This is a genomic window from Desulfatiglans sp. (assembly GCA_012513605.1).
Taxonomy (GTDB): domain Bacteria; phylum Desulfobacterota; class DSM-4660; order Desulfatiglandales; family HGW-15; genus JAAZBV01.
The window spans coordinates 1-48,485 of the sequence record JAAZBV010000052.1 but is presented as its reverse complement, the minus strand read 5'-3'; the positions used below and the strand labels follow the sequence as shown (position 1 = coordinate 48,485).

The following is a 48,485-nucleotide window of genomic DNA, read 5'->3' as shown; positions in this document are numbered from 1 at the left end:
TTAATTTTTTCCTTAAGTTTTTCCAAATTTAACGATAAATATTCCTTGAAATTTTCCGCTAAATAGAAACAGTTATCAGTAATTTTCAATTGATTTCTTTTCCCGGTATAACGGAAAATTACATCCAGGCTCGGCATTTTTAGTTCTGGAGTTAATACAAGACTTTCATTTGGATTAATATTAAGTAATTCAAATCCCTCTAATTCTGCTATTAATTTTAAATGTTCCACATCAAAATGTTGAATATGATCTCTAATTAATAACCAGTAAAAATCAAATGGATTGTCATCCCCGTACCTTAATGCATCAGGAACTCCAATATATAATAACCCACCTTCACATAAAACCCTTCCTGCTTCCTGAAAAACTTTACTTGGAGATACAAGATGTTCAATAACCTGATTTACAGTTAACAGATCAAAGGAATTTTCTTTAAAAGGGATTGAATCCGCGCTACCAACCTTTATGTTGTATCTTTTATTTTGCCTAGCATAGTCTAGGAAATCATCTGTTACATCAATACCTGAAAGATTAATAAAGCCTTTATCATTAAGGAAATCCAGAAATCCACCCATTGCGCATCCTACATCAAGAATCTTGGATTCAGGGGAAATAAATGAGGAAATAAATTGGTAGAGCTTGCTATATCTAATATAAGCATCATTCCCCTCACCACCGGGCTTATTACCGGTTTTATAAGAAGCATTGATATTAACAGGTGCATATTCAGTGTTGTAGTATTTGATAAGCCCTTCAATATCATCGGAAGTTAATTTATTGAAAATATGTCCACAGTTATTACATGTGTTAATAGAAATAACCTTATACAAGACTGATCCATCAAAGCCTCCGCAATTTATTTGCATCATGTTTTCAGTTTTTGTTGATTCACATATCGGACAATCTATTATTTTATTGAGTTTCATATTTAAACCTATTCTGATTGGATCTTGATTAATAGCCTCTCTGCATAGTTATCAACGTTATCAGGCAAACCATGTGTCAGTTGTCCACAGTTGTGGCATACCGGGTGCTGCTTTCTATTTTTTGTCAGGAACATCTTTTGATATTCTCTGATATTATTTCCAAACCAAATATCTTTAAGGCTATCTTGATTTGCATTTCCAATAATTAGCCTGCGTGACCAGTCCAGAAAGCAAAGACTGGCTGCTCCATCAGAATTAATTGAAAAAGAATAAAAAACATATGGGCAAACCAAAACTTCCTCAATTTTTTGACCATACAGCCCCTTTTCCATATTGACTTCTATTCCATTCAATTTAAATTCCGGCCAGCAGGACATAACATGTTCTATGGATATTCCATCAGCTATATCGTGAAAAACTTCATAGAAAAAGTTTTTGTCATCTTCTGAAATCAGATCACCATTTATTTTAATAATAACCTCGCATTGTCGTTTGTTTTCATAAAAATGTTTGATGTTACCAACAAATTTATCAAAATTTATTTTGTAATCTGAAAATTCTCTATATTGTTTATTGTTCACACCCTCGATTGATATATTAATTCTATCAAGACCAGCTTCAATAATTTCTAGATTTTTATCTTTGGTAAAAAGTGATGCATTTGTAGTAGTGTCAACTGATTTTATCTTTGAGCTGCTTTTTGCATATTTGATCATATCTGCAAGTCTGGGATTCAGAAGAGGTTCACCATCTTTATACAGTCGCAATACCTTTAAAGGGTCATCAAACTCATTAATATCGTCTACGATTTTTTTAAAGAGATCAAATGACATAGTTTGTAGGGGGCGACCTACTTTTCTCATCAATTCTCTATCCCCTGTCGGACAGAATTTGCACTTAAAATTACAGGCATCTGAAGGGTCAACAAAAATGACGAAGGGTGTTTTTAGAGGAATAACTTCTTCCAGTTTTGTTCTTTTGTCAAGATTGATTCGTGGCTTTATTTCAGCGCTCAATTTATTTTCCTTTATAAAGACTTTTAGTTATGCGTCGATTACCTAACCATTTATTACATCTAATAAACCATTTTTTAGTGAAAAAAATGGATTCCATCCAAGAGATTTCAATTGATTGTTAGCTCCACAAATAAATGGCGGTTCCCATACTCTGTAAGGTAACTCCCCAATACGGATTAAATCTTTTTTATTCATCAGCTCGCCTATACTATCAAGTAATTGCTTGATCGATACAGGAATACCTGTTGATATATTATAAATTCCATCTGCCTGTTTTTCCAATAAAGTGCAAAATGCGGAAGCTACATCTGACACATGTATGTAGTCACGGATCTGTTCTCCCGGACTGGCAGGAAAGGGTTGATTATTATTTAATGCCATGATTGCTGCTGGTACCAGTCGATTGGGATTTTCCGATTGACCATATGGATAAAAAATACGTCCCCATGCAAAGGCTATGTCGGATTTCGCTGCTAACTGACTGCCAGTCAGGTAACATGATAATTTAGTTGAAGCATAGAGGTTTGCAGGTCTGGCAGGTGTATCTTCATTTAAATAACCAAAGCTTGTGTCATATTCAAAACATGTCCCTGCTGCGATAATCTGTTTGCATCCGGCTTCAATAAGTATCTGAAAAAGTGATAGACTTGATGCAAGGGATTGAATGTTCTTTTCAGAATTAAGGTATTTTCCAGGTTCTGCATACCATGCCAGATGGATGCATGCTTCAGGTTGGAAGGTATTGATAGATTTTCTTAGCAGACAGGTATCCTCAAGGGAAGTAGAAAATAATTCAAAAGTATTTTCTAATGGTTTTAATCGCATCATAGGGTTTCCAGGCTTAACAAGGGCAGCCACTTTATGGCCAGTGGATATCAGCCTTTCAATTACGTGAGAACCTATGAACCCTGATGCGCCAGTAACAAAGACTCGCATTATTCTGTCTCCCAGTCAGAGTGATTTAAATCCTTTTTTGAAATAACGCTTACTGGATAAGGCCATTTTATTCCAAATACAGCATCATTCCATCTTAGACCTTGTTCACTTTCCTTTTTATAAAAAGCTGAAACCTGATAAAAAACCTCTGTATTATCTTCGAGTGTTTGATAACCATGCGCAAAACCTTTCGGAACATAGAGCATTTGATGATTTTTTTCTGAGAGTTCTGCTGCAAACCACTGTTTATATGTTAATGAATCAGAACGAAGATCAATTATGACATCCCAGATAGAGCCTGCAGTGCAGCGAACAAGCTTTACTTCAGAATGCGGCGGCAATTGATAATGCATACCGCGCAGTGTACCTTTAAGATTATTGAAAGATATATTGCATTGCACAAGGTTTGAATTTAAGCCATTATTTAAAAACTCCTGCTGGCAGAATACCCTGGCAAAATAACCTCTTTCGTCTTTAATAAGATCAGGTGTTATGATGAAGGCCCCTTTTAGCTTTGTTTCAATAAATTTCATTATTCGGTCCAAGAGATATGTTTAGATTTTGCTTCAGAAGTATACTCGTTTATGTGCTCAGAGGTTAGTATGCTCATAGATTCGTAATAGTTTTTATACCAATGTGTAGTTTTTTCAATAGCTCTGTCGCTTGTCCAGACCGGCTGCCATTTTAATTTGCTTTTTGCCTTGGAACAATCGAGTCTTAGAAGACCAGCCTCATGAGGTTGATCGATTGACTTTGGAATTTCATAATCCAGTATTGGCCAGTCTTTTTTAACATTTCGGACGATTTCTTCTACTGATTTGTTACCATCATCAGATGGTCCAAAATTCCATGCTTCAGCGAACTCTTTTTTCTCCTTAAGAAGGTTTTGGCCGAGTAACAAATACCCGCTTAAAGGTTCAAGCACATGTTGCCAGGGGCGTGTAGCATATGGATTTCGAATTTTAACTTTATCATGACGGTTGATTGCCCTCATTATATCAGGTATAAGCCGATCAGGAGCCCAGTCGCCACCACCTATAACATTTCCGGCCCTGGCGCTTGCAAGAAGTGTCTGATGTGTCTTTCCATAGTTTTCAATACTAAAAAATGATTTTTGCCAGCAACTGGTTAGAATTTCTGCACAGCCTTTTGATGCACTGTAGGGGTCAAATCCTCCCAGCCGATCATTTTCACGATATCCCCAGAGCCATTCATTATTTTCATAGCATTTGTCGCTGGTTACATTGATAATAGCTCTGACACTTTCCACAGCTTTGGATGCTTCAAGTACATTTACTGTACCTATGACATTAGTGCTAAAAGTTTCAATAGGGTCTAAATATGATTTTCTTACAATAGCCTGTGCAGCAAGGTGAAATATGATTTCCGGTTGATGTTCTTTTAATATTTGTTTAAGTTTTTCATAATCTCTAATATCACCAGTAATTGACACAATATCCAGATTGAGCAGTTGAAAATGGTTTGGTTCAGTTGGAGGAATAAGTGAATACCCAATCACATTGGCACCCAATTTTGAGAGCCATAGGGCAAGCCATGATCCCTTAAATCCTGTATGACCTGTAATTAGAACCTTTTTATTTTTATAGATATCTTTAAACATGCGTGTGCTTACTTAAAATCCTAATCCCATATTTTCCATTTGGCCTGGCCTGATGACCAGAGCTGTTCAAGAACAAATTTATCTCTTATGGCATCCATGCACTTCCAGAAACCTTTATGTTTATAAGCTGATAGCTGTTTATCTTCTGTGAGTTTTTCAAGAGGGTAATCCTCCCACATCAATTGATCAGCATTATCAGGCAGGTAATTAAATATTTCTGGTTTCAACACGAAAAAACCGCCGTTAATCCATCCACCATCTCCTGATAATTTTTCATTAAAATATTTCACATGAGAATCAGATTCTATATCGAGTAAACCGAATCGACCTTCTGGCTGGACAGCGGTAACAGTCCCGATCTTTCCATGTTCATGGTGATGAGCTATTAATTGTTTAAGGTCAACATCCGCTACTCCGTCTCCATAGGTGAGTAAAAATTCTTCATTGCCAATGTGGTGTTGAGCACGTTTAAGACGACCGGCAGTCCCTGTATTAACTCCTGTATCTACTATTGTAACTCTGAATTTTTCAGTATTGGATCTGTGTACTTCAAAACTATTTGTACTAAGGTTGATGGTAACATCAGAATTGTAAACATAGTAGTTTAAGAAATATTCCTTAATAACATAACTTTTATAGCCTACACATATAATGAAGTCATTAAATCCCTGCGCCTCAAATATTTTCATGATATGCCATAGTATGGGTTTTTCACCTATTTCGATCATTGGCTTGGGTTTAAGATGAGATTCTTCGGAGATGCGGGTCCCTATGCCTCCTGCAAAAATTACTGTTTTCATTACCTTACTCCTCTCTTTATTATTGCTTTACCATTATCAGGAAATTGGTAGTTAAAACAATTAATTGCCTGTAAATTTACCTTCATATCTGTAGTTATATTGATTGTATCTTTTGTTAATGTCTTCCTGCCACGATACAATTGATATCATATGCTTAATCCACCAATTCATTATTTCCATATGAGAGAGATTTGCATCCATAATAGTTTCAGCAGAAACATAGAAGTTTAATGTACCAAGGGATCGTAAAGTGTTTTTTGAATTTATGGCTGAAAAGGTACATACAGTTGCACCGGTGTTAATTGCTTCTTTTACCGCTAATAAGATGTTTGGTACTTCTCCTGAACTGCATATAGCTACAAGCATATCCCCTGCAACCATTCTTTTTCTCAAGGGTTCAGCGAATATTTCATCATAGCCCGAATCAAAGGCAATTGAAGTGAGAAGAGAGAAATTATAAAATGTTTCTGTATGTATCCCTGTATTCGCTGCAAGATTTGCTGAAGCCTCGTTTGCAATAGATGCACTGCCACCGTTACCAATAAAGTATATGGTTTTTTTTCTTTCCAGAACCCCGAGGGTATAATTCTGTAATTGTTTAAACCCAGTATCGGTCTCGGTTATATGTCCGTTTTTATCCCTGACAGATAATGTAAGAAGGATATCTTTTATTTCGTTTATGTGTGTCTGCCAGTTCGTCATTTTATACCTAAGAATTTTGTTACTTCCATTTTAACCAGGTCAGAGATCCTTTTTGTGAGCATATCTATCTCGCTCTCAGGTGAGTTTGTTGTCCTGTTTCTATTATTAAAATATTCCTTAACCTGTGAGATACTCCTGCCTGCATTTCTCAGCCTTTTTATCTGCTCAAACAGAGGGATATGAGACTCGTTGTATCTTCTCTGGCCACCGTTGCTCCTTAATGGAACAATAATCCCCTCAAGCTCCTTTTCCCAGAACCTGATGGTAGGCTTTGGGATATCGAGTTTTTCACTCAGCTCCTTGATTGTAAACATTTGCCTGTCAAGAGACATTTCATTCATGATTATTCGCAACTCTAGATAGTTTTTTGGGGAGATCAAAGGGCAGGCTCCGCCCCTTTGATTTACATATCCCGGTGATGCCTTAAATATTTGTTTTCCAAATTGATTAACCCTTTATGAAAAGAAGAGGTTTTATTCCCTCATCTCATGAAGAATTAACTTGAGCTTTAACTTTTACTTGAATCCTGCAATATGAGTGCCACAATGTAAATTATACTAAAAAACAAGTGATAACAAAATGTTACATAATATAGTAATATTTATGGGGTGTAAAAAGTCAGGCAATTGACGCTTAAAGTTGAAAAATATGCCGGGTAATTTTTGATGTCAGAAAAATAACCTTGCTGAAAGATGTATGGTTGGTGAACAGTGATTCGAAATAGACTTAGGGAATCTGAAGCTCCAAAAATGCCATTTACCACAGAGGGCACAGAGAAGTTATTTAATATCAGTCTCCGTGATTTCCGTGTACTTGTATGGTTGAAGTGACAGGCTAAAATTTAACCGCAAAGACTCAGCCCCCTTCGCCAAGCCTACGGCGCGCCAGGAAGGGTGCTAAGCAAAAATTGTTAATTAATAACATAATAAAAAACTTTTCTCCGTGTCCTCCGTGGTGAAAAATCTTCACATCAGTATATTATAAAAGAGCTAAGCCCCTTACCTTGCCAGGGCATCTTTGATTGCGAGTCCTATTTTTTCTATATTATAGGGCTTTTTGATATATGCAGAGGCGCCGAGTCGTAATGTCTCTCTTACATGTTCTGTTTCTGAAAACCCGCTTGCTATAACCGCCTTCTGGCCAGGGTGTATTTCAAGTATCTGTTTATATGTTTCAAGGCCATTGATCCCCGGTTCCATGATCATATCAAGGACAACAAGATCAGCAGAGTTGTTTTTCATATATTCTATGGCCTCCTCACCGCCGGAAGCCGCAGTTACCCTGTATCCCAGTTTTTCCAATATCCTGGAGAGGATTATCCTCTGCTCTTCTACATCATCAACAATCAGTATGGATTCACCTTTTGCTCTATATAGATCAATTGGCATGGAGGATTTATTTGCTGCCATATTCTCCCTGCTTGCCGGAAAATAGAGCCTGATAGTTGTTCCCCTGTTTTCTGCACTCCTGATATCAACATACCCTTTGTGGTCTTTAACTGTGCCCCATACAACGGTCATACCTAAACCGGTGCCGCTTCTACCCATCTTCTTTTTTGTATAAAAGGGTTCAAAAATCTTGATGAGATCTGCCTCAGGAATGCCTTCCCCTGTATCAGATACAGTGAGTGTAACATACTCCCCCTCTTTTATATTTTCATAGCCTGAAACAGGCGTGTCCAGGTATTGATTTTCTGTTGTTATCTGAATCCTTCCTCCATGAGGCATGGCCTCTGCGCTGTTGGATACAAGGTTCATGATTATCTTTGAGAGGTGAAAACCTGACCCCAGTATATTTAATAGCCCCTCATCAAGGTTAATATCCACCTCGATATTCGGGTGAAAGGAGAGGATGTTTTCACACTCAGGGCTTTTTAAAAACTCGCTGATTATGGTGTTAAGGTTTAAAACCTCGTTTACAGAAACCCCTCTTCTTGCAAGTGTAAGAAGGTCCTGTACGATTGCGGCTGCCTTTTCACCCGCCTTTTTTATTGTAAGGAGCGGACCTTTAAGGGGGTTTGTGTCAGGCATGTCCAGTGTTAAAAGTTCAGGGTAGCTAACTACACCACCCAGTATATTGTTCAGGTCATGGGCCACTCCTGCTGCCAGTGTGCCTATTACCTCCATCTTCTGGGCGCGCATGAGTTTTGAGTGCAACTCCTTTGATTCAGATATATCTATCACAGTGAGTATCATACCCTTTGAAAGATCTTTTGAATCAAGGGCGCAGGCGCCTAAAATACAGTCAACCACGGCGCCGGTTTTTTTCACCCATTGTGTTTCAATATTGACAGCATCACCTTTATTATCTGTAAAAAGTCCCTTTTCTACGCGCTCATATTCTGCATCACTTACAAAGAGTATAGATATGTTTTTTCCAAGCAGGGATCTTTCTTCATAACCCGACATGGTGAAGAGTGTTTCATTCGCCCATTCAAGTCTTCCATTGTTTATGAGACCGATCCCTATAGGCGAGGCCATAAGGATTGCCTTCATCTTCTGCTCGCTTTCCAGCAGCACCTTTTCTACCTGCTTTCGTTCTGCCACCTCCTTTTCAAGGGCATCCCTTGATACGGTTGTGGTTTTCAGGTCATTCATCATCAGGCTGAAACTTTTTGCAAGTTCACCGATCTCATTATTGGATTGGATATCTATCTCAAGTGATAGTTGGCCTTTGCCAATCTTTTTTGCCGCATCCCTGAGTTCTATAACAGGTTTTGTAAGCCTTCTTGACAGGAATAGACCTGATATTACCGCCAGTATAAGGCTCAGGAGCATGACAGATCCTGAGAGTATAAGGGTCATTACCACAGGCTGATATGCCTCCAGGATCGGCAGCTCAACAATAACAGCCCATTCTGGTGATGAAAGCGGGACATGGCTTGCTATTACAAGCTTATTGTTAATGCCACGTGATATCCTGGGTGATATATCAGATGCAGAGGTCTTTTCTTTTACAAAGATATCCACCTCCCTGAGATGAGAGAGGTTATCTCCCTTTAATACAGGGGCTATATCCCGATATGCGATCAGGTACCCCTGCTTTTCCACCACGTAGGCTACGCCATTTTCACCGATCCTGATCCTTCCCATCAGGTCCCACATGAATTTCAGATTCAAGTCAGCTATCAGTGTGCCAAGAAAATCGCCAAATACATCTGTTACAGGCACTGCCATGATCATCATGGGTTCACTTGTTGTTTCATCGATATATACAGGGCCGATATAGGTCTGATTGTTTTTCGTTTTTTGAAACAGTTCATCCCTGTTAAAATGCTCAGGCTGGGCAGAGGCGATTTTTGTAATACGGGATATCCTTGCTATCTCTTCTCTTTTTGAGTCAAAAAGTATCAACTGGCGAAATGCCGGTTCAAGCCCCATTAATCTTTCAAGGGTTGGTTCCTGGGCCTTTTTGGGGGTAATCGGCATATTTCTGCGTCTTGAGGTGGATTCCAGTTTGGTTAATTTCTCTTGTATAAAAAATTCAACGGCGTTTGCCGCATCCTTAGCTATAAGTTTTTGATTTGTCAGGATGATTTTTTGTTGTGCATGAAAGCTGAAAAACATCTGCAGAGTAGTGGCAATAACAAGGGCCGCCATGGTCAGCACAGAAAACCCTGTGGCCAGTGTTACCGCAAGGCTTCTGAATTTTTCTGATTTTTTGTTTACTGACAATTTACCGGATTATCTCCTTTGCTCTGCTCAATAATCCCTCATTAATCGGTAACCCAAGTTCCTGCATAGCCTTGTAGTTTATACGAAGGTGGCTCTCAGGTGATGCAACAGGTATTGTTCCAGCAGGTGTGCCTTTGAATATCTTATCTATCATTGTGGCAGCAAGCATGCCTGTTTCAAAAAAATCAGGGTGAAAGGTATAAATGGCCCCCTGATCTACAGTAAACGGGGCGCCGCCCCCAAGGGGTATCCTGTGTTTATTGGTAAAATCTACTATAGCCTGAAAACCGTCAGGCGCATGGTTGATAAACTCGGGCATAATAAGTATGGCATTTATGCCTATATCCGCCTGGGCGCTCCGTTTATTTAGGGTATCTTTAAGCCCTTCTACACTTGTTATGTGGTCCTCAAGCAGTGTTATTCCAAATGATGGCGCTGCCTCACGCAGGGCCTCTGCAACCTTTTGTGTTGTAGGATAATTGGGATCATAGAGTATCAGTATACGTTTTGCATTGGGAACAAACTTTGGAAAAAAACTGAGGCGCATCACATCATTATCGGCCCCTGGAAACCGGACACCTGTGATATTGCCGCCAGGCTGACGTATGCTTTCTATAAGGCCTGTTCCTTCTATATTAGCGTTGGCAAAAACAACCGGGATATCTGTGTCCCTGGTCGCCTCTTTTGCTGCAATGCTTGCCTCTGTGGGAAAGGTAAAAATCAGGTCTACATTATCCTTAACAAAATCCCTGGCAACCTGCTTCTCCTGTTCAGGGTCCATATTGGCGATCTTGACATCATAGAGGATATTTTTCCCCTCTACATAGCCCAGCTCAGCCATTTTTGACTTGAAACCGTCCGCAATTATTGTAAAGGCCTCTACCTCAGATAGAATGCCCACCTTATATACCTTGTCGCCCCTGTCTCCACAACCTGCAAGTGATATGCAGGCTGCAAAAAGGATTATTGAGAGAGTTGTTTTCCATATCGAATTTCTTTGTATGCGTAGACTCATCATGCCACCATTTGTAAAGGTTTTTGTTTAGCTAAACACTCCTTAACCCGGCTTTTTCATTGTTGTCAGGCTAATGCATAATATCATAATTATCAAATTTTATGCCAGTTTAACTCAAATAATAAATTTTTAAATCTACTTCAATTATATCGGCTTAAGGGGGCCATTTCATTATGCCTTATTTTTATCGCTTGACTTACAGTTTTAATTACAGTAATATTTTGTAAGCTGTAAGTTTAACTGAAAGAGCTGTTGCTTTGCATATAAACAAACAAAAGGGGGCAGGGGATGAAACTCACAGATAAACAGAAGGATGTGCTTACCTATATATCCGGCTATATTGGTGAATGGGGGCAGTCCCCCAGTTTTGATGAGATATGCACCCGTTTCGGGTTCAGCTCCTACAACACTGTAACCACCTACCTTAAACTGCTTGAAAAAAAGGGGTATATACGCCTGCCTGAAAAAAACATGAAGCGTTCCATAGAGGTAATAAGCCCTGTTGAGACAAAACGGCTTGAACTCCCGCTATTAGGCAAGGTTGCAGGCGGAAAACCCATTGAGGCCATTGAAAACTATGATGTTATTGAGGTGCCTCCCTCCATGCTTGGCGGGGGGGATCACTTTGTCCTGGAGGTTCAGGGCTTTTCCATGCAGGAAGAGGGGATAATGGATGGTGATTTTGTTATAGTCAAAAAACAGTCATGGGCAGAGATAGGCGAAACAGTGGTTGCCCTCATAGGTAACGAGGCAACAGTAAAAAAGTATTACAAAACAGGCAAACATGTGGAACTGAGGCCTGCCCATGAGGGTATGGAATCCATATTTGTGGAGAAAGGAGACCTGCGCATAGAGGGTAAGGTTGTTGGGGTGTTGAGGTACTATAAATAAAGACACGGTGTACGGTGTGAGGTTTACGGTTTGAGGTTTATGGTTTGAGGTTTATGGTATTAGGTATACGGTGTACGGTTTGAGGTATAAGGAGGGATTGTTATGGGAGATTTTCAGAAGCTTAAAGTCTGGCAACGCGCTAAGGGTCTGGCTGTTTCCATTTATAAAATAATCAATCAGGGTCCTTTAAAAAGGGATTATTGCTTAAAAGATCAGATTTGGAGAGCAGCAATTTCCATACCGAGTAATATAGCTGAGGGAGATGAGCTGAATACGAATAAACAATCTGTAAATTTCTTCTATATTGCTAAAGGTTCTGCTGCAGAACTTCTCAATCAGGCAATTATAGCACATGAAATAGGCTATATTCCCAGACAGCAATTTGAATTATTAAGCGAAGAATGTAATGCCATCGGGAGCATGCTGTCAAAGCTGATTATGGCCAGATCAAAAATCTTACCGTAAACCTTATACCTTAAACCGTACACCATTTTGATACCTGTATCATGTATGAGTTATTTGCATGGTTCGTAATGTTTTACATGTCCATATTCCCTCCTTCCCCATAACCCTGGAGAGGCTTAATCATCCGGAGTTGAGGGAGAGACCTGTTGTTGTTGCGCCGCAACAGTCAGACCGGGCCCTGATCCTTGCTACATCATCAGAGGCCAGGGGTGAAGGGATATTCACGGGTATGGCCATTGGAAAGGCATTAAGGTTCTGCCCTGAACTGATTGTGCTCCCACCGAACCCGGCCCTGGTGGAAAGGGGTTCAATGCTTCTTTCAAGGGCTGTTTCCGAGTATACGCCTGTGTGGGAGCCCTCAAAACCGGGGCATATCTTTCTTGATATTACAGGCACAAATCGGCTGTGGGGCAGGGCAAAGGATGCTGCCATGCGCATAAGCCGCGACATAAATGCCCGCCTCTCACTTTCCGGTGGGGTTGGTGTTGCAGGGAACAAGATGGTCTCAAGCATTGCATCAAGGCTTTTACCAAAAGGCGGCATCATGGATATTGATCAGGGAAAAGAATCATCCTTTATGGCCCCCCTTGGTGTAGATTATCTCCCCGGCATAGGCCATGTGAAAAGCCGTATGCTCCTTGAAGAGCTTAATATCACCATTGTGAAGGAGATAGCCGAGATGGAGGCCTGTAACCTGAAGTTGATCTTCAAGAATCAGGCATGGGTTATACACGAGAGGGCAACAGGCATTGATCCCACCCCTGTGCTTCCACCCTCAGCAGAACCTGAAATAAGCGAGGATGTCACCCTTGAAAGGGATATCAATGATGATGAATCTCTTCTGGCCGAGCTCTACAGGCTTGTAGAGAGATGCAGCCAAAGGCTCAGAAAAAGGGGGCTAAGGCCGGGCAGGGCAGGGCTTATGGTCAGGTACTCGGATCAACTGGAGAGTGTAAGAAAGGCCACCCTTACCTCACAGGGTTTCTGGGAGAGCGAACTTTACCCGGTTATTGAAGGTCTCTTTTTCAGGGCCTGTGACAGGAGATGCGCTGTAAGATTCATGAGGGTCAGGTTTACAGACCTCAAAAAAACAGCAGGGCAGCTTCCGCTCTTTTCACGGCCTGATCAGGGGGTCTTAAAAAGGAACAGCATATCTGTTGCGATGGACAGAATAAGGGGTAAGTATGGGGACGCACTGGTTAATTATGGGAAAACTATAGTCTAACCACAGAGACACAGAGGGCACAGAGGATGTGATTGTTTTAATCAAACAGAGTAACATCTGTTGGGTTAAATGAATGCTTCCTTAGAAAACAGAAACAATTCGATATATTATGATAAGGAGCGATAGAATGGAGATAAATAATCTTACAGGTCAGATAATTGGTGCGGCAATTGAAGTACATAAAGAGTTGGGCCCAGGCCTTCTGGAATCTACCTATGAGGAATGCATTTGTCATGAATTCAAATTGCACCATATTCATTATGAAAGACAGCAATCTCTTCCAATCAAATATAAAGGTATAACACTGGATTGTGGATACAGAATAGATATTCTGGTGGAAAACATTGTCATTCTTGAGTTGAAGTCTGTTGATGGTTTGTTACCTATACATGAGGCACAATTATTGACTTATTTAAAATTGAGAGGCCTTAAGATTGGCCTTTTAATAAATTTTAATGTACCTGTTTTAAAGCAGGGAATAAAAAGATTAATACTTTAAAACAAAAACTCTGTGATCTCTGTGTCTCTGTGGTGATATCATGGCTTTTATCCACCTTCACGTCCACTCCTCCTTTTCCAGGTGCCGCGGCATTGGCGCAATCGAAGCGCTCTGCCATGCTGCACTTGATACAGGTATGAATACCTTTGCCCTTACTGATACAAACGGCCTGTACGGGCTTATATTTTTTCTTGAAACAGCCCGTGAGATGGGTATCAGGCCCATTGTTGGGAGCGAGATCACAACAGATAACAGCAGGGCGGTCATCCTGGTAAAAAGCAGGGAAGGGTACTCAAACCTGTGCCGTATCATATCTGCCAGGCAGTGTCACAAGGGTTTTGAACTGGCTGACGCGCTCAGGGAATACAGAAACGGGCTTATAATATTCTCGGATGATTTCAGGCTGCTTAAGGCCCTCAGGCGTGATTCGGATACAGACCTCTATGTTGAGATGTCACCGGGGTACAGCATGCATAAGTGCCTTGCCTTTGCAAGGGAGTACAGTCTCCCGCCTATTGCCACAAACAGGGTGTATCTTATTAATAAAGAGCAGTACCAGCTCCACAGGGTATTAAGGGCAATAGCACTTAACACAAAGCTCTCCCGTCTTAAAAAAAATGATTGCTGCCTTGAACACAATTTTTTCTGTTCAGCACAATCAATGGTTGACCACTTCCCCCATGCCCCTGATGCAATCGCAAATACGGTCAGGGTGGCTAATGAGTGCATGAGGGAGTGGGATATATTCAGCCTCACCTTTCCTTCCTTTGAGAGGATGGGCGATAAACAGGCATTTGACACGCTTTACAATGCAACAATAGCGGGGTGCAAAAGGCGTTATGGCGAGATTACAGAAAGGGTACAGGCGCGCATTGACCATGAGATGCGGATCATATCTGAAAAGAATTTCAGCCACTATTTTCTTGTTGTGGCTGACCTCGCAAAAAAATCGCCCCGTTCATGCGGCAGGGGGAGCGCTGCTGCATCCATTGTCTCATATGCCTTAGGTATAACCCATGTTGACCCCATAAGGCATAACCTTTTTTTTGAACGTTTTCTGAACCCCGGCAGGGTTGACCCGCCTGATATAGATATAGACTTTGCATGGGATGAGCGCGAGCAGGTGCTGGACTACCTTTTTTCACATCATGGGAATAAAAAGGCCGCTATGGTGGCAAATCATAATACCTTTGGGGCACGCTCTGCAATAAGGGAGGTTGCCAAGGTGTTCGGGCTTACTGAGCAGGAGATCGGCACTGTAACAGAGAGGATCGGCTTTGCATGGCGTCTTAAGGATGTATGGCAGGGGTTAATGGATCATCCAAAGATGAGGGGCGTAGAGTTTACCACCCCGTGGAATCAAATAATTGAAACCGCAGTCCAGCTTGAAAATCATCTGAATCACCTCTCTGTCCACTGTGGCGGTGTGGTGATTGTGCCTGATGAAATTAGGCGTTACTGCCCTGTCGAGATATCTGCAAACGGGGTTCAGGTGCTCCAGTGGGAAAAGGACTCTGTGGAGGAGGCAGGGCTTGTTAAAATAGACATCCTGGGCAACAGAAGCCTCGCAGTTATACGGGATGCAATTGCCCTTGTAGAAAAAAATTACAGTATCAAAATAGACTATGAAGACTGGAACCCAATAGATGACCCTGAAACAGTGAAGATATTTTACAAAGGTGACACATTCGGTGTCTTCTATTTTGAGAGCCCTGCCACAAGGCAGGTACTCACAAAGGTGGCGAGCGGAATTCCATTCAGCAATTACATAAACATGGATCATTTTCTCCTGAATGTCGTTGTTACATCCATTATAAGGCCGGCATCCAACCAGTGTATACGAACATGGGTTTCAAGGCTTCATGGTGAGCCGTGGGAGCATGTTCATAAGCTTTTAGCGCCTGTACTGGATGAGACACTTGGTATTATGGTCTTTCAGGAGCAGTTGAGCCAGGCCGCCATATACATGGCAGGTTTTGATGCCGCTGAGGCAGACATGCTGAGGAAGGTGGTAAGTAAAAAAAACCGCGAGAAAAAACTAAGGGATTTTCACGAGAGGTTTATAAAAGGGGCATCTGAAAAGGGGGTGACAGGGGATATAATTGATCAGGTGTGGGATATGATAATGGGGTTTGACGGGTACAGCTTCTGTAAACCCCACTCGGCAAGCTATACCATGGTGGCATACAAATCAGCATGGCTCAGGGCGCACTATCCTGCCGAGTTCATGGCCGCTGTTATATCAAACGGCGGGGGGTACTACTCCACATACGGGTATATCTCCGAGGCAAGGCGCATGGGGATTACAATCCTCCCGCCGGATATCAACCTGAGTGAGATTAAATATACTGGTAAGGATAGACACATAAGAATAGGGTTCATGCAGATAAGTGAACTCACAAGAGATGCAAAGGATTCAATCATCCATGAGCGTAATAAAAATGGCCTGTTTACATCGTTTCATGATTTTTTGCGGCGCATGTCAGGCCATATTCACCTTCAGGATGTGAAAGCGCTCATAAAGGCCGGGGCCATTGATGCTATTGGTAATGGCATCAATAGGCCGGGGCTTGTGTGGCAGGCACTTGAGTTTTTTGATAAGCAGGAAGACAAGGCTATTCCAACCCTGTTTGATTATGGTAAAAAGAATGTGCCTGCCCGAAAAGAGGTCCTGAAGAGAGAGGATTATTCAGGGCAGGTAATGCTTAAAAATGAATCAGATGCCCTGGGATTTATCATTTCCATGCACCCTCTTGAACTCTATAATGATCTTCTTAAAGATATCCATTATATACAGGCAAAGGATCTACCTGGGCTTGTGGGCAGATATGTAACCATGACAGGCTGGCTTGTAACAGGCAAAACTGTTATGACAAAGGAGGGTGACCAGATGAAATTTGTTTCATTTGAGGATACAACCGGCATATATGAAGCCGTGTTTTTCCCAAAGGTGTATAACACCTACTGCCATATGCTAAATGCAGCAAGGCCATACATCCTTAAAGGTAAGGTGGATATGGATTTTAGTTCCATAAATGTGAATGTCCAGTGGGTCGGGTTTCTGGACAGGTATAAAAGGTGAGCTTATAGTTTTATCTGAAATTACACTCATCCTCTTGTTCCCACGAACATCATGGGAACAAGGGAAAATATCAACTCCAGTCGTGTGATAACTCACTACAAATAATTTTCAGTACGTGAAATAAGATCATTCTGGCAGTCGAGAGAAAGCTCCACAAAATAGGCGGAAAAGCCCGCAATACGCACGACAAGATCGCGGTAGGTCTCCGGGTCCGCCTGCGCTGCGCGCATGGTGTCGGAGGATACTATGTTATACTGTATTTCCATTCCGCCTGAATTCAGATATGTCTTTGTCATGTCACGCACCTTTGCGATCCCATCTTCCCGGTCGAGCACCGATGGATGGATTCGTACATTCAGCGCCATACCGTCCATAAATTTGCCATGGTCATAAGATAGAGCGGATTGAAGCACGGCTGTTGGTCCGAGCCTGTCCCTCCCCTGAACTGGAGAAGCGGCGTCCGCGATCGGCATGCCGGCTTTTCGACCGTCCGGTGTCGCCCAGGTATGGTAACCCTGAGCAACATGGTTAGCAGCGCTGTACATGCCGGCCTTATAGGTTTTCGACCTGGTGCTGTAGCAATCTTTGCAGACATTGTAATAGGTATCTGTTACCCACTTCATTTCCATATCAGCATAAGGATTGGCATTGCCGAAGTGCGGCGCCTCGTTTATGATGATCTGGCGAAGAGACTCGTATCCCTCCCAGTTGGCCATAACCGCATCGTAGAGCTCGCGTGTTGTGCATTTTTTATTGTCAAAACACATGTATTTAATTGCAGTGATTGAGTCCGCGATGGTGGCCAGGCCCACGGCAGTTCCGCCGTATGAGTTGTATCTGGCTCCTCCGCATGAGATATCTTTTCCGCTTTCCATACAGCCATCTACTGATATGGAAACTATAGGGAAGATCATATTATTCATAAAGATATATTCAAGATAATTGTCAATGGACACCTGCGCCCTGACTATATAACGGGCAACAGCGGTAAAAGCCTCCTTTACCTCTTCGATTGACTTCATATCGTACAGGTATCCTGTGTGGATGGGGCACCGTTCGCCGTTATAGGGGTTAATACCGTCGTTGATTGCCATGTTAAACATAGAACTGTAATGCAGATATCCGCTGGGAGGTGATATCCCGCTTCCTGCTGCATAGTCATTACCTGAGCCTGTAATTTCCTGGCAGCCGATAAGTGCGTAATCCCTAGCGTCACGCAGGCTGAATCCAAGCTCCTTCATAATACCGGGGACAATGACATCATCGTTCTGGTACAGGGGCAGACCTCCCACCAGTTTGTTTACAGTAATGGCGCACTCCCACAGCTTATCGGGCGTGTTTTTGTGTACACGAAGAGAGACTGTCGGATCATGCAGACTGAGCCTGCCCAATGTCTCTAGCGTCATGTAGGTGACCGGGTTGCTGGCGTCCTCCCCTGTATCAGGGTCTACGCCTCCTATGGTGGTATGAAGGTAGGTATTACCGATCCCGATTATTGGAACAAGCGGGCCAATACCGCCATTATAAAAGCTGTTTACCTTCATGAAAAAGCAGTCGACAATCTCCTGTGCCTGATCCATGGTGATACTGCCTTCTTCAACGTCCTTTTTTAAAAAGGGCCAGGTATACTGATCAAAGCGACCGAAAGAGCCGATATCATTTACACCTGCCATTGATATCATCATTTCATAAAGCAGCGCCGCCTGACATGCCTGCCAGAAGGTACGAACAGGGTTCTCGGAAATCCACATCAGGTTTTCACCCATTTGGGTAAGCTCCGCCTTACGCTTTATGTCACTGCATTCTTTAACCTTATCAAAGCATGTCTGCCCGTATCGTTTGAGCAGGGTTGTTGCTCCCATGCAGGATATCTCCACGGAAGAGTAGAAAATATATCTCTCTACATCATCACCCATAAGGTTGTTCCTGTGCGCATCCATCCACTCTCTTGCCTGTTTAGAGATGGCAGCATAACCTGTATTCAGTATTTTAGAATATCCGGGCGTCATGTGACCCGGAGGCATCAGAATAAGCGGTGCTTCCTTTCCAAAGTCGCGAACTGCAAGATTAGCCAGTTCATCATAACCCTCAGGCTGCCATGCGTCTGCCTGACTCGTAAAGGTGCGCCTCTTCCAGTACTCACGAACTGAATTCAGCTCGTCATAGTCTTTCTGGCTCATGATCATTCGAAGCTCATCAGTGGCGGAATTGTGATAATAGCCGTCATCGCCCATTTTCCATTCGCCCTTATCAACAGGGTTCAGGTATGTCTCTCCTCCGCCCCAGATGGGATTGATTATAGTACCGCAAAAATATTTGCTGTTGTTTGCCACCAGGATTTCAAAATCTTCGACCCTCAGGGTCATCTTTTCACACATCTCGCGGAAGATCATCGGGTACCTGAGAAGAGGTATAACCTTCTCATATTTTTTATGTGCTTCTGTAACGATGAGTGATCGTTCCGGGTCTACATGATATATACGCTCACGAATCGCTTCATACATTGTGCGCATTCGATCTGTTACCGGTCTGAACTGATACAAAATGAGCCTCCTTCCTGATAGCTTTCTAATGACTCTGTGTCATAAAGGACACTATGGAAAGCTGATATTTATATTATAAATATCATACATTTTTGAATCTTAAATAAATTTTGACTCTAAAATAAAACCATTGTCAAGGCAAAAAATTTGGTATCGTTTATAAAGAATAAAAAAGGGACAAGGAAAAGATTAACCGCCCCGGTGAAACAACAACAAAAAATGTTTAACAGGGTAAACAAAGACGCGAAGACCGCAAAGTTATATTTAGAAAAAAATATTATGTCGTCATGCCCGCGAAGGCTGGCATCCATTGGCTTTAGCCTTCCTCTTGTTCTTATGGTCACCGTGGGAACATCCTTTTCTGACGCTCCGCGTCCTTCTACCACTATGTACAAACAACAAACAGACTTCGCTTGCTTGTTCATTACATCACGATTGAATAACAAAATTACTTTAAATCAAAGAGAGTAAGTCCACTCGTCGTTATCCCCTGTATCCTCCATGATCCGCTTTCGTTTATTGATGCATGTAATACGGTTGCAGCCTGGTTCAAGATCATGACGCCCTTTTTTTTGGCAAGTTCAAATGAGGCATCCAGAGGGATGAATAAAAAGATTGTAATTTATTGTAAAATTTACTAATTTCCACTGAAAGCATGAATTATTTGATAAGCCTGTATCAAAATGGCTGTTCATATGATATACAGTGTGACCGGACCGCAGGAAGTTATATAATCAAAACAGTGCTTCTGATTAAAATAATAGATATTCCGGGAAGGGGATACCTTTGAACAAAAAAAAACTTGAAGAACTTCTGACCGATCTCAGGGATAATAATCTTACGGTTGAAGAGGTGATGGAGAGCCTTAAAACCCTGCCATTTGAGGATATTGGCATTGCAAATATAGACCATCACAGGGAACTCAGAAAGGGCACACCTGAGGTGATATTCGGTCAGGGAAAAAGGGTCGAAGATATCATATCTATAATGAAAAGAATGTACGAAAAGGATGAGCGCATCCTTGTTACAAGGCTTTCTGATGAGAAGGCGGAAAAGATTTTGAAGGAGTTCCCGGAGAGCAAATATCATGAAAGGTGCAAGGCCCTTACTTTGACAAAAAAGCCTGTTGAAATCACAGGACGTGGCACCATTCTTGTGATATGTGCAGGCACATCTGATATACCAGTTGCTGAAGAGGCGGCTGTTACAGCAGGGTTTATGGGAAACAGGGTTGAGATTGTAAATGATATTGGCGTTGCAGGCCTTCATCGAATACTTGCGAGAAAAGAGACACTTTTCAGCGCAGAGGTGCTTATTGTTGTAGCAGGTATGGAGGGGGCGCTTCCGAGCGTGATAGGAGGCCTTGTTGATAAACCTGTAATTGCTGTGCCCACAAGCGTTGGATATGGCGCAAGTTTTGGCGGTATAGCTGCCCTTTTAGGTATGCTGAATTCATGCGCATCAGGTGTTACAGTGGTGAATATTGATAATGGCTTCGGTGCAGGGTATGCGGCAAGCGTGATTAACAGGAAACATTAAAAGGTACCTGATGAAATCCTGGCTGACGAATATTGACTTTTAGGTTTAAACCAGATAGCAGTGTTTAAAATTAACTCAAATGATGGTATCTAACAAAGAAAATTACAGCAATCTAATTGCTGTTTATTAAAATATACAGGAAGAGAAAATTTATGAAAAAAGAAATTATGTTGATCAATGCGGTTGAGTCAGAAGAGCTCCGTATCGCCTTTGTTTCTGATGGTATGCTTGAAGGGTTTCATATTGATACCATAAGCGGCGAGCAGATGGAGGGTAATGTCTACAAAGGGGTGGTTGAACGTATAGAGCCCAGCCTCCAGGCCTGCTTTGTCAATTTCGGGGCTGATAAGAATGGCTTTCTGCCCATAGACTCAATCCACCCGGAATATTACAACGAGGCAGTTGAAACAAGCAGGGATCGCCCTTACCCCCCAATTGAAAAGGTTATAGACAAGGGGCAGGAACTTCTTGTTGAGGTGTTAAAGGAGATGCCGGGTAAAAAGGGCGCTCATCTCACCACATATATCTCCCTTGCAGGCAGGTATGTTGTTCTTACCCCTGGCCGTACAATAAACGGCGTATCCAAGAAGATAGAGAGCGAAGAAGAGAGAAACCGCCTCAAGGAAATAATGAATAATATGAAATATCCTGAAGGTGTGGGCTATATCATCAGGACAGTCGCTGAAGGTCAGAGCAAAAAAGACCTCTCAAAAGATCTTAACAGGTTGTTGAGGCTCTGGAAAAATATCAAGAAGGATGTAGCAAAGCTCCCTCCATATACCCTTGTACACAAGGAGGATGACCTCTGTCTCAGGACCCTCAGGGATTATTATAACAGTGAGGTTTCAGAGGTCATAGTGGATGACAAGGAGACCTATTCCAAGATAAAGGAATACATGAGGATTTTTTCCCCAAGGGATTCCAGCAAGGTTAAACTCTACAAGGAAAACCGACCCATTTTTGACAACTACGGTGTTGAAGAGCAGATTGAAAGCATTTATCTGAACAACGTAAAGCTCAAATCAGGGGGGTCAATTGTCTTTGGCCCAACCGAGGCGTTAATTGCCATAGATGTAAATTCAGGCAGGGCAAAAAGCAGCAAGGATGTAGAAAGCATGGCCTTCAGCACCAATCTTGAGGCGGCAGTGGAGGCAGCCAGGCAGTTAAGGTTACGTGACCTCGGCGGTCTGGTGGTTATAGATTTTATTGACATGCGCGATAGAAAACACATGAGGGCGATTGAAAAAACCCTGCGTGAAGAGCTAAAAAAAGACAGGGCAAAGACCGATGTGGCCCCTATCTCAAAGTTCGGTTTACTTGAGCTATCGCGCCAGAGGTTAAGGCCTTCCATTGAATCAAAGACCTATATCACATGTGGTCACTGCCAGGGGAGGGGTATGGTAATAGGCCCTGGGGCTGCTGCACTTTCATTTATGCGCAGGATACAAAAAGGGGTGCTTAAAGGTGGTATATCAAGTGTTGTTGCTGCCCTTCCAGTTGAAGTGGCAGACTATATCCTTAATAAGAAGAGACATGAACTGGTGGAGCTTGAAGACAGACATAATGTATCTATCCAGATAAAGGGTGACATAACCTTACCGCCGGGCGGTGGTAACCTGGAATTCAAGTCTGATGATAATGGAAATAAATAGAGGGTATGTTCAATAATATAATCTATTTTATTATTGTTCTCCTTTTATTTAATATAAGCCTTTATGACAGGGATATTTCCGGCTCCCTGTTATACAGTATAACCATGATAGCCCTTTTCTGGGCCATCTATGCCTTTATGTGCAGGATGGGGTTCAGACGTCTCATCAAGGCATATGAGAGGGGTGCTTCATCAGGTTATGCGGCCATCTACCAGAGGCTTATTTTCAAACTCTCTTTATCAGCTATTATTCTCTTCAGCATTGACCTCTTTTCATTTAACCTGAAAGGGCTGATAGAGGCAATACCGGTTGCAGGCAGCATATATGTTTTCCAGGGGCTTTCTGCCTTAATTATCTTTATCATCTATTTAAGCACCATGTGGCATTTTGCCCATCCTGCCTACAACATGATTTTTGGAACAGATATTGGCAAGAGGCGTTTTATATCAGGAAATATCAGGTTTAATATACCTGTTTTATTCCCGTGGTTAATGCTCTCTATTGTTACTGATCTTATTAACTACAGTCCCTGGCAGGGGCTTAAAATATTTCTTGACAGGCCCGCAGGTCAGATCATCTTTCTTCTGGTATTTCTACTCATTATCATGATTTTTATACCTGTTGTGATAAAGTCTTTCTGGGGCTGTAAACCTTTGCCTGATTCTTCAAAGGCAGAGGGCATAAGAAATTTTCTTAGGCAACTGGGATTAAGATACAGAGATATCGTAAACTGGCCGCTCCTTGAAGGAAAGATGATGACCGCAGGGATAATGGGGATCATACCTGGATACAGGTATATCATGATCACCGATTCTCTTATGGATATACTTTCACCATCTGAACTGAATGCGGTAATGGCCCATGAGGCAGGGCATGCAAAATATAAACACCAGGTAAAGCTCTCATTACTATTTATCGGTTTTTTCATACTTGTTATGGGGCTTATTGATTCAGACTATTATCTCATTTTCACTGGATACCTGGTTTCAAAATTTTCATCACACAGCATGACAGAAAGTCTGCATATACTTGTTTTTTCCCTCCCTGTAGTCCTGGGACTGATCATATATTTCAGGTTTATTATGGGATTTTTCATGCGCCACTTTGAAAGGGAGGCTGATGTCTATGCAGCAGTCACACTTAATGACCCTGAACCTATAATAAGCTCATTTGAAAAGATAGCCCTTTTAAGCGGGAAGATAAGGGATCTGCCAAGCTGGCACCACTTCAGTATCAGACAAAGGGTGGAATTTCTATTAAAAAGCAAAGAAAACCCTGATCTGATAAAAAGACACAAAAGGCTTATGGTATCTGCTTTTATAGCATATCTTACTGGAGTGTTGTTATTATCATCTATCTTTTTCATACCCACTGTTAAAAATCAAATAACATACAGCCTTATAAGTTTTATTATTAAAAAGGAGTCAAAACAAAACCTGAATGATGTTGAGCTTATGATGAACATTGCCATGGTTTATAATGATATGAAAAAGGTTGATAAGGCAAAAGAGATATATGAAAAGGTAATTGTCATTGACAGAAAACAGGCTATGGCCCTTAACAATCTTGCGTGGCTTCTTATTTCAGCACAAAACCCTGATCCTGATGATATCAAAAGGGGCTATGAACTGGCAAAGGACGCTGTAAGGCTTGAAAGGTCACCGGAATCCTTAGATACACTTGCAGAGGCCTGCTTTCTAATGGGCAAAAGAGAGGAGGCTATCCGGTTAATAGAAGAGGCAATAATGCTTGATAGAAGCAATCCACACTATAGAAAACAGTATGAAAGATTTACAGATAAGGGTATTACTGATCTGTGATTCTATCTATTTCTGGAGGATGTGGATAATCTCTGGACCAGTGTTACCGCGAAGTTTTTAAAAAAGAGATGCTTCAGGGAATCGGATGCATTATCAAGTAGTGATGCGCTGATCTTTAACAGGATGCAGTCTGTTTCGGCTGTAACATCTGCTATCCTCTTCTGGCTCCCTATAAGGGCCATCTCACCAATACAGTCTCCAGTATTTATGGTGGCTATAAGGCTGCTGCTTTTCCTGACTCCGGCCCTTCCGCTCATCAGTATATAAAATGTATCGTCTATCTCTCCTTCAGAGACTATTTTTTTCCCATTTTCTATCTTGAGTATCTGACTCAGTGACACTATCTCTTTTACCTCGTCATGGGGGAAGCTCTGGAAGAATTTAAGGTGTGATATGTAATCGGCCACATCCTTTATCTTGTCACTGCTTACTGCAGAGCCTGATATGCCCCTTAGTGCAATCCTCAGATCATAGGCAAGCTCAGTGCATGTCTGATACCTTGCACCTGCATTCTTTGCGATTGCCTTTTTAACAATATCACCCATTATCTCAGGCAGGTCATTTCGTATGGAAAGTATAGTCGGAGGCTCTGTGTTGATTATTTTATAGATAATAGAAAAATTATTATCACCAGGAAATGCCTGCTCCCCGGAAAGGAGTTCATACAATACACAGCCAACTGAAAAGATATCGCTCTGAAAACCGATTGCAGATTCCTTGACCTGTTCAGGTGACATATAGCTCGGGGTGCCAAAAAAACCGGCTGAAGGTATATCCTCTATCATCTGGGCAACCCCGAAATCGGTGATCTTGGTTAAACCCTCTTCATCGAGCATGATATTGGCAGGCTTAATATCCCTGTGGATAATCCCCATCCTGTGGCTGTAGTCAAGGGCGCTGCATACGCTCAATATGATCTCAATAACCTTTTGGAGGGGAAGAAGATTATTTTTATCACAGTATCTGTTAAGGGTGTGCCCCTCAATATACTCCATTGCAATGTAGCAGAAATCTGCCTGTACACCCGCATCATGGATAGATACTATGTTTGGGTGGCTGAACTGCCCTGCTGACTGCGCCTCAACAAGAAATTTCTCCCTTGACCTGTCTGTTGGGGTCTGGGCAATCTTGATTGCCACCTTTCTTTTTATATAGGGGTCTTTAGCCAGAAACACAATGCCTGAACCGCCCCGGCCTAGTTTTGAGACTATTTCATACCTGCCGATATTTTTTATGCCTGCAAGGCTCTCTGAAAAACTTCTGTCTACTGAGCTCTCTTCCATTTTTTACCCGTATGCGTTTAACCGGAACATGCTTGCCTTGGGCGATATTCAAAATTCAGGCCCTGTAAATTTCTAAAATTCTACTTAAAGATGTTATAACTGTTTAGAAATAAGTGCAGGAAATGTCAATAGAATTTACCTGTCAAAGACTGCCTGAAAATGTTAATGCAACTTTTTTCCGGCTTAAGAGATATAATAAAGGATCATTTAAGCACCGGTTGTTATCTTGTTATATATACAGTGCATATTTTATCTTCCGCAGAATGATAGATTCTGCTATTACTGATCTATATCATTAAACTGGAAGAGATATGTTACCATTACGAGATACAATTAGTTCAAAAAATTACCCGGTTGTTAACAATATATTAATTGCTGTAAATATCTTTTTTTTTCTGATCCAACTGTCTCAGGGAACCAGCTTTGATTCATTTATACGCGTCTACGGGCTTGTTCCGGCAAGGTACACGGTGCCGGAGATAGGGAGGATGTTTAATCCACTTGAACAGGTAATAGCCCTTGTTTCATTTATGTTTCTTCACGGCGGGTTCTGGCATCTTTTAGGTAATATGTGGTCATTATATATATTCGGTGACAACATAGAAGACAGGCTTGGTCATGTAAGGTACCTGATTTTTTATCTGCTGAGCGGCATTGCATCAGGCGTGTTACATCTGGCGCTGAACCCCCATTCCACCATACCCACGATAGGGGCGAGCGGGGCTATTGCAGGTGTAATGGGAGCTTACATGATTTTATATCCAAGGTCAAAGATACTTACGCTGATACCTCTCTTCTTTATCCCATATTTAATAGAGGTGCCTGCCTTTATATTCCTTGGTATCTGGTTTTTACTGCAATTTTTAAATGCGGCAGGATCACCGGCTCATGGCGGCGGTATTGCCTGGTGGGCCCATATAGGAGGCTTTATCGCAGGGATAATCTTTTTAAAGATGCTGCTGGTCACCCCAAGGTCAGGCATAGGCGATAAACTGCGTGTGGCTACATCAAAAAAAGGGACACCAGGGTTGCAGAATATTCATACGACCAGTACCACAGAAAACCCTGATCTTAGCGGCGATATTGTGATAAGCCCGCTGGAGGCAATACACGGAACAAGAAAAATGGTCAATATACCCTGGGGATTTCAGCAAAGGCTTTTCAGGGTAACCATACCGCCTGGTGTAAAGGATGGCTCCATGCTCAGGTTAAGGGGTATGGGAAAGAGGATATCTTACGACCGGAGCGGTGATCTTTTTCTTAAGGTGCTTGTTCGTGAATAATTTCCTTCTATTTTATGCAGGAAGAAATCTGTTGACAAAACAGGGTATCTGACACACTATTTATCATCTTTTTATTTATAAATTAGACAAATCGAATGCTCGATTGGTAATCAATATTTATAAGCGGACTGGTAGGGACTTTTAATGACATCAAAGAAGAAAAAAGATAAATATTCAGAGGCAGGCGTTGACATTGATGCCGGAAATAATTTTGTAAAGCTGATAAAACCAATAGTATCCAGGACATTTAAACCGAATGTTATCACTGATATAGGCGGTTTTTCAGGGTTTTATTCAATGCCTGTACAGGATATGAAGAACCCGGTTCTTGTGGCATCAACAGACGGTGTTGGCACAAAACTGAAAGTTGCCTTTATGATGGACAAACATGACACAGTAGGCATTGACCTTGTTGCCATGTGTGTAAACGATATAATTGTTCAGGGTGCAACACCCCTTTTCCTGCTTGATTATATAGCAATGGGAAAACTTGATGTTAACAGGTGTGTGGAGATAGTAAAAGGCATATCAGCGGGCTGCATAGAGGCAAACTGCTCTCTTATAGGAGGTGAGACTGCTGAAATGCCCGGTTTTTACAGTGAAGGGGAGTATGATCTTGCCGGATTCGTTACCGGGATCGTGGATAATGACCAGCTCCTTGATGGTTCTGAGATTGCCTTTGGTCACCAGCTCATAGGTATCAGTTCAAGCGGACTGCATAGCAATGGATACAGCCTTGCAAGGAAGATCTTTTTTGACCAGTTGAAGATGAAGGTTACTGACTATGTGGATGAATTCGGAAAGACCCTTGGCGAAGAGCTCCTTACCCCCACAAGAATCTATGTCAAGACACTCAGTAACATCAGCAAGGGGTTCCGTATTTATGGGATAGCCCATATTACCGGTGGAGGGCTTACGGATAACCTCCCAAGGATAGTGCCTGCGCAATGTAAGCTTGTAATAAAAACATCATCATGGACACCTCATCCTGTTTTCCAGTATATGCAAAAGGCCGGGGAAATTTCTGATGAAGATATGCTGAGGACATTTAACAATGGTCTTGGCCTTATCATAGTAGTAAGCGAAGATGAGCTGAGCGATGCCCTGGAGCGCTTTAAATCTGTGGGTGAAACGGCCTATCATATAGGGTCGGTTGAGGCGCGTGGCAAGGATGATCAACCTGTTGAGTATGTAAAATGAAAAGGAAATAAAAGATGTTTGGACTAGGAGTGCCAGAGCTAATAGTTATTGCTGTTATAATATTTGTCTTATTCGGCGCAAAGAGGATCCCTGACATAGGGAAGGGGCTGGGCGGCGCAATACGTGAATTCAGGAATATCAAAAAAGAGATAATCAGCTCTCCATCAAAAGAGACCCCTGAAAAAAAGGAAGAAGAAAATGCCCCTGATACGATTGAGGAGGGCATTAAAAAACAGGTTATAAATCATGTGCCCGGGGTGAAAAAGGCCATGGAGATATCTGAAAAGGTAAAAAAGGTAAACGAGATAATAAAATGATCAACCCTGATAAATCTTTTATTGACAGCATTAATCCTTCACCAGAAAAAATCAGGCAGGTACTTGATAAAACAAAGAAGATAGCTGTTGTTGGTCTCTCACCAAAGGAGGAGAGGCCATCCAACATGGTCGCCAGATACCTTGTTAAACACGGATACAGTATCACCCCTGTTAATCCGGGCCAGAAAGAGGTACTTGGCGAAAAATGTTTTAGTTCACTGATGGATATACCTTATGATGTTGATATGGCGGATCTTTTTATAAGTAACGAAAGAATACCTGATGCTGTTGACCAGGCTATTAAAAAAGGCATAAAGGTGATCTGGATGCAGCTTGGCGTATTTCATCGTGAGGCGTGTGAAAAGGCATTAGAAGCCGGGGTGACTCTGGTTGTTGACAGGTGTATAAAGATCGAGCATGAAAGATTAAGTAACCCTTTTGTTACAAAAACGTAAATCGTAGACAAGGCATGCCTTGTCTCTACTCGACTAACAGGTCATTCAGTTTATTTTCTTTTTCCAGAGCATGCAGTTCATCAGACCCTCCCACATGATAATCCCCGATAAATATCTGCGGTACTGTGCGTCTTCCTCCGCTCTTTGTTACTGCCTCTATTGCGAGTTCAGGGTTAAGGTCAATCCTTAATTCGTAATATTTAACCCCTTTATCTTCAAGAAGCTTTTTTGCCCTGATGCAGTAGGGGCAGCTTTGGGTTGTATATATTGTTACCTTTTTCATAGAGCCTCTCCTGTATGTTGATATAAAGTTTCCTGAAATACACTTATGAATCTTTGCCATTTAGCTTCAAACTGATCAAAGAGCACACTGTCAATGGTCCTGAGTTCAATGGATGGGCCTTTTATATTCAGCCTGATATCTGTAAAGATAGTCGTAAGATGATACATGAATGCATCAAAGGACAAATCATCTGTCTCTAAAAATGGCAGATTTTTCCCGATATGATATGCCCTTGCAGCATGATCCACAATCATCTCAATCACCTCAGATGGTGTCATATCATGCCTGACCTTGAATGGCTGGCCGCACCTGGATGGGTCAGTATTGTCCCATATATCCCTCCTGTCACTCCCCATTTTAAACTCATCCATCTCAGACATTCTTATCAAGGCTGCAAGAATGAGAGGCAGTTCATCAATATCTTTAATTCCGGCATGGAGATGTATGGATGCAGTGCCCTTCATCATATCTAAGCCCCTCGTGCTGCATCTTGAAAGCCTGCTGTGCAGGTTGATGTACCTTTGTGAATCAAGACAGAGTGGTGAATCCTTACGTCCTGCAATATAACCCTGTGCAAGATATTCTATGCCCAGGTCCTTTTTAAAAATATCCAAAACATTTTTTATTTCGTTTAGGTATTCGGTAAATCTTCCTTTTTCGTGTGCGAGGAGTGGCTGTGTATGGAATTCTATCTGGCCGCCAGGCTCAAAATCTATGTACATGCATTTTTTATGCACAAAGGCTGCGCCTTCTCTTTTAAATCCCTTTTCAGATAAAAAAATATAAATCTTATTCATGATATCAAGATTGAGTGGACGCTTTGGTAAAAATTCATATTCAAACCCGAATGTCTGCTGGCCGGGTATGATCTTTTCCTCCAGTAATGTAAGTAGTCTCCTGCTGTATTCTTTAATGTATTTACCCTGATCCATATATTCTCCTTAAACAAACAACATGATATTTTTATATCCTGTTATCTGTTTTTTGAACACTATAGTCACTCATTATGAAAAGAAAAGGTCATACCATAAGGTGAATATAATAACCGCATAAATCCTGTCTGCCTCTGAAACCAGTGTATTGGGTCCTACATCCTCCTTTGATAATAGGCTGATGTGTCTTTTCAGGATATCAGGGTTGATAATGCCCTGTTTTTTAACCATATCCCCGAACATCACCTCTTTAATGCATTCAGGCAGTCTTGAAGGTTCTGAAAGCCAGTCAGCCATTGGTATGGTAAAGGGCTGTTTTTTCCTGAAGGCGGTTTCCTTATCCAGGATAGAATACATTGCAAATGAATTACCGCAAATATATTTTTCACGATTATTTGCAGGATTCACCTTGAAGTCAACCGGCAGGGTAGCAGCAAACTCTGCAAGCCTGTAATCAAGAAACGGGGTACGTGCCTCAAGTGAATGCCTCATGGAGAGTTTATCAAGCCTTAATATCACATAGTCTGGGAGTCTTGCCCTGGTTTCCATTGCTATAGCCGCATTAAGGGGGTGTTCGTTACCGCTTAAATATGGTGTGGCATCTATAGGAAATTGATCATTCAATCTATCCTTACCGGTCAGCTCCTTCAGTTCATCACCTGTAAAAAGTGATTCACTCTGAATATATCTCTCAACCGGATTGTTACTCCTTATTTTCATGTATGATTTTAATTCAGGGTAAATCTCTTCAATCACTTTCTGCTCTGGAATAGAAAGGCCGTGATACACGCTTGCAGCCGTTTCTAAAAGAAATTTACGGTACCCGCCAAATATCTCATCAGCCCCTTCTCCTGTTAATACAACCTTCACCCTTTCACCCGCCATCCTGCATACCTGGTCTGTTGGAAGGATTGTGCCTAATGATATGGGCTCTTCAATGGATTTTATAATTTCAGGCAGCTCTTTAAGCATCTCTGATCCGCACAGCCCGGTATGCTGCCTTGTTAATCTAAACCTGTTGCCATTCTTTTTGATAAACTCCTCTATAAGCGGAAGTTCATTATACTTGTCTTCATTAAAGGAGATGGAAAAGAGCCTGATGTCTGGTTTTGTTACTGTTGCCTCTGATGAAACAGCAGAGGAGTCTATGCCCCCGCTTAAGAGCGTGCCTACCTCTACATCCGACCTCATCCTTATCCTGACCGCATCCCTGAAAAGCCTTATGAACTCTTCTGATGCCTCCTCTAGCTTCATATCAGGTATGATCCGGTCAAGTTTATAATCCCAGTATCTTTTTATTTCATATTTTTTACTATCCAGGTTGTACTCAAGGTAAGAGCCAGGCGGAAGTTTTTTTATACCATCAAACATGGTATCTGTACCCGGTACATAACGGTACTTAAAGAATGTCTCTATTCGGTCCCGGTTGATCTGTGTCGGCCTCATGTTCCCTTTTAAGAGAGACTTTATCTCTGATGAAAAAAAGAAGTTGTTCTCCCATTCAGTATAGTACAGTGGTTTAATACCAAACCTGTCCCTGAAGAGTATAATTTTTTTATTAATATGGTCATATATCGCACCGGCATACATACCGTTCAGCATGTTCAGAAAATCCAGGCCATGCTTTCTGTACATGTTAAGGGCGACCTCAATATCCCCTTTTGTTGAATAACCCATTTCAGGGGCAGTGGCCTTTAGTTCAAGATAATTATAGACCTGGCCATTACATATGATGGCAGATTGATCCTGCTGTGACACGATAGGCTGCATGCCTGTTTCTAGGTCAAGGATGGAAAGCCGCCTGAAACCAAATCCGATAAAACCTGACCTGAAGGTATAGACTGCCTCTCTTTTGTCATCCGGGCCGCGATGGGCCTGAAGAGCCCCCATTTGTTCAAGCCTGAGGTGTATTTCATCTTGAGAAAGATTGTATGAGATTATTCCGCTTATTCCGCACATTATAAAACCCTGTATTTGTTTAAACCCAATATATCTGTTCTTTGCACAGATTTCACCTGTTTTTCTGAAAGGATTTTTTAATGTGACCAGTTAAAATGGGAAAAAGATTATACCGTGACTCATCCTTGTTTAAAACGAATTCTCAAACATCTATGTAAATGCTGAATGATGGTAAAAGAGGTAACGCAAATTGAATTATGGTGATTATAGCAGTAGGGGCAGGCCTCCGTGCCTGCCCGCATATGATGGTGCAGGACAATCATCTCCTGGCAACCACCGGTGGTTACCCCTATAATCTGGATTTTTTTATTTTGTATAAACATACAAACCGTGTAAAAAAGAAAAAACATCACCTTCGTCTATTTACCACAGGTATCTTTACCCCGTCCGGCAGCCCCTCAAAGCCAGTAACAACAGTCTTTATACCCATTTCTCTCATTGCTTCTTCAGCCCTGATAAGAGGATTGTAATTCTGCAGATTTCTTTCGCCATTGGGCGCGCCTGCCTTGAACCAGAGCTTTCTTGATACAGCGCCGTAAATTAAGGGCATGTATGGCAGAAATTCGGATGAACCCTCTGTTGAACGGTGTGAGAAAAAGGCGGTTGCACCGATCTTTTTGATATTATCGAGCGCCTCCTTAAGGCTTTTAACTCCAAGGGCCTTAAGCTCTTTTAAAACCCCGCTCAAATCCTTTCTGGCGGTTAGAAATTTTTCAACACGATCCGGGTCTGCAATGCCAAGCACAATCTCTGTTGCAAGAGAGGTCTCTGTAAATGTCCCTGCCTGGTTGAGCTTTATAAGGACAGAGTTACCAGCCCTCTCTTTCTGCTCAGGTGCAGCAAGGAAGGGGATAATAAATCTCATCTGTGTTACTGCTGCATCATCAATAACTATCTGCACCCTGTTTCCATATTTTTCATTCATGAGTTTATGGGCCTTGATATCCGATTCAGAGCCGGGGTCTTCCATTGTTACAAAGTTATCCGCACTTTTTACAATGTCAGCGTCAAACTCAATAAGCTCTTCGCGGGTCTTTATCCCCAGCCCGGAAAATCTCATGTCATATAATCCCTTTTCCTTTAGTTCTTCGGTCTTCTGGATTTCGCTGAAGGCATTGTCTGTGCCTATTGCATAATCGGTAATTTTTAATCCAATCTGTTTTGCACACTCCCTGATCCTGTTAAGACCTTCATAATTATCTTTAACCGGAAATACAAACCCTCTTTCCTTGGCGGTTCCTGTTGTATGCCCGTCCCTTACCAGGTTCTTTTCAAACTGCCTGAAGAATTTTATGGCCTGTGTGAAAACACCTTTTATTGACTTTTCCTTCATAGCAAAAAAGAACATCTCCTGTATGTCCTGTTTGGTGCCTGGCACATGCTCGCCGCCGCATACCATATTGAATGCAATGTTAGGCATATAAAATGTCTTCATGCCCTTTGGCGCAAGCAGTTGCCATGCCTCATAGCCTGATGCCTTTAACAGTATCTGGAAAAATACCGTGGAGGAGGCAAGGCAGGCATTCCCTCCCCACTTCTTTTTGTTGGGGCCTGCCTTTTCAACAAGCTTCAGGTCAAACTCTTCTACAGCCTTAATGATGTCAGCAGGTTTTTTGATAACAACCTTTTTGGGTAAAAGGGGCACAATGTTTTTTTCAATGGATTTAATTGCCTTGTCATTGGGGATATATATTGCCTCATTTTCACCATCTGATGTGCCTTTGGCAATGCCGTTTCTTTCTTCTATTGTATAACTGTCACGGCCCCTTTTTACCTTTGCTGTCATTACACCTTCAATGGTGTAGGCTGCATAGGATGATAGAATCTCTCTACCTTTAAGCTTGAAATCTGTAACTATTGTTTCTTTTGCCATTATTTTTTCTCCCGATAAGGTTTTTTAATGGTAAGTCATCAATGACTTTTTTTTGATTCATATGTTATTCATGGTTTTTAAAAGGGTTAAAACAGTTGACTATTATTACCATTTTGGTTTTTATTATCAACTGTTTATTATGAAGTGCCATTTTTCTTATAATCAATATATGGCCTGTGCAATCCTCTGCTGCTCTTCGACCAGCTTTACGCCCAGTTTGAATGCATTTTCACAGTCAATCGGAAATATCTCTTCACGCCTTTTTTTCCTTGGTGCCTCATCAATACCATCAGCAACTACCTTTGAATAATCTGCAAACTGATATGTCTCATAGCTCATAAGTGATTCTGCCTTTCCAAGTATCATGTTCATGACCTGCTCATTTCCACTGAACAACCTGTCATAACCCACTTGAGAGGCAAAATTTTCAGGGCAGTTCATGGTGTATATAAGCCCAATCCCTATTTTTTTGGGGAAAAGGGTCTTTGGCGGGAATGTATAAACAAGATAGGGGAAAAGCAGCCGTTCAATAAATGACCTCAATTCACCGGTGACATCGCCAAAATATATGGGAGAACCTAGGATGAGCACATCAACATTTTTAATCTTTTCATACACAGGGGTCATCTCATCCCTGAATCCACATGTGCCGTAACTCTTTCCGCCCCGTATTTTACAGGCAAAGCAGCTTGTGCACCCCTTGAAATTATAGTCATAAAGGTGAATGATCTCTGTTTCAGCCCCTTTTGATTTTGCGCCTTCAAGGGCCTTATTTAACAGTATGCCTGTATTCCACTCCTTTCTCGGACTCCCATTAATAGCCATTACCCTCATTTTTCCCCTCCTGTTAAGAATTGCCTGAAAAATAAAATCCATCCAAATGAATAAAGATTATCAGATGACTTTCCTTTTATAAAGAGCTATATATACCCAGTCCAATCATTTTAAAACGATACCACACAGGAGAGTCTGATGGAATTTGAAGAAATTGCCTCTGAGATTCACAGGATTATAACCGGCAGGAAAGAGAATAAACAGGCGGTTCAAAAGATCGCTGCTATTTTGGGAAAGTCGCAGCAGACCATATATGACTGCCTTTACGGGCGAATCAAGATTAATCTGGACTTTATTAAGGCAGCAGTAGAGGCAACCGGTGACCCTGATATTAAGGCCTTTCTGGAACCTTCAGGGTGGGCATTATATCAGAAACCCACATTAGGAGATATAACAACTAACTTTGAAAAAGAGGTAAATGATATATTTATTGCAGTTTCTCATCTTTCAGAGTCAATAAAGGAGGCCATTAAAGATAGAAAAGTGGACAGACAGGAACTTGCTTATCTTAAAAGACTTAGAGCTGAGGTTGCCAGGCAGACAGATGAAGTGATGTTGTTTGCAGAAGAGATATATACAAAAAAATGCTGACCATTAAAGACTATTAATAAGGAGGGTGACATGTTTAATAAAAATATTTATGAGTTTCCTATTCTTTACACTAATCCCATACCAAAGGTTGCCCTGGGATGGGGGGCTTATGAAACCATAGCAGATGAATGCAGGGCCAACCGCATTAAAAAGGCCCTGATAGTCACATCCGGTCTTAAAGGTACAGGTATTATTGATGAGATAAAAGGGGTTTTAAAACACGGCGGAATCGCTTTTGATGTTTTTGACGGCATAACCTCTAATCCAAAAGATCATGAGATAATGAAGGGCTACAGGGTATTCAAGGATGCGGGATGCGACGGTATTATTGCTGTGGGCGGAGGCAGTTCCATCGATGCGGGGAAGTGCATCAGGGTAATTGATGCTAACGGCGGAAAGGATGTAACTAATTTTGCTGCAAAGCTTAACCCTCCCTGGATGGAGACTCTTGCAAAACTGAACCCCTGCGTTATCCCCCAGATATCTGTGCCAACCACATCCGGCACAGGAGCTGAGGTAACATCATGGGCTGCAATAAGCAATACAAAAGAGCTGGCCAAGGTACTTATAGGAGCACCCAATATACAGACAACAGTAGCGGTTATTGATCCCCTGTTTATGAGGCTCATGCCCAAAAAGCTTGCTGCCTGGACAGGCTTTGATGCCATGTCACACGGCTACGAGGCATTTTTAACTAAGATTCAAAGCCCCTATTCATACGGCATTCTCATCAGGGCGATTGAACTAATATATAAAAACATAAGGGATTTCACCCATAACCGGATGGACAGGGATGCCTGTGAAAAGATGTGCTGGGCAAGCACTATGGGCGGGATAGCTATAGGCTTCGGGGCAGGGGCAGGCATTGTTCACGGCCTGGGGCACCAGTTAAGCGCTGTAACTGACTGTCATCACGGGCATGCCAATGGCGCGCTGGTTCTGGCTGCTGAAAGGTATAATCAGCCTGCTGCTACAGATAAATTTGCAGCCATGACCCAGGCAATGGGTATTGATACAACCGGCATGACACAGCTTGAAATGGCAGACCGCTGGTTTGACGAGATGGAACAGCTCCTCCATGATATTGAGATACAGCCAGGTTATCTGAAAGAGCAGTTTGGCTTTAAGGAGGATGACATTGACCATATTTATAAGGTGTATGCCAATGACTTCTGCAGCCAGGGTAACCCAAAGGAGTTGATTGAAACTGAGGTAAAGGACCTTTTAAAAAGCCTTCTTGATTCACCTTATTAACCTTCTTTTATAGATGCCGGGTTTTAAGCCCGGCCTCCTTTATCATGGTTTGTCTCCTATGAAAGATCTCTATATCAGATACGGGCATAAAAAATTATTTTTTGATGTGCCTGAAGGTTTTAACATCCTTGATGTTGCGGATTTTGAAGATAACCCTGTTTTATCCGATACTAAAAATCTTACCATAAATGCCCTTGATAACCCTGTAGATGCGCTGCCTCTTGAAAAACAGTTAAGGCCATCTGACAGGATAGCAATACTCATAGAGGACAACACCCGCAATTCTCCCAAAAAAGAGATACTTAAGCATCTGCTTGAACGGCTTGCCCGCATATCCATACCTGAAAGCAACATCATAATAATCGTTGCACTCGGTACTCATGAAGCGCTGACCAGTAAAGAGATGATAATGACATATGGCGAGGAGGTTATTAATGATTACACCATTATCAATCATGACCCTCTCTCCCCTGATCTTATGCCTGTCGGTAAACTTGTATCTGGTACGGTTGTTAGGATAAACAGGCTTGCATACGAGGCTGATTTCAGGATAGGCATAGGTTCCATATTTCCGCACCCGTTGAACGGTTTTGGTGGGGGCGGAAAGATCATGTTTCCGGGCATTTCAAATTTTGATGCCATACTTGAACATCATATGAGGTATGCATTCAGGAAGATTGTTCTCGGGGGTTTGACTCCCAACCCCTTTTATGAGGAGGTAACAGCCCTTGCCAGTGCAGGGAGGCTTGATTTTATTATTAACAGTGTGCTTGACCATAATGATAACCTGTATAATGTAGTAGCAGGTCACCCTGTTAATGCTCACACAAAAGGCGCGGGTATTTGTAAAAAACTTGTTTCAAAAACCTTTAAAAACAGGGCAGATATCACCATAATAAGTGCCTTTCCCTATACTCAGGCGACCCAGCTTATGAAGCCCCTTGAGCCCGCATCCATTATTACAAAGGAGCAGGGTGTGATTATTCTTACAGGCAAATGCACTTCAGCCTTTAGAATGGGGTACCTTGATGCATGCCTGGCATTCAGGGAAAAATACAAAGGCAGGCTTAAAGAGGCTCTTTTTGATTTTTTTAATTCAGGGCAGAGGATTATCAGCGGAGGCGCCCCTGAACTTAATATGTCAATTGCCCAGGTGATCCTTGCCCTTGAAAGTTATCGTGTTATCCTGTTTTCAGGGGAAGTCCCGCAAGATGATGCGGAAAAACTCGGTTTTATTAGTGCTGCAACCATTGAAGATGCAATTCACAAAAGTGCCCAGTTCATACCTTATCCAACTGTTAATGTTGTTCCATCAGGAGGTGTAATAATACCGGAACTGGAATAAACATCCGGTTTGAGGTTTCCGGTTTGAGGTATACGGTCTTAAAATTCAGTTACTCTATGAGTAAATCCCATCCCCTGTTAAAACCTATTACCATTGTCGGTTCAAGGCCACTTTTATGTGGCTTGTCGCAACTTACCCCTGCATATTCTGATATGAAATTTTCAGCATTTTTTGTGCATGCCGGTGTCAGATAAAAAGGAAAGTATCCTGTGTCAGTCGGCTGGCCTGCAAACATGGCCATGTCTGTTGGCATGCCTGCCTCATGAAAGGCATCACGAAATCTCGCCTGTAACCGCTTTACCTCTCCTGACTTCAGGTCATCACCGCTCAACAGGATTTTTGTCCAGGCCATTTATTGCTCCTTTTTTAAAAATTTTTACAAATTTTTTATAAATATCTATATCTCATTATTGAACTAAATGTTTCTATATAATATATTGCCTGAATCGGAATCTCTATAATATCTCATAAGGAAAAAGTAAAGCATATGAAAATAAAAGAAAGGGCCATATATATTTTAATGATACTCGCCGGGACAGTTTTATCTGATCAGGTTACAAAAAAGATTGCACAGGAATACCTTCAGAATTCGGCACCCATCTCCTTTTTATATAACTTTTTTGTACTGACATATGCTGAAAACACAGGCGGATTTCTGGGTATGGGGGCCAATGTAAATGAGGAGATCAGGTTCTGGCTCTTTTCTGTTGCCGTATCCCTTTTTCTTGCCGCCATGTTTGTCTACCTGATCTTTTCAAAGGCCTTTTCCACAAGACAGACCCTTATGCTGGCAATGGTGCTTGGTGGGGGCATAGGAAACCTTATAGACAGGCTTATGTATGATGGAAAGGTAATTGATTTTATGAATTTCGGAATAGGCCCTCTCAGAACAGGTATCCTGAATGTGGCTGATATTTACATAACCTTCGGGGCAATATTCCTGTTTTTGTTTATCTTAGGTGATGGAAAAAAGATTCAGAATGAAAAATCAGAGTAATGCAGGTATGGGTGGTGTGTGCTGCCAATATTGTTAAATCAGGCATTTTGTGTAGAGACAGGTTTAAAACCTGTCTCTACGTAAGGACATTCCTGATGATTCCTGAGAAATATTTAATGAGACCATTTACCAGGTCATTAACAATCTACCAATTTTACATCTGTTATTAAAATCCTATCCTCACCGGGGTATCGTTTCTCACCTGTAACCATTATGCTTTTATCAAGCCTGATATCCTCACTTGATGACCCGATCATAATCCTTATCTCACCCGGCTCTACTATCTTCCTGTAATCAAGGCCGGTAAATGCAAGCAAGTCTGCATAAAGTGTAAAAATTATCTTTTTCTGTTCACCCGGCATTAAAGAAACCCTCTTATACCCCTTAAGCTCCTTTACAGGCCTTGGGATGCTGGCCACCGGGTCGTTTATATAAAGCTGTGCCACCTCATCGCCCGCCCGTTTACCGCTGTTTTTTATTTTGAAACCTATATCAATTTTACCATTCACAGGTATTTCGGATGATGGAAGCTCAAGATCGCTGTATGTAAATTCTGTATAGCTCAGGCCGTGACCGAACGGGAATACGGGCGTGAATTCAGGTAGCTTCGGGAAGCCCTGTGAAAGAAATTTATGGTTATAAAACAGGGGCTGTACACCTGCGGACTGGCTGAATGTGAGTGTGGTTTTGCCACCAGGGTTAAGGTCTCCAAACAGGGCGTCAACAATTATGCCTGCCCCTTCCTGACCAGGGAACCACGCCTCAAGGATTGCCGATGCCCTTTTAGCAATCTCTGGCATGGCAAATGGCCTGCCATTAAGCAGAACTATTACTACAGGTTTTCCTGTATCAAAGATTGCCTTAACAAGCTCTTCCTGGCCCCCTGGTAGAGATAGGTCAGGGGTGTCTGTCCCTTCGCCAACACTCCCTGTCCTGAAGTGACCTGCCTTGTCGCCAACTACAAGGATGGTTATATCTGCACTACTGGCAGCATTGACAGCATCAGGTATCATGGAGAGCTCTTTATCCAGTATATTGCATCCCTTTGCATAGATGACCCTCTCTGCGCCAATTTTTTCCTTTAGCTTGTCAAGGACAGTGGAGGCATGCACCACCTCTTCTGCCATATCCTTATAGTGGGTGGATACCACATGGTTTTCAAAACTGTAGTTGCCAAACAGGGCCATAACCTCGTGGGAATTGGGGCCGATAAGGGCTATCTTTTTAATATCCTTTGATAAGGGGAGGGCTCCTTTATTGGATAAGAGGGTAATGGATTTTTCCGCTACCTTTGCGGAAAGTGCGCGCTCTTCCGGAAGGTTCAAGCTGATTGCATCTGTGTCCACATAGGGGTTTTCAAAGAGGCCAAGCCTGAACTTCTGTTTCAGTATCCTTTTTACAGAGCTGTTTATGTCATCCTCTGTTATCAGACCATCATTAAGTGCATCCCTTAACCCATTGGGGTACATGGTGGGGTTGGGGAGTTCAATATCAAGCCCTGCCTTAATGGCTGCTGCTGCGGCCTCCTTTATTGTTGCTACAATCCTGTGCATATCTTTTAAGAATGTGATAGAGCCGTAATCAGAGACTGTGAAGCCATCAAAGCCCCACCTGTTTCTTAAGACCTCGGTGAGCAAAAAGTGTGATGCCCCCGGCACCTCGCCGTCAAACTCATGATACCCGTTCATGAGTGAGAGCACCTTGCCCTCCTTCACAGCCATCTCAAATGGGATAAAAAAGATATCCATGAGATCACGTTTACCTACATGCACAGGCGCAAAATTTCTGCCCCCTTCGCTGAATGAATAGCCTACAAAATGTTTCAGTGTGGCAATCACCCCATTTTTTATCTCATTACCCTGAAGGCCCTTTACATAGTTTGTTACCATTGTGCCTACAAGATAGGGGTCTTCGCCCATAGTCTCCTCAACCCTGCCCCATCTGGCATCCCGTGCAACATCACACACAGGGGCAAGCCCCTGGTGCGTGCCCAGTTGCCTCATCTGACGCCTGATTACATCACCCACCTCTCTTATCAGTTCAGGCTCCCACGTGGAGCTGTAATTTACAGGCGATGGAAAGGAGGTTGCGCCCTGGGCCATGAGCCCACTCAGGCACTCCTCATGACAGATTACCGGTATGCCGAGGCGAGTTTCTTCCCTGAGCCTTTTCTGGATGCGGTTTACTGTATTTGCGCCTGTTACCGGGTCAACAGGTCTGCTGCCAAAGGCCCTGGTGATCTGCCCGATGCCTGACCTCAGGTAATAGTCTATATCAAGACCGCCAGCGTTTTTATCAAGGTCATCCCCCATTATCGTTGGGGCCATTTCACCCTTTTCAGGGTCAAAGCTGAGCCATATAGATGTAAGCTGAAGTATCTTTTCTTCAATGGTCATCCTTTTAAGCAGGTCTTTCACCCTCTCATCAACCGGCTTTGACGGCTCCTTATATAAAGGCCGGGTCATTTTTACTTCCTTTCATGAGTTATTGGGGCTTGCTGGTTTTTTCAAGCTCAAGATATCTTTTTATAAGTTCCTTCATGGTTTTTACATTTTCAGGGATTGGTCTTTTTATGGATGAGCCATCTTTTCTCACATATCTTCCTGCTGCCTCTTCATAGGAAATATTCAAGCTCTTTACAGCAGCGCTTATTGCGCACCCCAGGGGTGCAGCAACCGGAGGGTTTTCCATGGTACAGGTCTCTGCGTTAAATGCATCAGCGATCCACTGCATCATGAGGCCGTTCTTTGCGCCACCGCCTACAACACACAACTCCCTGACCTCGCCAAGGTGGCCAGAATGGAGTTTCAGTGATAACACCTGTGACAGGATCAATGCCCTGATGTTTTCTTCAGGCATCTCTTGAGAAAAGTTATCCCGGATGATCCCCTTTTTTCTTAATGGTACAGATTCATCAAAGAGATAGGGAAGAAGCAGTTTTTCATCAGCAGAGAGCAGGGCAGGGGCTGCTATATTTACATATTCTTTCCAGTCCGAATCAACAGGGGTTTTATCTTCCGATTTGAGCAGGTATCTCTTTATAAAATGGTCATGCACCTTTGCGCCATTAGTGATTACTGAAAGGGCCATTGCCTTTCCTTTTGTATAACCGAATATGTTGAATTCACCATCCTTTGATGGTGTAATTTTAGCCATAACACCGTTTACTGTATAGCTGCTGCCAAGAGATATAACAATATTGCCACCGCAGCCCATTAGTGTGGCAGGGTTGTCGCCAGTGCCTGTCAGGATTTGAGTGTCAGGTGAAAGGCCAAATTTGATTGAGAAATAGGGGCTGATTTTACCAGCACCGGAATCATAATGATCAATTGCGCCAAGCTTTGATAAGAGTGGTGATCTGATGCCGGAGTCAAAAAGATATTTATCCATGACGCTGATCACCCTTTCATTCCAGCATGGGTTATCTATATCAAGGCTGTTCAGGTTTGTGCCCCATCCGTCCCCTGTATCAACTGGTGATATTTTACCTGTAAGGATGGATGTGATAAATGCGCTTAAGACAAATATATTTGATGTATTATTGTATTCTTCAGGGTTTTCCTTTGCCCATTTCAGAATCTGTGATGCGGGGAACCTCAGCTCAGCCCTGTTTCCTGTAAGGCTAATTATTCCCCCATCATTTTTCAGCGCATCATTAATATATTCTGCCTGTTTTTGAGTGCTCCTGTCTTCCCATATGGGGGATGAAGGGCGTGAGATGGAGGGCATAAGCTGAGCAATAAGTGTTTTGTCAGGGGCAAGGTTAGAAATTGTATGGTCAAAAGAGGCGCTTACATAAACAGTACAATGCTGCATCCCGTCCGTCTTTATGGCCTTTATTGCAGAGACATCTATGCCGCTCTCCTTTATCCTTTTAAAGGCAAGGTCAATTGCCTCAATAAGCATGAATGGTGAAGTGTGCCTTATGTCACCGGATGAGGAAGGAAGCACACCACCCTCAGTCTTATATGAAGGAAATGATTGATCATAGTTAAATGAGTCCATAAAACAGATATTATTACTGGATAGATCAAGAATCACAATTTTACATGACTGGGTGCTGAATTCGATACCGCAGGATAGTGGCATATTTTCTCCTGGTTACAGGGCCTCTTATTTGATCTTGATTTTCGTAGGGGCGGGATTTATTCCCGACCTGTCTTTGTATCATGTATTTCGTAGAGACAAGGCATGCCTTTTCGTAGAGACAAGGCATGCCTTGTCTCTACATAAGGTTATGAAATACCTCGAACCCTTTATTTCACATACACCTCATTAAAGTACTTGCATGCGCGCACAACAGAGTCCCTCATCAGGTCTTCTGCCTTTGCGGTCTCTCTCTTAACAAGGTATTGCCATAAGAGGTTATAGTCCAGGTCACTTGCTGCCCTTTCACATGCCTCCCAGCTCAGGACGCTTCTTACAACCCTGTCTATGCCCTGTTCCTCTGTATCATGCGCCCTCACCTGCATATCATGACCTTTCCAGCGGTTGAACCCTGCCTGATCTATTAGCCCTGCAATGGCGATGTTCATGCCGTTTATCCTTGCGCCGTGATCAATATCAAATTTGCCCGGGCCGCCCAGTATGATGCCGTCATTGTATCCCTGGCTGTTTACATGCATGTGCATAAGCATGTTATTATCTATCTCTTCCACTGTATCATAGATATGATCAAGGCCTATCATCTCGGAGTGTCCGAACTCCTTGTTGACCCCATTTTTTGAAATATCAATACCATACTCCTGTTCAAGCTTTTTCCAGAATACAATGGCGCTTGCAACCGTGGGCAGGAACATGGCAGGGTATCCCTCATTGGGTTTTGGTTCTATTGCGATATAGAGCTCTCCGCCAAGGGATTTTTCGAGCCTGCACAGCCCGGCAACACCCTCCTTGAGATACTGATACATCTTCTGTATCCCTGTTGAGGCAAGGTCATAACCGTATGACCCGTTCCACAGCACAAATGTTGGAGGGACATCCTTGTGCCATGCCTTTTTCAGATCTTTATATGCCAGCTCAACAGACCTTGCGCCATATGCATTTGCAGCCTTTCTCTCTACCGGATCAGGCGAGCATATGCCGCCATAGGGGAAATGCCTGTGTGCGCCCGGTGTAACCATGGCAAGCGCGATATTGTTTTCACACAGGGCATCTGCAATGGCCTTTGCATTATCTTCACAGTATTCATAGTCATAATGTATTTCAAAGCCGAGTTCTATATCTCCAGGCAGTCTGGGCCTGATCTGTTCATTTATAAGTTTTATCTTTCCAACTGTGTCAAGTTTGTCCCCGGACCATGCTGCGCGTGTATCATAGGGGGTGAAACCTCCCTTACCTGCATTGAATGTCCATGCGCACAGACTGTGATATGATTTTTTCATGATTGATATGCTCCTCTAAATAAATTATTTTTTGTAAACACCATATTCAAATGCCGCCTCGCTCATGGCATGTATGTTTTCAGGTATGCCCTTGTCCAGCGATGCCCCGCCTGCAAGTATATAACCGCCTCCCTTGCCAACTATCTCAATCAGCTTTCGGCAGTATTCCTTAACATCTTCAGCCTTTGCGGTGCATAACATTGAGGTTGGCACATTACCCATGAGGCAGGCATGATTGCCAAGTATCTCCTTTGCCTTGAACATGTCTGTCTGGTCAAAATACCAGATTACGGCTCCCCTTGGCAGGTCTTTGATAATCTCAAGTCTTTCATTATATTTCCCTTCGGCAAAGAGGAGCGGCACAACACCTTGTTCATAGATGCCCATGATCACCTTTCTGAAGGTGGGCCAGTAAAATTCCCTGTACTGCTTGTCTGACATCATGGTGTCATCACCCTTGTGAAGCGGGAATACCGCTATTGGCACCCCTGACATGTTTGCACCATCCACTGCAATTTTAATATTAAGGGGGACTATCTTTTCCATTGCCTGATGAAGCTTGCCTGGCTGCCTGTACATATCCATTATTATACCGCGGGTTCCCCTTAATGTGTCACCCATAAGGTCAAATGGCGCATGGGCATACGCCCCCATCATGGCAGGGTATCCCTCTGCCATTGCCATCTGCCTGAACTTCATAAAGGGGATCTGCCACTTTGCCTCTTCCCTGCCATATTCGACCATCTTTAAAAGCATATCCTGAACCTGTGGGTTTGACATGGCGCTCAGGAACATATTGGGGAAACCGAGTGAGTTAGGCAAAGGTGGAAACATGGTAAGAGGCTCCAGCAGCCCCATTGTGCGGGGAAGGTAGCATCTGAATACGAAATCAGACATGTCATTTATAAAGAGATCATACTCATCACTCTTCATATATTCACCCTCGACAAACTGGTTGCCATGGCCATCCTCAGGAAGCCCGTGTCCAGGGTATTTTGAACATTTTGTGTCAAGAAGCTCAGAGGCCTTGCCCGATGCAATCATGGGCGCTGCATAATCATCCGCCTTAAACACCCTGAATACATCCATGTATGCCTTAATGAGTTTTTCATTATCATACATGGCCTCTTTGTAGGTCATCCCTGCCATGTATATCGGTGTGGTGCCGGTGGGAAGCATGACAGGCACCCTGTCAGGCTCTTCAAGTTTTATGGCCTTGATAAACCTTGTAACTATATCTTTGTATTTCTGTTCTGCTGCCGGGCTGTTAAAATGTCTTCCTTCTGTTGAAATCCATTTTTCAAATCGCTTTTCACGTTTTTCTTCAGGTGATAGAGTGCTCCAGTTTTTTTCCATTTTTTATGACCCCCGATTGATTTTTCGCGGATTATATGTTCTTTTATATTTCATGTCAAAGGGAACCATTTAAATTTAATGAAGGAGAATTTATGATGAATAATGCCGAATTTACCATAAAAGATATCAATTTTTTGTCACGATCATTCCAGCAGAGCAGGGTATTCCTTACCTCATTTGAACTCGGGATTTTTACAATCCTGGGTGATGCGGATAAGGCTTCAGAAGAGATAGCAAAAGAGATAAATACAGACTTAAGGGCAACAGACCGCCTACTGAATGCCTTATGTGTTACCGGTGCGATAGAAAAGGTAAATAACAGGTTCAAAAATTCGGATGCAGCTAAAAAGTATCTTGTAAAGGGAATGCCTGATTATCAGGCAGGAATGATGCATTCTGTTAACCTGTGGGATTCATGGAGCAACCTCACCATGTCTGTAAAATCGGGTTCTGCTGTAAACCAGAACTCTGTTGAGGAGAGGGATGAGAAATGGTTTAAGCCATTTATTGCCGCAATGCACAACAGGGCATTTGCCGAGGCCCCATCACTTATAGCAGAGATAGATCTCACAAATGTGGAAAAGGTGCTTGATGTGGGTGGCGGTTCAGGCGCGTATTCAATGGCCTTTGCCAGGGCAGGGGAGCATATACGCGCTACAGTCTTTGACCTTCCTAATGTAATCACCCTTACTGAACAATATGTAAGGGATGCCGGGCTTGAAGCAAAGGTAAATACCATCCCCGGTGATTTTAATACCGATGAACTGCCGACCGGGTATGACCTTGTCTTTCTCTCGGCGATTATCCATATGAATTCACCTGAGCAGAATATCGTCCTTATTAAAAAAGCGGGCAGGGCATTAAACAGGGGTGGAAGGGTGGTAATCTCAGACTTTATCATGGATGATGATCGTATCTCCCCGGCCTTCGGGGCATTCTTTGCACTCAATATGCTGGTCAATACAAAATCCGGTGACACATATACAGAGTCTGAGATAAAGGTGTGGTTTAAAGAGGCAGGCATTGCATTTGTTGAAAGGAGGGAGACCCCATCCACAGGGCTGATAATCGGCTGTAAGATATAAAAGACTCAATTTTATCATTACTGTCCTGAACAGATTGTAATTCGTGTACCTGGAGAAATTTTTTTCCTTGCGCCCTGTGCCCTGCGCCTTGTGCCAGCATAAACAAATATCCATTCGCCTTGCTCCATGAGTAAGCTATTTTTGGTGCGAACACACAATTTTTTTTTTAACCTGTCTCATCATGTGTATAAAACTTTCCATAGATAAAAATTCCGGTATCCTGCACTCAATTACATAAAAAAATGGCAATCTTTTACATAGTCTTAAAAATGTAAAATTCCTGAATTTATATCTCGTTGAAATAACAACCTTTTATTTCGGCTATTTTCATTCTACCTGTGGCACAATCATTGCCTGCATTATAGGGTTAATTTAAGGACAGATACTATTTTATAAAGGCAGGAAACAATATTTTGACAGAATTAACCAGAAGAAAAACACTTTCAGAGAGGCATATACAATACCTGATGTTTATTTGTATGCTCCAGTATATGTTTACTCTCCAGGTAAATCACTTTGATATCCTTTCATTTAATAAAAACCAGGAACCTGTGGTTGCTATGCAACGCCTGGAAGAAAAACCAGCAGAACCTTCCATTGATGAATTCTTCACAAACCAGATAGCGCAGTCTGAATCTTTGTATATCCCGATTATATTTGAGGCTGCAAACGAGCATGATGTGGAGCTTGAAATGGTAAGGGCAATAATAATGGCAGAGTCACGTTATAATAACAGCTCTGTTTCACGCAAGGGCGCAAAGGGGCTGATGCAGCTTATGCCAGGGACAGCAAAATATTTAGGCGTAAAAGATATCCTTGATCCTGAAGAAAACATACATGCAGGGGTAAGATATTTTAAGTCCCTGCTTGAGCGTTTTGATGGAGATGTTGAGCTCGCATTAGCAGCATACAATGCAGGCGCCACTAATGTAAGAAGACATAATGGTGTACCGCCATTCAGGGAGACTCAAAAATATATCAAGAAGGTTCTTGCATACCAGGCATTCTATAAGAATGGCCCTGTAAATGAATCTCAAATGGTACAGGCAGATACGTCAGTAGATACAAAATCTTTATAGTTCAAGTCTCCTGACAAAGATTAGTTATGGAGAAGTAGTTACAATCAGTAAACGAAATGTTCCAGTTATTTAAATAGAGCCGCTTGCTGTTCGTATCAAAATTCTCCGGCTTGCCCTGTTTAATTTCCTAAAGGGAATTCGGTTTAACAGGGCGAGACCGGAGAAACCATAAACCGAACGTCATTCCCGTGAAAAGCGGGTCATCGATCCCGATTCATCGGGAAATCCAGTTGTTTTTGATTTTCAAATAATTGTCCGCCTCAGGTGGATAAGCCCCTTTCAAATATTAACGGGCAGACCCCAGTTGTTCCCCTAGTACTGCCTATCTTTCTAATTGCTTATTGATCCCTGATAATTGATCATTGATATTTGTTCATTGATAATTGTTCATTGATAATTGATTCCTTTTCTGCTAATACAAACATTCATTAAATAAAATAATTCTAATTAGTTAGCTCTAATCAGAAATAGATATTTACAGGATGGAGCGTACAGCGATTTACCAAGTCTTTGTTTTAAAGCCTTAAGCTGACAGCTGATCGCTGAATGCTGAAAGCCCCATCCAGAAT

Annotated in this window: 40 protein-coding genes; 18 read left to right on the top strand and 22 right to left on the bottom strand. The window is 42.3% G+C overall.

The features are described from left to right. The 10 genes from GX654_06970 to GX654_06925 form a co-directional block, all read right to left on the bottom strand. The coding region (locus tag GX654_06970) for a class I SAM-dependent methyltransferase (GenBank protein NLD36595.1) at positions 1-926 on the bottom strand (926 nt) is incomplete at its 3' end. An 8-nt stretch (positions 927-934) separates the two neighbouring features. Further along, the gene (locus tag GX654_06965) at positions 935-1,942 is read right to left on the bottom strand and encodes a radical SAM protein (protein NLD36594.1); all 1,008 of its coding nucleotides are present in this window, start codon (positions 1,940-1,942) and stop codon (positions 935-937) included. 42 nt (positions 1,943-1,984) lie between these two features. After that, a complete protein-coding gene (locus tag GX654_06960; GenBank protein NLD36593.1) occupies positions 1,985-2,878 on the bottom strand; it encodes an NAD(P)-dependent oxidoreductase in 894 nt (297 codons plus the stop codon). Further along, positions 2,878-3,411 carry a dTDP-4-dehydrorhamnose 3,5-epimerase gene (gene rfbC, locus GX654_06955; protein NLD36592.1) on the bottom strand — a complete coding sequence of 178 codons (534 nt, stop codon included), beginning with the start codon at positions 3,409-3,411 and terminating at the stop codon, positions 2,878-2,880. The genes GX654_06960 and rfbC overlap by 1 nt, the downstream gene beginning before the upstream one ends. Beyond that, positions 3,411-4,499, bottom strand: coding sequence for a CDP-glucose 4,6-dehydratase (gene rfbG, locus GX654_06950; protein NLD36591.1), 1,089 nt, complete (start codon positions 4,497-4,499; stop codon positions 3,411-3,413). Before rfbG ends, rfbC begins: the two co-directional genes overlap by 1 nt. Before the next feature lie 20 nt (positions 4,500-4,519). Further along, on the bottom strand, positions 4,520-5,299 hold the full coding sequence (gene rfbF / locus GX654_06945; GenBank protein NLD36590.1) for a glucose-1-phosphate cytidylyltransferase: 780 nt from the start codon (positions 5,297-5,299) through the stop codon (positions 4,520-4,522). Between the two features lie 60 nt (positions 5,300-5,359). Then, on the bottom strand, positions 5,360-6,001 hold the full coding sequence (locus GX654_06940; GenBank protein ID NLD36589.1) for an SIS domain-containing protein: 642 nt from the start codon (positions 5,999-6,001) through the stop codon (positions 5,360-5,362). Beyond that, a complete protein-coding gene (locus tag GX654_06935; GenBank protein NLD36588.1) occupies positions 5,998-6,342 on the bottom strand; it encodes a MerR family transcriptional regulator in 345 nt (114 codons plus the stop codon). Before GX654_06935 ends, GX654_06940 begins: the two co-directional genes overlap by 4 nt. Before the next feature lie 657 nt (positions 6,343-6,999). Then, the gene (locus tag GX654_06930; GenBank protein NLD36587.1) at positions 7,000-9,675 is read right to left on the bottom strand and encodes a response regulator; all 2,676 of its coding nucleotides are present in this window, start codon (positions 9,673-9,675) and stop codon (positions 7,000-7,002) included. Position 9,676: 1 nt separating this feature from the next. Then, positions 9,677-10,693: a hypothetical protein gene (locus tag GX654_06925; protein ID NLD36586.1), complete on the bottom strand. Its 1,017-nt coding sequence runs from the start codon at positions 10,691-10,693 to the stop codon at positions 9,677-9,679. Between the two features lie 285 nt (positions 10,694-10,978). Between GX654_06925 and lexA the strand changes: the two genes are divergently transcribed. From lexA to GX654_06900, 5 genes are all read left to right on the top strand, one after another. Beyond that, complete coding sequence (gene lexA, locus GX654_06920; GenBank protein ID NLD36585.1) at positions 10,979-11,581, top strand: transcriptional repressor LexA; 603 nt, start codon at positions 10,979-10,981, stop codon at positions 11,579-11,581. Positions 11,582-11,683: 102 nt separating this feature from the next. Continuing rightward, positions 11,684-12,046: a four helix bundle protein gene (locus GX654_06915; GenBank protein ID NLD36584.1), complete on the top strand. Its 363-nt coding sequence runs from the start codon at positions 11,684-11,686 to the stop codon at positions 12,044-12,046. Positions 12,047-12,104: 58 nt separating this feature from the next. Next, positions 12,105-13,271, top strand: a complete 1,167-nt coding sequence (locus GX654_06910; protein NLD36583.1) for a DNA polymerase IV — start codon at positions 12,105-12,107, stop codon at positions 13,269-13,271. A 127-nt stretch (positions 13,272-13,398) separates the two neighbouring features. Then, a complete protein-coding gene (locus GX654_06905) occupies positions 13,399-13,770 on the top strand; it encodes a GxxExxY protein (protein ID NLD36582.1) in 372 nt (123 codons plus the stop codon). 40 nt (positions 13,771-13,810) lie between these two features. Beyond that, entirely contained in the window at positions 13,811-16,852 is a 3,042-nt protein-coding gene (locus GX654_06900) for a DNA polymerase III subunit alpha (protein NLD36581.1), read from the top strand. A gap of 95 nt (positions 16,853-16,947) precedes the next feature. On the opposite strand, the gene GX654_06895 is transcribed toward GX654_06900, so the two are convergent. Further along, on the bottom strand, positions 16,948-19,395 hold the full coding sequence (locus GX654_06895; GenBank protein ID NLD36580.1) for a hypothetical protein: 2,448 nt from the start codon (positions 19,393-19,395) through the stop codon (positions 16,948-16,950). A gap of 786 nt (positions 19,396-20,181) precedes the next feature. On the opposite strand from GX654_06895, the gene larB reads away from it, so the two are divergent. The 3 genes from larB (at position 20,182) to GX654_06880 (ending at position 24,406) form a co-directional block, all read left to right on the top strand. Beyond that, positions 20,182-20,934, top strand: a complete 753-nt coding sequence (larB, locus tag GX654_06890; protein NLD36579.1) for a nickel pincer cofactor biosynthesis protein LarB — start codon at positions 20,182-20,184, stop codon at positions 20,932-20,934. Positions 20,935-21,086: 152 nt separating this feature from the next. Beyond that, complete coding sequence (locus GX654_06885; protein NLD36578.1) at positions 21,087-22,586, top strand: Rne/Rng family ribonuclease; 1,500 nt, start codon at positions 21,087-21,089, stop codon at positions 22,584-22,586. Between the two features lie 5 nt (positions 22,587-22,591). Next, entirely contained in the window at positions 22,592-24,406 is a 1,815-nt protein-coding gene (locus GX654_06880; GenBank protein NLD36577.1) for a M48 family metalloprotease, read from the top strand. Positions 24,407-24,408: 2 nt separating this feature from the next. Here GX654_06880 and GX654_06875 read toward each other — a convergent pair whose 3' ends face one another. Continuing rightward, a complete protein-coding gene (locus GX654_06875; GenBank protein ID NLD36576.1) occupies positions 24,409-25,689 on the bottom strand; it encodes a protein kinase in 1,281 nt (426 codons plus the stop codon). A gap of 311 nt (positions 25,690-26,000) precedes the next feature. Between GX654_06875 and GX654_06870 the strand changes: the two genes are divergently transcribed. The 4 genes from GX654_06870 to GX654_06855 all read left to right on the top strand — a co-directional run bounded on the left by GX654_06870 (position 26,001) and on the right by GX654_06855 (position 28,944). After that, positions 26,001-26,972 carry a rhomboid family intramembrane serine protease gene (locus tag GX654_06870; GenBank protein NLD36575.1) on the top strand — a complete coding sequence of 324 codons (972 nt, stop codon included), beginning with the start codon at positions 26,001-26,003 and terminating at the stop codon, positions 26,970-26,972. A 144-nt stretch (positions 26,973-27,116) separates the two neighbouring features. Then, positions 27,117-28,172, top strand: coding sequence for a phosphoribosylformylglycinamidine cyclo-ligase (locus GX654_06865; protein ID NLD36574.1), 1,056 nt, complete (start codon positions 27,117-27,119; stop codon positions 28,170-28,172). Positions 28,173-28,186: 14 nt separating this feature from the next. After that, positions 28,187-28,489, top strand: coding sequence for a twin-arginine translocase TatA/TatE family subunit (locus GX654_06860; protein NLD36573.1), 303 nt, complete (start codon positions 28,187-28,189; stop codon positions 28,487-28,489). Next, a complete protein-coding gene (locus GX654_06855) occupies positions 28,486-28,944 on the top strand; it encodes a CoA-binding protein (protein ID NLD36572.1) in 459 nt (152 codons plus the stop codon). Before GX654_06860 ends, GX654_06855 begins: the two co-directional genes overlap by 4 nt. Before the next feature lie 25 nt (positions 28,945-28,969). Here GX654_06855 and grxC read toward each other — a convergent pair whose 3' ends face one another. The 5 genes from grxC to GX654_06830 form a co-directional block, all read right to left on the bottom strand. Further along, positions 28,970-29,227, bottom strand: a complete 258-nt coding sequence (gene grxC, locus GX654_06850) for a glutaredoxin 3 (GenBank protein ID NLD36571.1) — start codon at positions 29,225-29,227, stop codon at positions 28,970-28,972. Continuing rightward, positions 29,224-30,159, bottom strand: coding sequence for a hypothetical protein (locus tag GX654_06845; protein NLD36570.1), 936 nt, complete (start codon positions 30,157-30,159; stop codon positions 29,224-29,226). The genes grxC and GX654_06845 overlap by 4 nt, the downstream gene beginning before the upstream one ends. Positions 30,160-30,231: 72 nt before the next feature. Beyond that, positions 30,232-32,118 carry an asparagine synthase (glutamine-hydrolyzing) gene (gene asnB, locus GX654_06840; GenBank protein ID NLD36569.1) on the bottom strand — a complete coding sequence of 629 codons (1,887 nt, stop codon included), beginning with the start codon at positions 32,116-32,118 and terminating at the stop codon, positions 30,232-30,234. Between the two features lie 349 nt (positions 32,119-32,467). Then, positions 32,468-33,991 (bottom strand): hypothetical protein, encoded by a 1,524-nt coding sequence (locus GX654_06835; GenBank protein ID NLD36568.1) that lies wholly within the window; start codon positions 33,989-33,991, stop codon positions 32,468-32,470. Between the two features lie 162 nt (positions 33,992-34,153). Then, positions 34,154-34,825 (bottom strand): flavodoxin family protein, encoded by a 672-nt coding sequence (locus tag GX654_06830; protein ID NLD36567.1) that lies wholly within the window; start codon positions 34,823-34,825, stop codon positions 34,154-34,156. 138 nt (positions 34,826-34,963) lie between these two features. Between GX654_06830 and GX654_06825 the strand changes: the two genes are divergently transcribed. The 3 genes from GX654_06825 to larA are packed head-to-tail and all read left to right on the top strand — an operon-like array spanning position 34,964 to position 38,015. After that, complete coding sequence (locus tag GX654_06825) at positions 34,964-35,416, top strand: hypothetical protein (protein NLD36566.1); 453 nt, start codon at positions 34,964-34,966, stop codon at positions 35,414-35,416. 30 nt (positions 35,417-35,446) lie between these two features. Next, on the top strand, positions 35,447-36,670 hold the full coding sequence (locus GX654_06820) for an iron-containing alcohol dehydrogenase (protein ID NLD36565.1): 1,224 nt from the start codon (positions 35,447-35,449) through the stop codon (positions 36,668-36,670). Between the two features lie 58 nt (positions 36,671-36,728). Next, the gene (larA, locus tag GX654_06815; protein NLD36564.1) at positions 36,729-38,015 is read left to right on the top strand and encodes a nickel-dependent lactate racemase; all 1,287 of its coding nucleotides are present in this window, start codon (positions 36,729-36,731) and stop codon (positions 38,013-38,015) included. Between the two features lie 49 nt (positions 38,016-38,064). Here larA and GX654_06810 read toward each other — a convergent pair whose 3' ends face one another. Continuing rightward, positions 38,065-38,367: a hypothetical protein gene (locus GX654_06810; protein NLD36563.1), complete on the bottom strand. Its 303-nt coding sequence runs from the start codon at positions 38,365-38,367 to the stop codon at positions 38,065-38,067. A 135-nt stretch (positions 38,368-38,502) separates the two neighbouring features. On the opposite strand from GX654_06810, the gene lspA reads away from it, so the two are divergent. Continuing rightward, positions 38,503-39,012 carry a signal peptidase II gene (gene lspA, locus GX654_06805; GenBank protein NLD36562.1) on the top strand — a complete coding sequence of 170 codons (510 nt, stop codon included), beginning with the start codon at positions 38,503-38,505 and terminating at the stop codon, positions 39,010-39,012. Positions 39,013-39,149: 137 nt separating this feature from the next. Here the strand turns inward: lspA and GX654_06800 are convergent, their stop codons facing one another. The 4 genes from GX654_06800 to GX654_06785 form a co-directional block, all read right to left on the bottom strand. Then, positions 39,150-41,477, bottom strand: coding sequence for a beta-glucosidase (locus GX654_06800; GenBank protein NLD36561.1), 2,328 nt, complete (start codon positions 41,475-41,477; stop codon positions 39,150-39,152). Between the two features lie 19 nt (positions 41,478-41,496). Next, complete coding sequence (locus GX654_06795; GenBank protein ID NLD36560.1) at positions 41,497-43,101, bottom strand: hypothetical protein; 1,605 nt, start codon at positions 43,099-43,101, stop codon at positions 41,497-41,499. 167 nt (positions 43,102-43,268) lie between these two features. Next, the gene (locus GX654_06790; GenBank protein ID NLD36559.1) at positions 43,269-44,399 is read right to left on the bottom strand and encodes a xylose isomerase; all 1,131 of its coding nucleotides are present in this window, start codon (positions 44,397-44,399) and stop codon (positions 43,269-43,271) included. 21 nt (positions 44,400-44,420) lie between these two features. Beyond that, the gene (locus GX654_06785) at positions 44,421-45,752 is read right to left on the bottom strand and encodes a hypothetical protein (GenBank protein NLD36558.1); all 1,332 of its coding nucleotides are present in this window, start codon (positions 45,750-45,752) and stop codon (positions 44,421-44,423) included. A 92-nt stretch (positions 45,753-45,844) separates the two neighbouring features. Between GX654_06785 and GX654_06780 the strand changes: the two genes are divergently transcribed. Next, on the top strand, positions 45,845-46,837 hold the full coding sequence (locus tag GX654_06780) for a methyltransferase domain-containing protein (GenBank protein NLD36557.1): 993 nt from the start codon (positions 45,845-45,847) through the stop codon (positions 46,835-46,837). A gap of 467 nt (positions 46,838-47,304) precedes the next feature. After that, positions 47,305-47,916: a lytic transglycosylase domain-containing protein gene (locus GX654_06775; GenBank protein ID NLD36556.1), complete on the top strand. Its 612-nt coding sequence runs from the start codon at positions 47,305-47,307 to the stop codon at positions 47,914-47,916. Positions 47,917-48,485 lie beyond the last annotated feature (569 nt).

Coding starts and splice junctions, on each gene's coding strand:
- GX654_06960 (NLD36593.1), bottom strand. CDS start 2,878: ATGCGAGTCTTTGTTACTGGCGCATCAGGGTTCATAGGTTCTCACGTA.
- rfbC (NLD36592.1), bottom strand. CDS start 3,411: ATGAAATTTATTGAAACAAAGCTAAAAGGGGCCTTCATCATAACACCT.
- rfbG (NLD36591.1), bottom strand. CDS start 4,499: ATGTTTAAAGATATCTATAAAAATAAAAAGGTTCTAATTACAGGTCAT.
- rfbF (NLD36590.1), bottom strand. CDS start 5,299: ATGAAAACAGTAATTTTTGCAGGAGGCATAGGGACCCGCATCTCCGAA.
- GX654_06940 (NLD36589.1), bottom strand. CDS start 6,001: ATGACGAACTGGCAGACACACATAAACGAAATAAAAGATATCCTTCTT.
- GX654_06935 (NLD36588.1), bottom strand. CDS start 6,342: ATGAATGAAATGTCTCTTGACAGGCAAATGTTTACAATCAAGGAGCTG.
- GX654_06925 (NLD36586.1), bottom strand. CDS start 10,693: ATGATGAGTCTACGCATACAAAGAAATTCGATATGGAAAACAACTCTC.
- lexA (NLD36585.1), top strand. CDS start 10,979: ATGAAACTCACAGATAAACAGAAGGATGTGCTTACCTATATATCCGGC.
- GX654_06915 (NLD36584.1), top strand. CDS start 11,684: ATGGGAGATTTTCAGAAGCTTAAAGTCTGGCAACGCGCTAAGGGTCTG.
- GX654_06910 (NLD36583.1), top strand. CDS start 12,105: ATGGTTCGTAATGTTTTACATGTCCATATTCCCTCCTTCCCCATAACC.
- GX654_06905 (NLD36582.1), top strand. CDS start 13,399: ATGGAGATAAATAATCTTACAGGTCAGATAATTGGTGCGGCAATTGAA.
- GX654_06900 (NLD36581.1), top strand. CDS start 13,811: ATGGCTTTTATCCACCTTCACGTCCACTCCTCCTTTTCCAGGTGCCGC.
- GX654_06885 (NLD36578.1), top strand. CDS start 21,087: ATGAAAAAAGAAATTATGTTGATCAATGCGGTTGAGTCAGAAGAGCTC.
- GX654_06880 (NLD36577.1), top strand. CDS start 22,592: ATGTTCAATAATATAATCTATTTTATTATTGTTCTCCTTTTATTTAAT.
- GX654_06875 (NLD36576.1), bottom strand. CDS start 25,689: ATGGAAGAGAGCTCAGTAGACAGAAGTTTTTCAGAGAGCCTTGCAGGC.
- GX654_06870 (NLD36575.1), top strand. CDS start 26,001: ATGTTACCATTACGAGATACAATTAGTTCAAAAAATTACCCGGTTGTT.
- GX654_06865 (NLD36574.1), top strand. CDS start 27,117: ATGACATCAAAGAAGAAAAAAGATAAATATTCAGAGGCAGGCGTTGAC.
- GX654_06860 (NLD36573.1), top strand. CDS start 28,187: ATGTTTGGACTAGGAGTGCCAGAGCTAATAGTTATTGCTGTTATAATA.
- GX654_06855 (NLD36572.1), top strand. CDS start 28,486: ATGATCAACCCTGATAAATCTTTTATTGACAGCATTAATCCTTCACCA.
- grxC (NLD36571.1), bottom strand. CDS start 29,227: ATGAAAAAGGTAACAATATATACAACCCAAAGCTGCCCCTACTGCATC.
- GX654_06845 (NLD36570.1), bottom strand. CDS start 30,159: ATGGATCAGGGTAAATACATTAAAGAATACAGCAGGAGACTACTTACA.
- asnB (NLD36569.1), bottom strand. CDS start 32,118: ATGTGCGGAATAAGCGGAATAATCTCATACAATCTTTCTCAAGATGAA.
- GX654_06835 (NLD36568.1), bottom strand. CDS start 33,991: ATGGCAAAAGAAACAATAGTTACAGATTTCAAGCTTAAAGGTAGAGAG.
- GX654_06830 (NLD36567.1), bottom strand. CDS start 34,825: ATGAGGGTAATGGCTATTAATGGGAGTCCGAGAAAGGAGTGGAATACA.
- GX654_06825 (NLD36566.1), top strand. CDS start 34,964: ATGGAATTTGAAGAAATTGCCTCTGAGATTCACAGGATTATAACCGGC.
- GX654_06820 (NLD36565.1), top strand. CDS start 35,447: ATGTTTAATAAAAATATTTATGAGTTTCCTATTCTTTACACTAATCCC.
- larA (NLD36564.1), top strand. CDS start 36,729: ATGAAAGATCTCTATATCAGATACGGGCATAAAAAATTATTTTTTGAT.
- GX654_06810 (NLD36563.1), bottom strand. CDS start 38,367: ATGGCCTGGACAAAAATCCTGTTGAGCGGTGATGACCTGAAGTCAGGA.
- lspA (NLD36562.1), top strand. CDS start 38,503: ATGAAAATAAAAGAAAGGGCCATATATATTTTAATGATACTCGCCGGG.
- GX654_06800 (NLD36561.1), bottom strand. CDS start 41,477: ATGACCCGGCCTTTATATAAGGAGCCGTCAAAGCCGGTTGATGAGAGG.
- GX654_06795 (NLD36560.1), bottom strand. CDS start 43,101: ATGCCACTATCCTGCGGTATCGAATTCAGCACCCAGTCATGTAAAATT.
- GX654_06785 (NLD36558.1), bottom strand. CDS start 45,752: ATGGAAAAAAACTGGAGCACTCTATCACCTGAAGAAAAACGTGAAAAG.
- GX654_06780 (NLD36557.1), top strand. CDS start 45,845: ATGATGAATAATGCCGAATTTACCATAAAAGATATCAATTTTTTGTCA.
- GX654_06775 (NLD36556.1), top strand. CDS start 47,305: ATGTTTATTTGTATGCTCCAGTATATGTTTACTCTCCAGGTAAATCAC.